Source organism: Campylobacter concisus, assembly GCF_015229955.1.
GTDB classification, from domain to species: Bacteria; Campylobacterota; Campylobacteria; order Campylobacterales; family Campylobacteraceae; genus Campylobacter_A; species Campylobacter_A concisus_AT.
Map to the genome: position 1 here is coordinate 57672 of NZ_JAAKYZ010000003.1, position 57671 is coordinate 115342.

Below are 57671 nucleotides of genomic sequence, written 5' to 3' on the forward strand. Positions count from 1 at the left end.
ACTTAATAAAGCAAAAAGTAAAGTCATAATATAATCGCTCCAAAAAAAGAAAAACTATGAAAAAAGAAAATTCCAAGCTATTTTTGTTACTATTTTTAGGTGCTCTCTCTGCCTTTGGACCATTTGTGACAGATCTTTATTTGCCAGCACTTCCGGCTATTACTGAGTGGTTTAAAACAAGCGTTACAGCTACACAATTAACGATCACGACATCGATGGCAGGCTTAGCCATAGGTCAGCTCATAGTTGGCCCAATAAGTGATAAATTTGGCCGAAAATTGCCCCTTACCATCTCGCTCATCGTCTATACGATAAGCACTATTTTTATATTTTTCTCGCAAAATATCCAGTTTTTTATCTTTATGCGCATCATCCAAGGACTAGCAAGTGCCGGCAGTTTGGTTATTTCAAGGGCTGTTGTTAGTGATCTTTATAAGGGCCATGAAATGACTAAATTTTTTAGCCTTATGATGGTCGTAAATGGTCTAGCCCCGATACTTTCACCAATTGGCGGTAGTTTGCTGCTTAAATTTACCGACTGGCGTGGCATCTTTATGGCACTTACTATCATTGGTATCTTACTTTTTATTGCAAATTTTTATTTCAAAGAGAGCTTGAGTCAGTCAAATCGCTTAAAAATGCCTTTGTTGGTGACTTATAGTGTTTTTGGCAAAATTTTAAGAAAGAAAAAATTTATACTTTTCGTAAGCATTCAGACATTTGCGATGGGTGCAATGTTTGCCTATATAGCGTCATCTTCGTTTATATTTCAAGAATTTTATTCTCTAAGTCCAGTAAGTTATAGCTTTTGCTTTGCTTTAAATGGTTTAGGGCTTGTTATAGGAGCAAGGCTTGCTAGTCTTTTAAATGAGAGAAAAGCACTCAAAGCTGGACTTTCTGGCACCTTGTTTGCTAGCATTTTTATTGCTTTTATGCTTTGCTTTAAATTTGAAGTGATCGGCGTCATTATCGCATTTTTCTTATTGCTTCTTTTTACAGGATTTGTCTTGCCAACTGCTTCATCGCTAGCTATGAACGAAGGCAGAGAATATGCTGGCTCAGCCTCAGCGATACTTGGATTTTGCCCATTTTTCTTAGGCGGCGTAGTCTCTCCGTTAGTTGGGCTTGGTAATATATTTTACTCGACTTCTATTGTTATTTTAGTCTGCACATTACTTGCTTTGATATCTTTTTTAAGGTTAAAAAGAGTTGCGTAAAATTTATCTTATTTCAAATACAAAAACGACTGATGAGAGCGTTGTAAATTTAAGCGTTAGCAAGATCGAGTTTTTAAAATTTGAGCTAAATTTAAGTGAATATGATGTGCTGGTAGCTACTTCTAAAAATGCTTTTAATGCATTAAAATTTAACAATATAAAAGCTATAAATTTGCCAGTCTTTGCCATCGCAAATAGTTGTGCGGCAGCCGCAAGAGAGTTTGGATTTAGTGAAATTTATACCGGAAAGAACGCTCACGGAGATGACTTCGCAAGGGAAATTTTGCCACTTTTAAAAGGTAAAAATGTTCTTTATCTAAAAGGTAGAGATAGCGCTTCAAATTTCTTAGAAATTTTGCAAAATGGCGGAGTAAATATAAAAGTAATTATCGCCTATGAAAATGTCTTAAATCCTTGCAAAATGGAGTTAAGACCACCAAAAAATAGCATTTTGATCTTCGCTTCTCCGCTAAATGTCAAAAATTTTCTTAGTAATTTTGGCTGGGATGAGAGCTATCAAGCGATAAGCATTGGAAAGGTCACTGCAAAAGAGCTAAAATTTACCGAGCCAATAGTGAGCCAAAGTCAAGATATAAACGCCTGTATCGCGCTTGCCAAAACATTACTTTAAGCAAAGAATTTATATAATTTTATTGCCTGAGTGAAGCGAGTCAGCATTTTACGGGGTCCAACACTTTTTTGTTAGCGAAAAGGTATGGGTGCCTTGTGATGTGGCTTCGTTTGAGTCTGAAAAGGCGAGAAGTTGCAACCGTTTGGTATCCATCTATTTGCAAGATTGGCTTTGTTTATGGGCCACTCTTCTATGCGACGCCCACTCGGGTTTTTTAAATTTACGGAGATGAAATGAATATTCTCATAATAGGAAGTGGCGGCCGCGAATACGCCATTGCTCTAAAGCTAAAAAACGAAAAAAATATAAATTTATACTTTGTGCCAGGAAATGGTGCGACCTCACGCCTTGGCGAGAATTTAAAGATAAAAGATTTTTATGAGCTTGCAAAATTTGCTAAGCAAAATGATATTGCCTTAACTATCGTGGGCCCTGAATCACCGCTTAGTGAAGGTGTAGTGGATATCTTTAAAAAAGAGGGCTTGCTTATATTTGGACCAAGCAAAGCAGCTGCTAGACTTGAAGCTAGCAAGGCTTATATGAAGGACTTTTTAGCTAGAAATAACATAAAAACCGCAAGATATTTAAATACAGATGATAAAGAAAAGGCATTTAAATTTATTGATACCTTAAGCGCGCCGATGGTCGTAAAGGCCGATGGACTTTGCGCTGGCAAGGGCGTAATAATCGCAAATTCTAAAGAGGATGCCAAAGAGGCAGTTAGCGACATGCTAAGCGGAGCCAGCTTTGGTGATGCTGGTAAATTTGTTGTCGTTGAAGAGTTTTTAGACGGCTTTGAGCTGAGCTTTTTTGCTATTTGTGACGGCGAAAATTTTGTAAGTTTGCCAGTGGCACAAGATCATAAACGTCTGCTTGATAATGACGAAGGTCCAAATACTGGCGGCATGGGTGCTTATGCTCCAAGTCCGCTTGCTTCAAAAGAGCTGATAAAAAGGGTTGAAGAAGAGGTTGTAAAGCCAACTTTAAAAGGGATGAAAAACGAGGGCAGTCCGTTTTGTGGAGTACTTTTTGTAGGGCTAATGATCGTGAAAAATGAGCCTTATGTACTTGAGTTTAACGTAAGATTTGGCGATCCTGAGTGCGAGGTATTGATGCCATTAATTGACGGAAATTTAAGCGAAATTTTACTAAATGCTGCAAAGGGCGAGCTAAAGCCTATTAGCTTAAAAGATGAATTTGCAGTTGGCGTTGTGATGGCTAGTAAGGACTACCCGTATAAAAGTAGCCCAAAGGTTAAAATTTCAGTTTTAAATGATGTAAAAGATGCTCACATCGCTTATGCTGGTGTTAGTGAGCAAGATGGAGAAATTTATGCAGATGGTGGCAGGGTATTAGTCTGTGTGGCCACTGCGAAGAGTATAAAAGAGGCACGTGATAGAGCTTATGAGCTTTGCGAAAATGTAAAATTTGATGGAGCACATTATAGAAAAGATATTGCCTGGCAGGCATTAAAATGAGTATGCAGATAGTTGAAAAACTTGAAAAAGAAGAAATTTCGCTAGCGCCATTTTCAAAAAGAGTGCTAGCTTACTCAATTGATGAATGTATCGTTTCTTTTTTGTTTTTGATCATTTACTGGGATGCCTTTTTGTCGGTTATGAGCTATGATGAAGCCAGAAATTTGACTTTAAATTTCTTTTGGCAAATAGTCGCACTAAAGATTATTTATCATGCATTTTTTGTTTGGTATTATGGCGCGAGTCTTGGACAAATGCTAATAAAGACGATGTGCATTAATGTAGAAATTTTAGATAGACCAAATTTTATTTCAAGCTTGGTAAGAGCGATTTTTAGGTTGGTTAGTGAAGCTTGTTTTTATCTTGGTTTTGCATGGGCATTTGCGAATCCAGCTAGGCAGACTTGGCAAGACAAAATAGCAAAAACAGTGGTGATAAATGCGTAAAATTTTATTTTTAGTTTCGGTTTGTATTTTAAATCTAAGTGCAGCTGTGCAAGATGTGCAGCTTTTGGCTGATGATGTAAAGCAAGATAAAGGCATCGTCACGGCCAATAAAAATGTTGTTGTATATTCACAAGATTATCTTGTAACAGCTGATTGTGCTGTGTATGATCAAAATAATTCGATTATCGAGCTTTTTGGTAACGTCAACATGATGAAGGGCAAGAGTGAAGTCTCTCGCTCAAACTATGCAAAGCTAAATTTAAAAAATAATGATACTGCTTTTGAATCGCTTTTTATGATGAATAAAGATATGGAAGTGTGGATGAGAAGCGATGAGAGCAGCTCTGACAGTGAGTACTATAGAGTAAAAAAGGCGATGGTTTCAAGCTGTAATGTCCAAGATCCTGACTGGAGCATCACCTCAAGCTCAGCTATGCTAAATAAACAAAGCAAATTTTTACACCTTTTTAACCCAGTCTTTCGTATAGCTAATGTGCCAGTTTTTTATTTGCCATATTTTGGTTTTTCAACAGATACCACAAGAAGAACAGGTCTTTTGCCGCCTGAGCTTGGATACGGAAAATCTGAAGGTTTTTATTACAAACAGCCGATTTATTTTGCACCTTATAATGAGTGGGACTTCGAGCTTGATCCGCAGATAAGAACAAACAGAGGTGCTGGAATTTATGGTGCGTTTAGATTTACTGAGTCGCCTGATTCAAGGGGTGAAATCAGCTTTGGTATGTTTGACGATAAAAAAAGCTATCAAGATAGACAAAGAAGTAAGATTTCAAATAAGGCTGAACTAAAAAATAAAACACATAAAGGCATTGGACTAAAATACGAAAGAGATAAGCTTATAAGATACCTTAGCGAAGCGGATTTGCAAGAGGGAATTTGGATAGATGCAACGAAGCTAAATGATATAGATTATTTAAACTTAAAGGGCAGAGATGATGATTATGATTCGCTTGTAACTTCTAAATTTAACTATTTCATCGCAAATGACGATCATTATTTTGGTGCTTATGCAAAATACTACATAGACACTGAAAAAATTGGCTCAAAAAATGAGAACAAAGACACGCTTCAAGAGCTTCCGTCGCTTCAGTATCATAAATTTACAGATGATATTGTCTTGCCAAATATCTTATATTCACTTGATCTTCAGTCACATAGATATGATAGAAAAATAGGCGTTAGAGCGACTCAGTATGAATTTACACTTCCAGCTTCAGTGCATGTGCCACTGCTTGATGATAGTTTAACGTTTTCATTTTACGAGTATCTATACGCCTCAAGAATAAATTACGAAAATAAGATAAATTCATTTGATGATAAAAGAGAAGATAAGCATACAAATTTTGTAAATAATTACCACAAATTTACCATTCAAACTGACCTTGCAAAAGCGTATGAAAGCTTTTATCACACTCTAAATTTTGGAGCAGAATACCTACTGCCAGGCTATAGAAAAGGAAATTTAGATGATGAGTTTATCTATGATAAAAATCTAAATGAGTATGAAAATTTCTTGACTCAAGAGCAGAGTAAGGAAGAAATTTCTGGTTACCTGACTCAGTATTTCTTTAACTCTAATGGTAGAAAGATTATAAAACATAGTATTTCTCAAGGATATTACACAAAAGAAGATGAATATTCGAATTTAAAAAATGCTATTTATCTATATCCATTTGAAAATTTAAGCCTTTATAATAAGCTTGAATATTCGCATAAGAGTAAAGAGCTTAAAAAGATACAAAGTGGATTTTCATACACAAATGATCTATTCTGGCTAAATATGCTTCACACCATGAAGAAAAATGATAGCAAAATAAAAAATAGTGCGACAAAAGATAGCTATTTTACAAGCGGTCTTGGAGTAAAATTGCCTCATCAATATAGTCTTATTGGTGGCTGGCAATATGATATTGAGCGAAGCTACACAAAAAGCTGGAGAGTTGGTGTACTTCATCAAAGAAAATGCTGGAATTACGGGATAATTTATCAACAAGATGTTGAGCCAACAACAACAATAAACGGCTCAGCATCAACTAGAAAAAATGGTATTTATTTCACGATAAATTTCTATCCAATGGGCGGTTTGCACTATGACTTTTCGCAAAGCAGCACAAAATCGAGTGCCAACTAAATGATAACGGCTAAATTTAAGGATCAATTAGAAGCAGCTAGCAAGCTAATTGAAATTTTGCCAAAAAAAGAGCTTGTAGATAAAAAGACAATAGTTGTTTGTATGTCGCTTGAGTCAGTTATACTCACAGATGCGGTTTGTAGAAGTTTAAATTTAAGCTACGAGATGCTTTTTAGCGAGCCAATACCTGCACCAAATAATAGCGAATGCGACGTTGCAATAGTTAGTGAAACAGAAGATATAGTATTAAATGATAAACTTATAAAAGCTTTTAATATAAGCTATGACTATATTTACGGCGAAGCACATAGAAAATATGAAGAGAAAATTTTAAAAAACGTTTATAAATACCGAAAAGGAAATTTGATAGGAGAGCTAAAAGATAAAAATATTTTACTAATCGATGAGGGGTGCGAGACTGGTATGACGGCACTCATTTGCATAAAGACATTGCTTGATGTGAAGGTAAAATCCATCTCATACGCAACGCCAGTGATTGCTACTGATGTCTTTACAAATTTAAATGATATGGTTGATGAAATTTACACGATAAACAAGATCGTTGATTTTATCGATGTGGATTCGTATTACGAAAAAAAGATCGAAGCTACGAGTGAGCGTATCATGTCAATATTAGAAGAGAGCCCTTATTATTTGCCGTTACAAAAACAACAAGGAGATAAAAATAATGCAATATAGTATAGAAGTCAATAATCAGGTTGAAATTTTTGACCTTAATAAAGTAGCAAAACAAGCTAGCGGAGCGGTACTCTTAAGGGTGAAAAATACTGTAGTTTTAGCAACTGTTGCAAGAGAGGACACACAAGTTGAGGAGGATTTTTTACCTCTAACGGTGCAGTACATCGAAAAAGCTTACGCCGCTGGAAAAATTCCTGGCGGTTATGTTAAGCGCGAGACAAAGCCAGGCGACTTTGAAACGCTAACAGCTCGCATCATCGATAGATCTCTTAGACCGCTCTTTCCAAAAGGTTACGCATATCCAACTCAAATCGTTGTAATGGTGCTTTCAGCTGATCCTGAGGTTGATTTGCAAGTTGTAAGCCTAAATGCAGCCTCAGTTGCACTATATCTTAGCGACATCCCTGTAAATCGCCCAGTTTGTGGCGTGAGAGTTGGTTATATAGATGAAAAATTTGTGATCAACCCAAGCAACTCTGAACTAAAACAAAGCGCGATCGATCTATACGTGGCTGGCACAAAAGATGAGCTTTTGATGATCGAGATGAGAAGCTTGCCTCAGCAAACTACGCAGCTTATCCCGATGGTTGCGATCGAGCCGATGATAGATCCGAGCTTAAGTGATAGTATGGCTCAAAAACAGCTAATGAATGAATTTAGCGAAGATATGATGGTTGAAGCGATTGATTTTGCTGGTAAGGCGATATTAAGAGCTAGTAGCGCTTACGAAGAAGCTTTCAAAGAGCATAAAAAAGAGGATGCTGCGCTTGAGCTAAAACCTGAGATAGAAAATGAAAATATCGCTATTTATATTGATAAATTTTATAAAGCTGAAGTCAAAAATGCTATTAATCAAATGGCAAAAAGCGAGCGTGCGAGCGAACTTAGCAAGATCGCGAAACAAATTTCAAGTGATGAGGTCGCTCAAAAAGAGGGCTGGGATGAGGCTGTCATCACAAATGTCCTTGGCAAATATAAAAAGAAAATCGTTAGAGAGCAGATAATAAATGAAGGCGTAAGAGCTGATGGACGTGGTCTTGAAGAGGTTAGGCCTATTAGTATCGAAACAAATGTCCTTCCAAATGCACATGGCTCATGCCTCTTTACAAGAGGACAGACGCAAGCCCTAGTTGTCACTACTCTTGGCACTGATAGTGATGCTCAAATGTATGACATCCTCACTGAAAAAGTACCTTTTGTAGAGAAATTTATGTTTAACTACAACTTCCCAGGCTTTAGCGTAGGTGAGGCAAGCCCACTAAAAGCTCCTGGTAGACGCGAGCTTGGACACGGAAATTTAGCCAAACGTGCCCTTGCGCCAAGTATCGATCTAGCTTCTCCATACACAATAAGAGTTGTTTCAGAAATTTTAGAGAGCAACGGCTCAAGCTCGATGGCTAGCGTTTGCGGTGGCTCGCTCGCACTTAGAGCAGCTGGCGTAAATACTTTAAAACTTGTCGCAGGTGTTGCTATGGGTCTTATATTTGAAGGCGATAAACACGCAGTGCTAACAGATATCATGGGGCTTGAAGATCACGATGGCGATATGGACTTTAAAGTAGCAGGTACAAGCGATGGCATCACAGCGCTTCAGATGGATATCAAACTTGGTGGCATTAGCTTAGAAGTGCTAAAAGAGGCACTTTATCAAGCAAAACGTGGTAGAGAGCATATCTTATCTTTGATGGCAGAAGCGGATAAAAATATAGAAATAAATGAAGATGTGCTTCCAAAACTTGAACTATTTAGTGTTGATCCAAGCAAGATCGTAGACATCATCGGGCAAGCTGGCAAGACTATAAAAGAGATTATTGAGAAATTTGAAGTCTCAATCGATCTTGATAGAGAAAAAGGCGAGGTAAAAATCGCAGGTGGAGCAAAGAAAAATGTCGATGCCGCAAAAGACTACATCATCTCTATCACTTCAAAAGACAATGGACGTTCATTTGGCAAAAAGCCGTTTAAACACGACAAAGAGCGTTCAAAACCAAATTTTAATATCGGTGATGAGTTTTTAGGAACCGTAAAGAGTGTAGTTGATTTTGGTGTATTTATCGAGCTAAAAGATGGCATTGATGGCTTGCTTCATATCTCAAAGATAAAAACTCCATTAAATGTAGGTGATCAGGTCAAAGTATGTGTGAGCGAGCAAAAAGGAAATAAAATTTCGCTCTCTTTGGTTGAATAAATTTTAAAGGACAGATGATGAAATACAAAAAGTTGCTTTTTCCAATAGGAGCTGGAGACGATATCGAGCCAAGAATTTATGGTGCCCTAAAGGTTGCTCAGTGGTTTAACACACATATGGAAATTATGACTTGTCAGCTTGACCCAAGCGTAGTTTATAATATGAAAATGACGCTTCGTGGAGGAGTGCTTTTTGAAGAATTTCTAAAATCAGCTAAATCTGAACTAGCTGTCGAGCATGAAGAAAATGAGAAAATTTTCAATAAAATTTGTGCTGACCTTGGCATAAAAGTAACTAGTGAAATCATTGAAGATGTCTGCACTGCAAATTTTACGATCCATAGTGGCAAAAGAAGCGCGATAGTGGAGCAAGAGAGTAAATTTTGCGACCTAGTTGTGGCTGCTGTGCCACTTGATGGAAAGATCACTGGAACATTTGAGTCAGCTGTTTTAAAAAGTGGTAAAAATGCGATTGTAATCCCTAGAAAAATGCGTGAGTTTAAAGCCGATAATATCCTTGTAAGCTGGACTGGTACGACGCAAAGCTCAAGGGCATTAACAGGCTCGATAGATCTTTTAAAAAAGGCGAAAAAGGTTCAGTGCATTACCTCAAAAGCAAGTCTTGGCGACAATGCCGAGCTAAATCTTAAAAAGCTTGAAGAGTACTTCAAAATTCATGGCATATCAGCCACTTTTGAAGTGATTGCTACCACGATGATACCTGGTGAAGCGCTTTTAAAAGCAGCTATTGATAGAAATGCTGATCTAATCGTTGCTAGCAGATATGGTGAAAATGGTCTTATGGAAATGGTGCTTGGCGGCACTTCGAGATTTTTCTTAGAACACACAAATATCCCAGTTTATCTATAATGGATTGCGGCTTAGTCCGCGATCTAATTCTTTTTCACTTTATAGATTTTAAAATTCCATTCACTCGTAAGAGTTGACTACTAAATTTTGGCTTCACTGACCGCTTAACTCAAATTTTAGAGCTGAAATTACTCGTTCATGAAATTTTAAAATTTACAAGACCTTAATAGCATAGTACGTCAGATGGCAGCGCGCTTCGTTCTTAGCCACAAACTACAAATTATATAAATTTTAAAGCTCCCATTAAGATTTTATCAAGCACCTTATTAGCCAAAATTTTGTAAAATCCACTCATTAAAAAAGGATAAAAAATGAGTGAAAATTCTAGCTTTACACACCTGCATTTACACACCGAATACTCCCTTCTTGATGGAGCGAACAAGATAAAAGAGCTAGCTCATGTGCTTCATGATAGAGGCGACACAGCAGCGGCGATTACTGATCACGGTAATATGTTTGGAGCGATAGATTTTTACAAGGCGATGAAAAAAGAGGGGATAAAACCACTAATTGGCATCGAAGCTTATGTGCATAACGGCGAGCAGCTTGATGACAAGAGTACTAAACAGCGCTTTCACCTTATACTAATCGCCAAAAACGAGACTGGCTATAAAAATTTAATGTATCTTAGCTCCATGAGCTACATCGAGGGCTTTTACTACTATCCTCGTATAAATAAAAAAATTTTAAAAGAGCACAGCGAGGGCTTGGTTTGTAGCTCTGCTTGCTTGCAGGGCGAGGTGAGTTGGCATCTAAATTTAAGCGATCGTAACGTCAAATTTGGCGCAAAGGGCTACGAGAGAGCAAAAGAGGTCGCGCTTGAGTATAAAGAAATTTTTGGAGATGACTTTTACCTTGAGATCATGCGTCACGGCATCGGCGATCAAAAACGCATTGATGATGATATTTTGCGCATCGCCAAAGAGACTGGCATAAAGGTCATCGCCACAAATGATACCCACTACACTTTTAAAGAGCGAGCCGACGCTCATGAGGTTTTTATGTGTATCGCGATGAACAAAACTTTAGATGATCCAAACCGACTTCGCCACAGCGTCCATGAGTTTTTTGTAAAAAGCAAAGAGCAGATGAGTGAGCTATTTTTAGATATCCCTGAAGTGATAGAAAATACCCAAGAGATCGTGGATAAGTGCAACCTTGAGATCAAGCTTGGCAACCCAACCCCGCCAAATTTTAAATTTACTCTTGAATATGCCAAAGAGAGAAATTTAACACTTCCAGAGCCTGAAAATAGATATAGCTTTAAAAATGATGCTGTTTTTTTTGAGTATGAATGTAGAAAAGGTCTTGAAGAGAGGCTAAAATTTGTCCCTGAAAATTTACATGACGAATACAAAAAGCGCCTTGAGATAGAGATTGGTATAATTAATAAAATGAATTTCCCAGGCTATATGATGATCGTTTGGGACTTCATAAATGAGGCTAAAAGTAGAGGTGTGCCAGTTGGTCCAGGACGTGGTTCTGCGGCTGGTAGCTTGGTCGCTTACTCGCTAAAGATTACTGACCTTGATCCAATCCCATACAACCTACTTTTTGAGAGATTTCTAAACCCAGAGCGTGTTAGCATGCCAGATATCGACGTGGATTTTTGTCAAAGTAGGCGTGGCGAGATAATTGACTATGTTACTCAAAAATACGGAAAATTTAACGTTGCTGGAGTTATTACATTTGGTAAATTGCTTGCAAAAGGTGTCATTAGAGATGTTGCTAGGGTTTGTGATATGCCTTACGCTGAAGCTGATGCGATGGCGAAGTTAATACCAGATGAACTAGGCATTACGCTAAAAGATGCTTATGAAAAAGAGCCAAAGATAGCTGAGCTCATCAGTCAAAATCCAAAGGCAGCTAGAATTTGGAAATTTGCCCTTGATCTTGAGGGGCTAAACAGAAATGCCGGCCAGCACGCAGCAGGTGTTGTTATTTCAAATGAGGAGCTTTGGAATAAAACTCCGCTATTTCGTCAGCCAAATAGCCCAGAAGATCGATACGTTACGCAGTATAGCCTTAAGTATCTTGAGGATGTGGATTTAATTAAATTTGACTTTCTTGGACTAAAAACACTAACGGTTATCGATAATGCCATAAAGCTAGTAAAACAACGAACTGGCAAGAATATCATTTGGGAGCAGATCGATAAAAACGATTCTAATGTTTATAAAATGATACAAAGCGGCCAAGCGATAGGAATTTTCCAAATCGAGGGTGAGGGCATGAGAAAGCTAGGAACTAGCTTGCGTCCAGACTGCTTCGAGGATATCGTCGCGATGCTAGCGCTCTACCGCCCAGGACCGATGGAGAGTGGCATGCTCGATGACTTCGTCAAAAGAAAACATGGCGAGGCCGAGATAACATACTCATTTAAAGAGCTTGAGCCGATCCTTGCGCCAACATACGGCGTCATCGTCTATCAAGAGCAAGTTATGCAAATCGTTCAAGCCATAGGCGGCTTTAGCCTTGGCGGGGCGGACCTTGTACGCCGTGCGATGGGTAAAAAGATCAAAGAAGAGATGGATAGGCTAAAGGGTGAGTTTGTAAAAGGTGCTGAGGCAAAAGGGCTAAATGGACAAAAAGCAGACGATCTTTTCGAGCTAATTGTAAAATTTGCAGGATATGGCTTTAATAAATCTCACTCCGCAGCTTACGCCTACGTCACATTTCAGACGGCTTATCTTAAGGCCTATTATCCGGCTGAATTTATGGCGGCACTTCTTACAAGCGAGGAGAGTAATGTCGATAAGATCGTTCGCTATATCGATGAGATAAAGCGTATAAATATAGATACTTTGCCGCCATCTATAAATAAATCAACTAAAGAATTTAGCGTTGTTAAAAATGGTGATCATGACGGTATTATCTTTGGGCTTGGTGCGATTAAAGGTGTTGGCGGTGCGGCTATTGAAAACATTATCACTGAGCGTGAAGCAAATGGCGAATTTAAGAGTATGGATGACTTTGTCTCAAGGATCGATCCATTTAAAGTAAATAAAAAGGTCTTTGAAAGCCTCATAAAAGCTGGTTGCTTTGATGAGTTTGGCTTTAGTCGCAAGATGCTTATGCAAAATGTAGAAAATATCATAGAAGCTTGCAAAAGTGCTGCGCAGATCCGTAAAAATGCAGTTGAGAGCTTGTTTGGCGAAGATGAGAGCATGAACGATGTGAAGATAAATTTTGTCACGATAAATGATGAATTTGACATCAAACAAATTTTAAAATTTGAGCAAGAGAGTGTTGGTATCTACCTCTCAGGCCACCCACTTGATGATTATAAAGACGAGATCAATAAGATAAAATACACTCTAAGCTCAGAATTTGAGAGCTTGCCACAAAGTGCAGAAATTTTAGTCGTTGGTAAGATCGAGGACTTTAGCACAAGGATAACCAAAAGTGGCAAGAAAATGGGCACTATAAACGTGCTTGATTTTCACGGAAATATCGAGATCGCAGTCTTTGAAAGAGAGCTTGGAAATATCGAAGATATAGTAAAAGATGAAGCAAAACGCGACCTGCCTTATGCTTTTAGGATAAATATCACAAAAGATGATCAATTTGTAAGGACAAATTTAAACGAGGTTTATAGCCTAGAAGATGCACAAAATTTAGACTTTAAGACAAGAAAACTAAAACAAAACTCTAAATTTTCTAAAAATGAAGAGACGAGCGCCCCTCAAAGAGCAAGAGAATATGCCGAGCTAGAGGTGCTTTTATGCCTTAGTGAGCTTAGCAAAGATAAGATCACTAACCTTTATAATCTTGGCTATAACGAACATATAAAAAGTGGCACAAACAATGATAAGCGCCTTGTTATTAAGATAAAAAATGAAAATACGGCTCAAATTTTTGTCTATAAGACAAAATTTGTTGTAAATGACAGCTTTAAAGAAAAAGTACTTCAAGCAATAGCTTGCTAATGCCTGGAGAAGCGATGTTTTTAGATAAGCTTGGTGTAGATAAAAGTAACTGGAGCGAGCTTTTTAGCGCATGTGTTGGCAAAGCGACATTACTTCAAAAACGTGCATTTAAGCTACTTGTTGAAGGTGGCAACTGGCAGGCTAATTTTGATAGCGGCAAAATTTATTTTGATGAGCACGAGTTTGACATACAGTTTATTGGCTCTGAAAGCTTCTCGTCAAATACGTGGCTTTGGGGTTATGAAAATATAAATGGCTTTGATGAGCGTTTGCTTGAGCTTGCAAATAAAGCACGTGAGTTTGGCGAGAAATTTGGACTTAGCGCATTTAGTACGCCACGATTTGAGCTAGATGAAAATTTTAATGGCCACACGATTAGTATGGTTCTTTGCGCCGCTTTTGATGAACAAAATTATTACAGGATAGAGTACGAGGGCGGAGCGGCGTATGTGGCTTTTAGAGCGGATGTGGTCTTTGAAAAGCCAGTGCTAGCAAATGAGCTTTTGAGCGTAGTAAATGAGTGTTTAAGCAGTTACGAGCTAGATCACAAAATCTTTATAAAAGGACTTTTGCTAAGCTGTGATATGAAATTTAGCGAAAGCCCTAATGAAATCGCATCGGATAAATACGAGCTTAGCTTTAAATTTGACGAGCTAAATAGGCTCATAAATATTTCAAGCAAGCTTTAAAATTTAATACTCTTTACCACATCAGCGCCAAGTGCTAGCTTCATATGAAGAGAAAACATCTCGTGGTAAAAGTCGCCATTGTGTCCTGGTATGTCATATGTTTGCGTAAGATCAAACGGCACGATAACTCTTGATTTTTTATTGTATTCATTAGCTCGTAGTTTAAGATAACTAACGCACTGATAAACGCACATATCAGTGCAATCTCCAGTAATAACAAAAGTGTCAATTTGTGGGTTTTGCTCTAAAAATTTCTCAAATTCTTTATTAAACGCAATGCTTAAAGAGTTTTTATAAAATGTCTTGAACTCTTTAAAAAAGCTTAGATTTTCTATCTCTTTTACGGTTTTTATCTCATTTGTATCAAGTATGGCATGTGGTAAAAAATTCTCAAATTCTTTTGAATCACTGGTGTGCCTATCTTCTATAAGGATAAAATTTCTAAAACCAAAATCTCTCCACGCTCTATCAAAAAGTGTTGCAATCCCTTTTGATAAAGCAGCTACTCTTTGACTAGCGAGCGCACCACTACCAGCAAATGCTTCTATCATATCGATACAGATAAATGCAACGTTTTTTGCTCCATCGTTTGAAATTTCTCTCAAATCAAGCGTTTGAAGAGATTTTTTAAAAGCCTCAAGTTCGTTTTGTATGTTCATTCTTTCTCCTTTATTGGTAAATTTATGCAAAATGTTTTTGGATTTAGTGTGATCTCGATACTGCCTTTGTGAGCCTCTATGATCTGCAAGCAAAGGTGTAGTCCAAGGCCGTTTCCTTTTAGCTTGCTGCTTTTAAACGGCTCAAAGACTATGGCTTTATCTTTGATAGGCTCGCCACTATCGTAAACGATAAATTTATGCTCACTTGGTGTTTTTTCATAGCTTAAAATGATCTCTCCCTCATCATCATCGCTCTCTTCGATGGCATCAATGGCGTTAAATAAAATATTTTGGAAAACAATGGCAAGTAGATCAAGGTCGCCCGTATATTTGCCATCTGGAAATTCTAGGCTAAATTTAATATCCTTTGAATAGTCGTAAAAATTTATAGCCTCTTCGCACTCTTTTTTAAGCTGTGAAAAGTCAAAAATTTGTGCATTTATATTAAGACCTTTGGTAAAAAGTAGAGTGGCTTTGATTATGCGTTCGACTCGCCATGTAGCTTTTTGTATTTGATTTACGATAGGCTTTGTGCGCTCATCAGCTCTTTTAAGTAGAGTTGAAGCTAAAAGTGAGATAGAGCCTACTGGATTTCTGATCTCGTGGGCTAGGTGAGCTGCTACTTGGCCCATAGAGGCAAGGCGTTCGGTGCGTTTTTCTACTGTTATGTTTGTTGCAGAGATTATTAGTTTATTGTCTTTAGAGCTTGTTTTAAAAAGATAAATTTGCCCATCTACATTTATCTCGCCCTCTTTTTTTGGTATCTCTTTAAAAATTTTACCAAGCCTTACTGCTTCTGAGTTTTGTAAAAAGATCTCATCATTCTCATCTAACACCCAGATAGCATTTGGCAGAATTTCCACAATATCTTTAATGAAATTTTGCAAGTTTGCGTAAGATGATGTTAAATTTTTATATTCGTTTTCTATTAGATAAGTCTGCTCTATCAGGCTTTTTAAGCCAGCTTGGATATCGTGTTCGTTCATTTTAAAAGTTCCTCAAAATCGCTAATTTCATAAAGCCTTAGCCTTTCATCCTTTAAATTTCTTAGCTCGCTACTAAATCCACTCTTTGAAAAAAGAGCGATAATATCTGGACTGATATTTAGTTTTTCGCATTTTTTTAATAGTAAATTTAGCACGTTTTTGCAAACCTTTCTCTCTTTGTATTTTGCCTCTCCGACTATGATCTTGCCGCCTATATTTAATAGCATATCAAGCTCTATATTCCTGCTCCAAAAGCTACTTAAAAATATGCCATTAATTAGAAATTTTTTTGCCATGAGTTCACCGCATAAAATTTCAAATCCAAGGCTTGCATATTCGTCAAATTCTTTTTTTATAATAGCTAAAATTTCATCATTTTTGCCAGCTTTTAGCAAGCTCAAATTTGGCTCTATAAATCTAAACCAAAACCTTGAAAAATGGCTATTAAAATGTATTTTATCCTCAACTTTATAGCCCCTTTCCTCTTTTTTTAGCATTTGGTTTTTTGATCTTTTTGGAAGTACTTCTCTGCTTTTTTCTAGCAATAAAAAATTCTTTTCAAAAAGCTTTGCATAGACTTTGCTAGCTAGGCTTTGAGGTAAAATTTTATGTACGCTAAATTTTTTTCTATCGCTTCGTGCGAGTTTTATGAGGGCAGATTTTATAGCATCGTTTGTATCGGATTCGAAGTAAAATTTTGGCATCAAGGCTAAGAAATTGTTTAAAATTTCAGCCTCGATCGCTTCAAAAACATCATAATATGAGTGCTTTAAATCAAACTCATCAAAGACAAGATGAAATTTAATAAGTTCATTTATATCAAGGTGTTTCATTCGCTCAAATGTTGATTTTAAAGCTTTTATATCGGCTCCTTTATTTGGGCATTGTAGTATATTTTAGCTAAAGTAATCTATAATGCTATGCAAAAAACAAGGGTTGTGATTTGGTAAATTTAGAGCATATTAGAGAAAATATAATTTTAAAAAATGGCATTTATTATTTTGATTTTACAGCTTCAGGACTAGCTTATAAACCTATCGAAGATGAGATAGCAAAAATACTCCAAACATACGCAAACACGCACTCTATCAGCTCATCAAATGCCTATAAAACCGCTCAAATTTATGAAGATTCAAGACGTGAATTAAAAAGCCTATTAGGACTTGATGATAGTTTTTATCTTTTTACTTGTGGCAATGGAGCTACCGGCGCGATAAAGAAATTTCAAGAAATTTTAGGAATTTATGCGCCGCCAGCATTAAAAAAAAGATATTCATTAAAAGCAGATGAAAATTCTCCGCTCGTGGTGCTTGGCCCTTATGAGCATCATTCAAATGAGATAAGCTTTAGGCAAGCACTTTGTGAGGTTGAGCGTATCAGGCTTGATAAAAATGGAGGGATCGACTTTAATCATTTGGAGCAAATTTTAAGGATAAATGTCGGTCGTGAGATCATTGCAACTTTTAGTGTGGCTTCAAATGTGACTGGAATTTTGAGCGACTACCGCAAAATTTACACTCTTATAAAATCTTATGGTGGCGTTGTAGCATTTGATGCTGCAAGTTTTAGCGCATATGGAAATATTGATTGTGACTATTTTGATGCTCTTTTTTTATCGCCACATAAATTGCTTGGTGGAGTTGGAAGTTGTGGGCTTCTTGCTATAAAAAAGATACTTGCAAACTCAGATGAGCCGACATTTGCTGGCGGTGGAACGGTAAGTTATGTCAGCAAAAACTACGCTATATTTGTAAAAGATAGTGAGCAGCTAGAAGAGGCTGGTACTCCGCCTATTTTAGGGCTTATAAGGGCAAATTTGGCTTATAGGCTAAGAAATGAGATAGGATTTGAGGCAATATATGAAAATGAGAGCGAGCTTGGAGAGTATTTTGAGAAAAGACTAGCAGAAATTCCTGAGCTTACGTGCTATCATCCAAATAACATAAAGCGTTTGCCGATATTTTCTTTTAATGTGACTGGTGTTTCGCCTTATGAATTAGCTAAAGTTTTAAGCAAAGAATATGGCATTCAAACGCGTGCAGGATGTTCTTGCGCTGGGCCATATGGACACGATTTGCTTCATTTAAAAGAAGATGCACTATTTACTCATAAGCCAGGCTGGGTAAGGGCTGGGCTTCACTATACGCATACGCTACAAGACGTGGATTATCTAGTAGATGCATTAAAAAGTAGCATTAAAAAGTATTCAAGTAGTTGGAAGGTTGATGATCCTTTTAGTGTTGATAAAATTTCAGGTTGTATGGGAGATAGATGAAAAATATATTAATCATTGCAGGAAGTGATAGTGTTGGTGGTGCTGGCGTGCAAGCTGATATTAAGACATGTGAGGCATTTTCTTGCTACGCAGCGACAGCTATTACGGCTCTTACGGCACAAAATACAAATGGCGTTACCAATATCTTTGCTACAAATGTTACAAATCTAAATGAGCAGATCAAAATGGTAGACGAAGAGCTAAACATAGATGCCATAAAGGTTGGTATGCTTTTTAATAAAGAGCTTATATCTTGCGTTGGCTCTTGGCTTGAAAAATTTCATAAGCAAGGCATTAAAATAATAATAGACCCAGTTTGCGTAGCAAAATCAGGCTCAAAGCTTCTTGAAGATGACGCGATAGCAAGCTTAAAAAAACTTTTTAAATTCGCAGACATTATCACGCCAAATATCGATGAAGCCAAAGTTTTGAAACTTGATAGCAAAAATTTACCTTGCGATATGATCTTAAAGCGAAGCATGGTTGCAGAAATTTGTGAAGATACTCTTTTTAAAAAAAATGGTGACGTAATTAAATTTAAAGAGCCACTAATAAAACCAGAGATCATGCATGGGGCTGGATGTAGCTTTGCAAGTGCGCTGGCCTGCTTGCTGGCAAATGGATACGCCAAAGAAGAGGCCATAAAACTAGCCAAAAAATACATTTTAAATGCTATTAAAAATGCAATTACGACAAAATTTGGCAAACGTCTACTAAATCATAAAGTTGGCATAAGTGATTGAAATTTACGCGATTAGCGACGATGTATTGATGCCTGAAAATTTAGCTTTGCAATATACTAAAGAAATTTTAGAGTGTGGGGTGAAATTTTTTCAATTTCGCTCTAAAAAAATACCCAAAGATGAGAGGCTAGCTAGTGAAATTTTCAACTTATGCGAAAAATTTGGAGCCAGATTTATCGTAAATGATGATATTTTATTTGCTGCTCATATAGGTGCAAAGTCCGTGCATTTGGGAAAAGATGATGCAAGCATAAAAGAAGCGTTTGAAATTTTAGGAGATGATGCTTACGTGGGAGTTAGCTGCTATGACAGCTTGGAGCTTGCCCTTAGGGCAAAACAAAATGGTGCTAGCTATGTGGCTTTTGGAGCTATGTTTAAAAGCCCAACAAAACCAAATGCACCACTTTGCAAGGCTCAAACTATATCACAAGCAAAAGAAATGGGAATAAATGTGTGTGTCATAGGAGGCATAAATGCTAGTAACATTGCAAGTATCACTAAAATAAAGCCAGACATGATCGCCTTAATATCTGCTATCTATAAAGATGGCACAATAAAGAAAAATATGGAAAATTTACAAAGAAATTTATTACTTTAAAAGATGTTTGTTTTGCAAGCTTTTTTATGAAAATTTAATTATAATCCCTGCTTTAAATAAAAGGAAAACATTGCTAAATATCGATGAAGTAAGAAAAAATATCATTTTAAAAGAGGGTCTTTACTATTTTGACTACACGGCTTCAGGTCTTGCTTATAAGCCCATTGAAGATGAAATTTTAAAATTTTTAAAAACCTACGCAAACACTCACTCAGATAGTAGTTCAAGCGCAGCGTTAACGCAAAAATACTATGAAATTGCAAGAGCTGAGCTAAAAAGCTTATTAGGTCTTGATGATAGTTTTTATCTTATCGCGACTGGTCAAGGAGCGACGGCTGCGATAAAGAAATTTCAAGAGCTAATGGGAATTTATCTCTCACCAGCTACAAGAGCTTTGATCGGCGAAGCAAATTTAAGAAATTTAAACTTGCCATTAGCGATCATTGGCCCTTATGAGCATCACTCTGTTGAAGTTAGCTTAAGAGAAGGGCTTTGTGATATAAAACGTATAGAGCTTGATGAAAACAATGAGATAGACTACGTGATGCTTGAGAATACATTAAAGCAAAATGCAAAAAGAAAGATAATAGCTAGCTTTAGCGCTGCTTCAAACGTCACTGGCATTAAAACTGATTATAAAAAAATTTATTCACTAATCAAAAAATACAATGGCATTTTAGCACTTGATGTGGCCACTCTTAGTGCTTATGAAAATGTTGATTGCAAATATTTTGATGCTTTATTTCTATCGCCTCACAAGCTACTTGGCGGAGTTGGGAGTTGCGGGCTTTTGGCTATCAAAAAAGAGCTTTGTAAAAATTTGCCTACATTTGCAGCAGGAGGCACAGTCAAGTACGTAAGCAGGACATCGCATATTTTTACTAGTGAAGTTGAAAATTTAGAAGAGGGCGGTACACCGCCGATAATGCAGCTAATGCGTGCAAATTTAGCCTATAAACTAAGAAACAAAATCGGACTTAATAATATAAAAGTAGCTGAATGTGAGCTAGGTGAGATGTTTTGTAAAGAGCTAGAAAAGATAGATGAGGTGATAAATTATTGCCCTGAAAATTTAGACAGATTACCTATTTTTGCATTTAACGTAAAAGGCATTTCGCCTTATGATTTTGCTGCCAGCTTAAGTAGCGAATTTGGTATCCAAACACGCGCAGGCTGTGATTGTGCTGGGCCGTATGGACATGATTTGCTTAATTTAAAAGATAATGCCATTTTTGAAGCAAAACCTGGCTGGGTACGTGTTAGCATTCACTACACACATACAAAAGAGGATATAAAATATCTTATAAATGCCATAAAATCTTGCATCAAAAAGCACAAAGAAGGATAGAGTAAAAACTATATGCTTGATATTTGTGGAGAAAATTTTAGAAGTGAATTTTTATAAAGCTATAAGTTCTATCAAATCTAAAAGTTAGCAAATTTTGCAAAATTCCAAAAAGCACCATAAATGTAACAAAGCTACTTCCGCCGTAACTAAAAAATGGCAGTGGTACGCCCACAACTGGTGCAAAACCGATCGTCATCGAGACATTTACACCCACATAAACGAAGATTAGTGCAGCAATCCCCGTGGTGGTAACTTGTGTAAAATAGTCGTTTTTTAGACCGTAATTTAAACTTAAAAGATGTGTTATAAGTGCCCCATAAAGTCCAAGCAAAAATAATCCACCATAAAAGCCAAAACGCTCGATATTGTAGGCAAAGATGAAGTCACTAGTGGCGATTGGTAAAAATTTAAAGTGCGTCTGCGTTGCCTCATCTTTTGGCTTGCCTTTAAGTCCGCCGCTACCTATGGCGATGATGCTTTGTTTGACGTGATAGCTTGGCTCTTCAGCGATGAAATCGTGAATCCTCTTTTTTTGATAGTCATGTAAATTTTCATACAAAACCGGCGCCAAAAAGCCTATCGCAAGGATGATAGTTATCCAAATTTTCTTATTTACGCCGATGACAAAAAGAATAGTGTAGCCAACTATCAAAAGTATGAGCGCAGTGCCAAGATCAGGCTCTTTCATGATGAGCACAAATGGTAAAAGTATATAAAAACTAAGTCTTAAAAAATCTTTTACTCCGTATCCATTAGCCTCTGGAGGACGCTGTTTAATGAGATAGGCTAACATCAGCAAAAATGCTGGCTTCATAAGCTCTGATGGCTGAAGCGTGAAGTGAATGAAGGGAATTTCTAACCAGCGCCTAGCTCCTAGTTTGCTAACACCAAAGAGATCAACGCTTAAAAGTAGCACGATGCAGACCCAGTAAAACATCGGAATGATCCAGTCGATACGCCTAATGGGCAGTAAAAATGCTACGCAAAATGATGCAAAACCTATGCCAAAATAGATAAGCTGTTTGTTTGCTAAAATGTCGTTTGCTTCGGAAACTAGGATATATGAAATTATGATGATTGGGATTATTAAAAACGGCTGAATAAAATCAAAATGTGTTAAAATACGCCGATCTAGTTTTATCAAGAAGCAAACCTTAATTTTTGGGCTAGATTATATCACAAACAAGGCTTTGATTTTGGTTAAATTTAATGTTTTAGATAGCTCAAGACTAGACGTAGCAGTAGCACACGAGCTTCAAATTTCACGCAATCAAGCTTTAAATTTGATAAAAGACTCCCTTGTAAGCGTAAATTTAAAACCAGTCTCAAAACCAAGCTTTTTGTTAAGTGAAAACGATGAAATTTGCGTAAATTTCGCTCCAAAAAAAGAGGTGCAAAACGAGTATGAAGTAAATTTTGATATTCCAATTATCTACGAAGACGACGATCTCATAGTGCTAAATAAACCACCTCAAATCGTCGTTCACCAAGCCCCAAGCGTCAAAGAGGCGACACTTGTTGAGTGGCTAAACAAAAAGGACTTTATGCTCTCAAATTTAAACGGCGACGTAAGAGCTGGCATCGTCCACCGCCTGGATAAGGGCACGAGTGGTGCTATTGTCGTAGCTAAAAACAACTTCGCTCATGCAAAACTTAGCGAGCAGCTAAGCGATAAGAGCATGGGGCGAATTTATCTAGCGCTCACCGATCTTCCCCTAAAAGAGGACATCATCATAGAAAAGCCAATCGGAAGAAACCCAAACAATCGCCTAAAAAAAGCGATCGTTACGGACGCTAAATTTGCAAAAAGCGCCTTTGTAAATTTACTAAGCGAGGGCGGAGTAAATTTGATAGCAGCAAAGCTTTTTACGGGTAGGACTCATCAGATAAGAGTACACCTATCTAGCATAAACCGCCATATTTTAGGCGATGATTTATACGGATTTAAGAGCCAAGGCGATAAAATAAGCAGGGTTATGCTTCACGCTTATATGCTTTATTTTATCCATCCCAGAACTGGCAAAAGGGTAGAATTTACCGCAAAAACGTATGATGACTTTAACCAAATAATTTACAAAAAAATTCCCAAGGAGATTTTTGATGAAAAAATTTGCCCTACGCATATTGACACCATTTTTAGTAGCTTTCTTAGCGGGATGCGGCTCTAGCGTACCGACTCAGCAAAGTATGTCACTGCCTACGATTACAAGTTTAAAAACTATTTCAGATATGACAGAAGTTGGCTTCGAGTGGAATCCAGTGACCGATGAGAGCGTCGTTGGCTACTATCTTTACCGCTCAAATCCAAATGACGCAAACTCAAAAATGCAGCTAGTTGCAGACATCAAAGACCGCTTTGCAACGCACTATGTTGACCGCAATCTAGCTCCAGAGACAACTTACTCATACCAAATGAGAACCTACTCAAGTAATGCCATCTCTCAACCGGGAACAATCGCAACAGCAACTACAAAGCCACTGCTTGACTCAGTACCATTTTCGCAAGCTATTACAGGGCTTCCAGGACGTGTGAAAGTGATCTGGAGACCACATCCTGATAGCACAGTGGCAAGCTATATCATTCAAAGAAGCGATGCAGGAGCTAATAAATTTAGCCAAATTGCAGAGGTAAATGGCAGACTAAATGCTGAATATATCGACACTGAGGTAAAACCTGGTAAGTCTTATGAGTATAGAATTTTAGTTAAAACTTCTTCAGGTGTTGTCTCAAAACCAAGCCAAAACATAAGTGCAACGACAAAGGAGTTACCCTAAATCGGTAACAAATCTTCAAGCAACCAAAAATGCACCAAAAAAGATAATTTTAACTTGGGATTACGCGCCAGCTGAGGATTTTGCTTATTTTAAGGTTTATAGGACAGTGAGTAAAATTTTACCTTACACATATCTAGCAAAAACGACTAGCAACACCTATGAGGATCTTATAAACACAAATGCAGCGACTAGGTATTACAGAGTCACAGCAGTCGATAAAGACGACCTTGAGAGCTTAAAACAAGAAGAGCCAATTGTGGGGATAACACTTGGTGCGCCAAAGACTCCAAATATTAGCGCTAGCTACGATGGTAGCGGCGTAAATGTAAACTGGAGTGCAGTTGATAGAGCTAGTTCGTACACTGTTTATAGAAGTGGCGCAAGTGAGAAAATTTTTAGTGGCATAGATGGTACTGGACTTAGAGATGATAGCGTGCAAAAAGGAGCTAGCTATTCTTACAGCGTCGTAGCTATCGATGAGTATGGCATCGCCTCTGATAAGTCACCAAAAGCAGAAGTTAGCATAAAATAATGCCAAATTTCATCGCTTCGTCTTTAAAAGAGCTCTCGTTTCCATTTGGTAATGACAAAGTCAAATTTCTTTGGCAGGCAAATGGGCGAAACGAGAGGCTCATCTGCACAAAAAATGAAGAAGAGAGCTTTTTCCTAGTTGTAAAGTCCGGTAAAAATGGCATCGTCGTAAAGGGAGAAAAGCTTACAAAGCCAGCTAAAGTTGGTCTTTTGCAAGAGGCACTGGAGCTTTTTAAAGATCAAAATTGCAATGATGTAATCAGTCAAGCATTTGCTGTAAAAAAGACAAATTTGACCAAAAAAGTGAGTGAGATTTTAAGCCTTGAAGAATTTGTGTCAGCATTTTGCGAGCTAAAAGATAAATTTAAAGAGATTTTCATCGAGATCGGCTTTGGTTCTGGCAGACACTTGCTTTATCAAGCCAAAAACAATCCAAATGCCCTAGTTATCGGCATAGAAGTCTATAAGCCAAGCATCGAGCAAGTAGCAAAGCTAGCTAGGGCAAATGCCATAGAAAACGTACGGCTGATAAATACCGACGCAAGGCTTTTGCTCTCACTTATTGGCTCAAATTTAGTTGATAGAGTATTTTTGCATTTTCCAGTGCCGTGGGATAAAGCAGAGCATAGACGCGTGGTCTCATCGGCGTTTGCGCTTGAGTGCGAGAGGATATTAAAAGTAGGCGGCAAATTTGAGCTAAGGACTGATAGCAAGGAGTATTGCGATTTTAGCTTGAGTAAATTTTTAGAGCCTACAAACTCAAAGCTAGAAGCTTTTAAAAATAGAAATTTAGAGGTAACTAGTAAGTATGAAGACCGCTGGAGACGTCAAGATAAGGATATTTACGATGTTGTTTATACTTGTGAGATTGAAAGCGATGAGAGTGTTTTAGCTGGAGATTTTAGCTTTAAAGAAAAGACAAGCGTAAAAAATATCATTAAAAATTTCAAAAATTTCATCATCAAAAAAGAAGATTATTTCTTACATTTTGAAGAAATTTACACCATAAACGAGGGTGAAATTTTGCTAAAAGTTGCTTTTGGAGCGTTTAATAAACCTGAGCAATGTTTTATCAAAATAAGCGATGAAAAAAGCGAATATTTTATAAAAAAACCGATCTTAATTCGTGAGAATTTAGCTGCACACGAGCTTTTGAAGGAGTATTTGGCTGATGCAAGAGATAATTAGTGCAAGGAATTTGAGCCTAGCTTATGAACGCGATGAAATCGTAATTAATAGCGTCAATTTAGATATTTATGCAAATGATTTTGTCTTTATCACAGGCAAGAGCGGAAGTGGAAAAAGCACACTTTTAAAATCATTTTATGGAGAAATTTCACCTCTTGCTGGAGAGCTAAATGTCTGCATGACGCAAATGGACGACGTCGATGATAAAAGACTTTGTGAGCTTAGGCAGCGAGTTGGCATTATATTTCAAAATTATCGCTTGATAAATGAATGGAATGTGGAAAGAAATGTCATGTTGCCCCTCATCATCAAAGGCATCAATCAAAATGTGAGCAAAAAGCAAGTGGCTAAACTTTTAAAACATGTAAATATGCTTCATAAAGCTGATAAATATCCAATGGAGCTAAGCGGTGGTGAGCAGCAAAGAGTGGCAATGGCAAGAGCTCTAGCACACAATCCAAATTTGCTCTTATGTGACGAGCCAACTGGAAATTTAGACGAATACTCAAGCGACGTCATCTGGTCACTTTTAAAATCAGCTAGGGAATTTTTAGGCACGAGCGTGGTTGTGGTGACGCATCATATCCCATCAACGCTTCGTATCCCATACCGCCACTTTGTTATAGAAAATGGAGGCGTGCATGAGATCGCTTAAAAATCATCTTGGATTCATCCTGCCGCTAATCGCGCTTTTGTTCTCCGTGCAGTTTAGCTTAACTGCCGATAAGATTGTGAGAGATTATGAAAGGCTCATGGGAAACGACTACAACATCGTCATAGTTTCAAGTAAAGAGCTTAGTGATGCTATTTTAAAGCCGGTGGTTAGCAATCTATCTAGCCTCGAGCCACTAAGTCCGCAAAAAATAATCGACCGCCTCTCAAATGACATCTCTGCTAAAAATTTATCCATACTGCAAAATGCACTGCCAAAATTTTACTCACTAAAACTTAGCGAATTTCCGACACCGCAGTACATGGATGATCTAAAGCAAAAACTTTTAAAATTTGATGGTATCACAAAGGTCGAGACATTTTCAAAGACTCATGACAAGGTCTTTAAAATGCTAAATTTAGCAAAAAGCATATCGTATGCTTTTATGGCGATACTTTGCGTAATAGGGCTTATGCTTATGCTAAAGCAGGCTAAAATTTGGCTGTTTGAGCATAGGGAGCGCATCGAGATCATGACGCTTTTTGGAGCACCTTTTTGGCTAAAATCAGCCATGCTCTATAAATCGGCCATGGTTGATAGTCTAGTTGCTACCGTTGTAGTTGGTGCATTTTTCTTTTTCTTGCCTAGCATTGAAATTTTTAGAGAAAATGCCGCAAGCATCGATGTAGTTTTGCCTAGTCTTGATCCTTCAAGGGATATTTTTATTTTATTTGGCGTGGCTATGTTTTTAAGCATTTTTGCTGTTAGTTTGGTGATGAGCAAGGCTAGAAAAAGCACGATATGAGAAAAGGAATTTTTACATTTTTGCTAGCTTTTAGTCTAGCTTTTGCGTCAAATACCAAAGAGAAGATCAAAGACTCCAAAAACTCATTGAGGTCGAGTCAGGCGATGAGCGAGCAGCTTAGTAAAAAGTTAGATGATTTGGCTGGTGATATCGTAAATGGCGAGAAAAAACTTCGCGGTATAAGTGGCGATATCACAAATTTAAAGGGTCAAATTTCAGTCCTTGAAACAAATGCTTCAAAGGCACTTCTTGAGCTTGATGATCTAACTAAGCAAAACAAAGAGCTAGAGCGCACTCAAAAGGAGCTTGAGCAAAACATGATAAGGATCATCGCAGAAGATTTGTCGTTTGATCTTTTGATGTCTGCAACTGAGGACAAGCAAAGCGAGGAGAGCATCATCTCATCTCAAATTTTAACCAAGCTAAATGCTATTGCAAAAGAGGATTTTAAAAGACTTAGCCAGAACTATGAAGATACGATCGAAAAGATAAAAAATAAATCAAACAAAATAAACGAGATAAACTCAAGCATCAAAAACTATAGACGCAAGCAAAGTGACTTGCAAAATTTAGAGAGTACGCAGAAAAATACTATAAACGGACTAAAACGTGATAAGGAAATTTACAGCAAAAAGCTAGCCAAGCTTCAAGCCCAACAAGATGAGTTAAGAAAGACGCTAGAGCAGCTCGCTATCATGCAGAAACAAGAGGATGAAGCCGCACGTGCTGCTAGAGAAAAACAAGAAAAAGCAGCTGCAAGCAAAGGCGGTAAAAAAGGTGAGAAGAGTCAGCCAATGGGTGGAGGCTATCAAACAAGCTCAGTCAAAAAATATTCAGGTGCAAAGACAATCGCTCCTCTTGATAGCTACACTGTAAAGCAAAAATTTGGAAACTACGTAGATCCAATATATAACATCAAAATTTTTAATGAGTCAGTCACGCTTCGCTCAACCACGCCAGATGCCAAAGTTAAAAGCGTATTAAATGGTAAAGTGGTCTTTGCAAAAGTAACTCCAATGCTTGAAAATGTAGTCATTATAGAAAACGAAAATGGCATCCACACGATCTACGCTCACCTAAGTCAGATCGCACCGACGGTTAAGGTAGGCTCAGTCGTGCAAAAAGGCTACGTTATAGGTCGAGTTAGAAACGATCTAACCTTTGAAGTGACACAAAGAAACTACCACATCGATCCACTTGAGATGATCTCAAAATAGCCGCTTTGCAAGTGCTATTAACTAAATTTAAAGCCTTTTTGGCTAGAATGCGTGAATTTTAAGGAGCAAGACAATGAGTAAAAGAAAACGCGTATTGGTTAAATTTTCAGGCGAAGCTTTGGCGGGAGAAAATGGTTTTGGCATAGATACAGCGGTGCTTAAATTTATAGCAAATGAGATAAAAGAGCTTGTCGAAAATGGTATCGAGGTTGGCATCGTGATAGGTGGTGGCAATATTATACGTGGTGTGAGTGCTGCAAAAGATGGTATCATCAAGCGAACGAGTGGCGATCACATGGGCATGCTAGCAACTGTTATCAACTCAATCGCGATGCGTGAAGCTTTAGAGCGAAGTGGGCTAGAGGTGAGAGTGCAAAGTGCAATCAAAATGGAAGCGATCTGTGAGACTTTCATCGTTGGACGTGCACAGCGCCATTTGGAAAAAGGCAGAGTTGTTATATTTGCTGCAGGTACCGGCAATCCTTTCTTTACAACCGATACAGCTGCAACTCTAAGAGCTATTGAAATTGGCTCAGATATGATCATAAAAGCTACAAAGGTTGATGGCGTTTATGATAAAGACCCTAAAAAATTCAAAGATGCAAAACTTTTAAAATCACTAAACTACGAAAAGGCAATGAGCGATGATATCAAGGTTATGGACGATACTGCTATAGCTTTAGCAAAGGATAACTCACTGCCTATTTTGGTTTGTAATATGTTTAAGGCTGGAAATTTATTAAAAATAATAAATGAAGAAGAAGCAGCCCTATATTCAGTAGTAAAATAATTTTTAAAAAGGATAAATATGAGAACAGAACAAATAACAGCAAGAGCATTAAAGCAAGTTGGTGATGATAGATATAAACTTTCACTTATCGTAGCAAAGCGTGCAGAAGCACTAGCAAATGGAGCAGTAGTGCTTGTAGAAGCCGATACTTCAAAGATGAAATTTGCTGACATTGCGCTACTTGAAGTAGCTGAGGGCAAAATAGGCTTAGAGGCAATAGTTGAAGGAAAATAGTCTTTTTTTAGAGCAGTTAATAGAACAAATTTTACCTTGTAAAAATGTTTCAGAAGCTATAACGCTGCTCTTTTCTCTTTGCGAACGAAGCGAGAAATTAGACAAAGCTATAGATAGCTGTGTCACATCTCATGCTGGTCAATATCGCAAAAGTGGCGAGCCATACGCAATCCATCCTATCTTAGTAGCATCAATAGTGGCAAATATGGGCGGAGATGAGAGTATGGTTATAGCTGCACTACTTCACGATGTAGTTGAAGATACTGAAGTTACGCTTAGCGAAGTCCAGGCTGAATTTGGCGATGAAGTGGCAAAGCTGGTTGAGGGGCTTACAAAGATAGTTGCTATAAGAGAAAACAAGCTTGCAAGCTCAAGTAGTAACGAAAAACTAGCAAGCTCGGCACTAACCTTTAGAAAAATGCTTTTAATCTCCATTGAGGATGTTAGAGTTCTTGTGGTTAAGCTTTGTGACAGACTTCATAATATGCTAACCCTTGATGCATTAAAAGTAGAAAAACAAAAACGAATTGCTGAAGAGACGCTTATGGTCTATGCTCCGATTGCTCATAGGCTTGGAATTTCATCGATTAAAAATATACTTGAAGATCTAAGTTTTAAATATGCGATGCCAGAAGAATACGCCAAGATCGATAGCTTTTTAAATAAAAATAAGCAGCAGCTTAGCCTTAAACTAAATGCTTTTTACGAGAAAGTAAATCAAATTTTGCTTGAAAATGGCTTTATTGAGGGCACTTTTGAAATACAAAAACGTATAAAGCATTACTACTCAATCTATTTAAAAATGCAAAGAAAAGGTATTTCGATTGAAGAGGTGCTTGATTTGCTAGCTATTAGAATTCTTGTGCAAAAGCCGCTTGATTGCTACCTTGCGCTTGGAAATTTGCATATAAATTTTAATCCTCTTATTTCGAGATTTAAGGATTATATTGCACTTCCAAAGCAAAATGGCTATCAAACGATACATACAACTATTTTTGATAATAAGAGTATTTTTGAGGCACAAGTTCGTACTTACGATATGCACAAAACCGCCGAATACGGTGTCGCAGCTCATTGGAAATACAAAAATGGCGAGGGCAGTTTACTAAATCCAAAACTTGACTGGCTAAACGACATTGGTATGCAAAACAATGAAGCTGAAAGTAACGTCGAAGAGCTTTATGAATATGCAAAAGATAGTCTTTATATAGAAGATATTGCGGTCTATTCGCCAAAAGGTGAGGTTTTTACGCTTCCACGCGGGGCTACTGCACTTGATTATGCTTATGAGATTCACACAGAGATCGGACTTTACGCAAAAGAAGCTTATATAAATCGCGTCAGAATGCCGCTTTTAACAGAGCTAAAAAATGGCGATATTGTAAGGATCGTAACTGGCGAAGAGGCAAAATTTCGCTGTTCATGGATAAATAGCGTTCGAACTGGTAAAGCAAGGGCTACGATAAGAACATACTGCAAGCAAAAGATAAAAGATATAAATTATAAAATCGCAGTTGATATTTTAAAGTCGGTTTTTGGCGTTTCAAAAGATAGAATTTTAGACTGGATAGAGCATGAAAATTTAGGCAAAAAAGTTTTTCGTGCTGCAACTGAAAGTGAATTTTTGCAAGAGGTCGTAAATATGCTTAAAAAGTATATAAAAAAAGAGCGTCCTTTTATGATCTCTTTGGGCGACAAATATCAGATCAAAAAGCAAAAATTTGAAAATATCGTAATCTATTCAAATCATAAAATTTCAAATGTCGAGTTCGACTATTGTTGTAACCCAAAAAGAGGCGATAGTATAGTTGGCTTTAAAAATGGGCACAATGTGACAGTGCATCACAAACTTTGTGAGCGTGCCGGGAAACTTATGGATAAGGGCAATGAGATCATCTTTGTCAAATGGACTAGAAATGCCCCACATAGATATAAAATTTTATTAAATCTTGAGAACCGAAAAGGCGCATTGGCTGAATTTTTAACATATCTTGCTAGACTAGATGTAAATTTGGCTACAATCTCGCTAAATGAAGCAAATGACCTTAGCGGCGATACATTTGAAATAAGTGTTGAGATAGCCGAAAATATCGATGCAAACGAGCTAAGGGAGAAGATCAAAGATAGATATAAGATTATAGATTTCGTTTCGCAAAGCGATCCATACCATAACTAGGAGAAAGATAATGCAAGATATAGCTGAAATTTTACAAGAGATAAAACGCGGTGTTGCCGAGATTATTGATTTTGAAAGAGTTGAAAGCTTAATAAAAAACTATTATGAAAAAGGTGAAAATTTCTATGTAAAGGCTGGCTTTGATCCAACTGCTCCAGACCTTCACTTAGGACACACAGTCGTTTTAAGCAAGATGGCACTTCTTCAAAAACATGGTGCGATCGTGCAGTTTTTAATAGGTGACTTCACTGCTCAAATAGGCGATCCAACTGGCAAATCAGCCACCAGAAAAAAGCTAGATCAAGAGACAGTTTTAAAAAACGCTAAAACCTATGAAGAGCAAGTTTTTAAAATTTTAGATCCAAAAAAGACCGTGATAATGTTTAACTCAAAATGGTCAAATGAGCTTGGAGCTGCTGGAATGATAGAGCTAACTAGCACATTTTCAGTCGCTAGAATGCTAGAGCGCGATGATTTTGAAAAAAGGATAAAATCTGGTAGTCCAATTTCAATTTGTGAATTTATGTATCCGCTTCTTCAAGGTTATGATAGCGTTGCGATGAAGTGCGACATCGAGATGGGCGGTACGGATCAGAAATTTAATCTTCTAATGGGTAGAACCTTACAGCGAACATATAATGTTGGCAAAGAGCAAGCTGTCATCATGATGCCACTTCTTGAGGGGCTTGATGGTGTAAATAAGATGAGTAAAAGTCTTGGAAACTATATCGGTGTAACTGAAAATGCAAATGATATGTTCGCAAAAACACTTAGTATAAGCGATGAGCTAATGTGGCGTTGGTACGAGCTTTTAAGTACAAAAAGACTTGGCGAGATAGAAAATTTAATGAACGACGTAAAAAACGGCAAGTATCATCCAAAAAAGGCAAAAGAGGACCTTGCGTACGAGATAACAGCAAGGTATCACGGCGAGGAGGCTGCAAAGGCTGCGATGGCTGAGTTTAATAGCGTGCACTCTCAAAATCAGCTTCCAACTGATATAAAAGAATTTAGCTTAAAAGCACCAGTTTGGATCGTGGAAGCTTTGTCGCAGTGTGAGCTAAGTGAGTCAAATTCTCAAGCAAGACGCGACATAAAGGCAAATGCGGTTAGCATTAATCAAGAAAAGATTAGTGATGAGCAGTTAAAATTAGAAGCAGGTGAATATATCTTGCAAGTCGGTAAGCGTAAATTTGCAAAAGTAAAGGTTGAATAGATGGAGTTAAAGCCATTAAAAATAGGAAAATATGAGATAAAGTATCCGATATTTCAAGGCGGTATGGGGCTTGGTATCAGCTGGGACAAACTAGCTGGCAATGTCAGCCTAGAAGGCGGTCTTGGAATAATCAGCTCAGTTGGTACAGGATATTATGAAAATCGTAAATTTATAAATAAAGAGCTAAATGCAAAGCCATTTGGAAGTGAAAATTTCTACTCAACAAGAGGTCTTAGAGCAATTATTGAGAATGCACGAAAAATTTGTGGAGATTTGCCACTTGGTGTAAATATAATGTATGCTGCAAATGACTACGCAAGAGTGGTAAAAGATGCTTGTGAAGCCGGTATAAATATCATCGTATCAGGTGCTGGACTACCTACGAATTTGCCAGAATTTACACAAAATTTTAAAGAGGTTGCGCTAGTTCCTATTATCTCAAGTGCAAAAGCACTAAAGATCATCTGCAAGCGCTGGCTACAAAGATATGATCGCTTGCCAGATGCTGTTGTGCTTGAAGGACCACTAAGCGGTGGACACCAGGGCTTTACTTACGAGCAGTGCCTTGATCCTGAGTTTTCGCTATTTAATCTAATCCCACAAGTAAAGGCCGAGATAAAAGAGTGGGGCGACTTTCCGCTCATCGCAGCTGGTGGAATTTGGGATAAAAATGATATAGAAAAAGCAATATCGCTAGGAGCAGACGGCGTTCAAATGGGTACACGCTTCATCGGAACTCATGAGTGCGACGCGGATATTGGCTTTAAAGAAGTGATACTAGCAGCCGAGGAAAAGGACATAGAGCTTATAAAAAGTCCAGTTGGCTATCCGGCTCGTGGGATTAGAACAAATTTGATAAATTTGGTAGAAAAAAGGATGGGACCAAAGATCCAGTGTATAAGCAACTGCGTGAGCCCTTGTCAAAGGGGCAAAGGGGCTAAAGAGGTTGGATATTGCATCGCTGATAGGCTGTTTGACTCATTTAGTGGCAAAAAAGAGACCGGGTTATTTTTCACGGGAGCAAACGGATATAAACTAAAAGAGCTAATAAGCGTAAAAGAGCTAATGCACAAGCTGGTACATGGTGAATGAAACGAGCGATAATTCTCTTTTGTATTGTTTGTAATTTTCTTTTTGCTGCGACAAATTCGGAGATATTTGCAAAATTTGATAAAAATTTTGCCAGCTCAAGCAGAAGTGCAAAGATTAAATTTCACAACGATATAAAAGATATCTATGTCGACGCGATCATAAAAAATGACAAAAATATAAAAAAACAAGCACTCACAAGACTCATAACCAGCTCAAAATCGCTTGGTTTTGATTCAAGTGGGTATATAAAAGATCTAAATGCACTAAATGGCGTAAAGAGCGCCAGTACGCCTAGTACTGCTACTTTGACGTTGCTTAGTGCAACCAAGGTAAATGACACTTTAGTGCTTAAGTTTAATACAAAAATCGATACTGCAAAACTAAAAACATCCTTTTTGAAGCAGCAAAATACATATAAAAACATTATGGACATTGATGGTAGATTAAATGGCAATCCGCTAACTTATAAAAATTTCATATCTGATTACATTCACATCTCGCAGTATGATAAAAACACTGTTAGAGTTATTTTTTCTGATAAAATCCAAAAGACTATAAAAGCAAATGTAACAGGTGATCTGCTTGTAATCAGCGCTCAAAATTTTATCTCAAACGAAAATGTAAAAGCACCACTTCATAAAACTAAAAACAAAAATGAAGAAGTGCCACACAAAGAGCCTGAGCCAAATTTAAAGCCTCAGCCTGCACAAAGTGAGCCAGTGGCAGCGCCTTTGCCACCAGTTGCGACTCGTAAATTTTCACGCAATAAAACGGTCGTCATCGATCCGGGTCATGGCGGCACAGACCCTGGCGCGGTAAATGGCAAACTGCAAGAAAAAACAGCCGTTTTAGGCGTAGCCAAAAAGCTTGGCGACATACTAAAAGCGCGTGGCTACAAGGTCTATTTTACTAGATCAACCGATGTCTTTATAAATTTAAGAACAAGAACAAAATTTGCAAACGATAAGATGGCTGATCTTTTTGTTTCTATTCACGCAAATGCCGCTCCAAATGCCACAAAGGCAAAGAGCATGCACGGCATCGAGACATTTTTCTTATCGCCTGCAAGAAGCGAACGTAGCAAAAACGCAGCCGCGCTTGAGAATAAATCAGATATCGAAGAGATGAATTACTTTTCGCAGCAGACATTTCTAAATGTGCTAAACCGCGAGAAGATTATCGCGTCAAATAAGCTTGGTATCGATATCCAAAAAGAAATTTTAGCAAGTGCTAGAAAGGTCTATGCTGCAAGTGACGGCAGTGTGAGAGAGGCGCCGTTTTGGGTACTCGTAGGCGCTCTTATGCCAGCAGTTCTTGTTGAGATCGGCTATATCACGCATCCAGTCGAGGGCGAAAAGCTCTTTAATGATGCATATCAAAATGCCCTTGCAAACGGCATTGCAAACGGCATAGATGGATATTTTGCAAAAAATAGATGAAAAATGCAAATTTAAGCTTTAAAGGGCAAATTCCATTTAACGAGGAGTTTGGCGATATCTATTTTAATACCGACAAACCTTGGCTTGAGAGCGAATTTGTCTTTGCAAGCACACTTGATGAAATTTGGCAGAGGAAAGATAGCTTCGTCATCGCTGAAACTGGCTTTGGTGCTGGGCTAAATTTCTTTACACTTTGTAAGAAATTTAAAGGTAGTAATAAAAAACTTCACTTTGTTAGTATCGAAAAAAGCCCTATTAAAAAAGAAGATCTTTTAAAAATTTATGAAAATTTAGGCATTTTTAAAGCTTATGCCAAAAAGCTGATTTTGCTCTATCCACCTCTTATTGAGGGCATACACCGTATAAATTTTGCCCCAAATATCACACTTGATCTTTGCTACGGCGAGGCTAAAGAAATTTTACCTGAGCTTGATTTTAGCGCTGACATCTGGTTTCTAGATGGCTTTGCTCCAAGTAAAAATGACTCGATCTGGAGCGAAGAAATTTTTAGGCAGATCGCAAGACTAAGCAAGGTTGGCACGATTGCTAGAACATACTCGTGTGCAAAAATAGTAAAAGATGGGCTAAAGGGCGCTGGCTTTTTGCTAAGCCTAAAAGAGGGCTATGCTAGAAAACGCCAGATGAGTAGTGCCGTGCTAGAGAAAAAGGATGAAAATTTAAAGGATGCTTGGTTTGTGAGATGCGAACCAGTTGCTAGTGTAAATGGTAAAACAGCGCTTATCATAGGAGCTGGCGTGGCTGGACTTGCAACAGCTGGCGAGCTAGCCAAAAATGGCTTTAAAGTGGTGATCGCCGAGGCAAAGGTCGAAGTGGCTACAAATGGCTCTGGTAATCACTGTGGCGCTTTGATGCCGTTAGTTACCAAGCCCGGGGTAAATTTAGGCCGCATGCATTTAAACACATTTTTGCAAGCAGTGAGATTTTACAAGGCAACTTTGCCAAAAAGCCTTATTAAATTTAGTGGCTGCATCGACTACGCATTTGATGATGAGCTCATCAAAAGATATGGCTCGTGGCAAACTCAAAGCGTAGAGGATATTTTTAAATTTGATGAGAACTTAAAGCCATATCCTGGGATATTTATAAAAGACGGTGCATACGCTAGGCCAAGAGAAATTTGTAAATTTCTCTCAAGCAACTTTGAAATTTTGTTTAATCACGAGTATGAGAGTAGGGCGCATCTACAAAACGGCAAGATTAGCGTTAAATTTAAAAACGGCAAAAGCTTGGAGGCTGACATCTTGGTCTTTTGCACTGGCAGTAAGAGCAGTGAAATTTTTAATGGCTACGACATGCAAATAAGTAGTGTCCGTGGCCAAGTAACCCACTTAAAACCAGTGCTAAAAAATGCCATGCCGCTAAGCGCAAAAGGCTACATCTGCCCAGTCATTAAAGGAGTGCAAGTTATCGGCGCTACTTATGCCAGAAATGAAATTTGTGATACGCCTAAAGTTGAGGATAATACTAAAAATTTAAGCGATGTAAGCGAGTTTTTCGACATCAAAAAAGCCACCATTATCGGTTCACGTGTGGGATATAGGAGCTATAGTGGAGACAGATTTCCGATAATTGGCGCCTTGCATGACGAAGAATTTTACAAGCAAAACTACAAAGGGCTATTTTGGAGCAAAAATAGAGATAACAATCCAAAAGCAAGCTACGAAAAAAATGTCTTTGTAAATTTTGCTCACGGCTCGCGAGGTCTTTGCACAGCGATACTTGGAGCAAATTTGATAGCTGATCTTGCGCTTGATCGCCCACTTTGTATAGAAAGATCGCTATTTCATGAGCTTCATCCAGCTAGATTTTTGATAAGAAAACTAAAAAAGGGATTAAAATTTTAAGAGAGAATTAGTAGAAATTCCTAGCACAAGATACTAGGAATTTCTTATAAGATAAGGCTTAAAGCCTTGTTTTCATCTTTTCAAATTCATCTTTTATGACTTGCTCGTGAGGTTCGCTCGTCATTTTATTTATTGCATCTCCCCAGATACTTACGCTAATGATCGCTATACAAGACGCTATGATGCCAGGTAAAATTTCATAAACATAAACGTTTAGTCCTGAAGTGATCCAAAATATTACTGTCGCACCTCCAGCTATCATACCAGCGAGTGCTCCAAGTGCACTCATGCGCTTCCAGTAAAGGCTAAAAAGTAGCACTGGTCCAAAGCTCGCACCAAATCCAGCCCAAGCGTTGCCAACGACGTTTAGGACATTGTCTGTTGAGATAAAGGCAAGTATTGTAGCAACTATGGCCACTACTACGACAGCATAGCGACTGATCGCTGTTTGTGTATTTTGACTAATCTCTTTTTTATAGAATGCAAAGATAAAGTCTTTTGTTACCGAGCTAGATGTAACTAAAAGCTGACTTGAGATAGTACTCATGATCGCTGAAAGCACAGCTGAGATGATAATGCCTATAAAAAATGGTGGGAAAAGTAGCTCACCAAGCTTTAAAAATACAGTCTCAGGATCACTAAGCCCGCCTCTTTGACTAAAGTAGACAAAGCCAATAAGTCCGCTCATAATCGCACCAAGCAACCCAATGCTCATCCAACCAATGCCGATCCTTCTTGCTTTAGCAAGCTCTTTTGAATCGCGTATCGCCATAAATCTAACAATAATATGTGGCTGGCCAAAATAGCCAAATCCCCAAGCCATAAGTCCTAAAATTCCCCAAAAAGTTTGATCTCTAAATGGATTTAGGTGATTTGCATCAAGCTTGCTTATCTCCTTTATCAAATTTGTATCGCTTGGCAAGTCTAAATTTAGATATGCCACGACTGGGATCGATACTAGGACACAAAACATCAAAAGCCCCTGAAATGCGTCAGTTATACTAACAGCTTTAAATCCACCAAAAAATGTGTAAAAGACCACGATAACAAGTGTAAAGACCGCTCCGTAGGCAAATTTTAAACCAAAAAAGCTCTCAAATGTCTTTCCGCCAGCGATAATGCCGCTACTTACATAAAGTGTGAAAAAGATCAAAATGATAAGACCAGAGATAATTCTTAAAATTTTAGTCCTATCTTTAAAGCGATTTTCTAAAAAGTCTGGTATCGTGATGCTATCACTCGCAACTTCAGTATAAATTCTAAGCCTCTTTGCTAAAAATAAATAGTTGCAGTAAGCTCCAATGATAAGACCGATTATCATCCACACATTTGCTATGCCAGTTGCGTATAATGCTCCGGGCACGCCAAGTAGCATCCAACCACTCATATCAGAAGCACCAGCACTAAGTGCAGTAACTACTGGACCCATTCGACGGTTATCTAGCAGATACTCGTTCATACTTGCATTTTTATCGTAGAAGTATCGTCCGATAAAGAGCAAAAAGCCAAAATAGATGGCGATGGCTAAATAAGACCCAAAGCTCATAAATTTCCTTTCAAATTAAGATAAATGGCTTATGTTAATATAAATTTTTTTAAATTACAACATTCAGCGCCGATCCTTAAACGCTTTTAAGCAAAATGATATAAATTTTTTCGTATTATTTAAAGCCATATTTTAAAGAGAAGGACGAAGTTGAAGGCTCAAAATTTAGCTAAATTTCTATTTTTTATAATAATCGTCTCACTTGGAGCATATTTTTTCTATCCAAGAGATCTTAGTGAGGCTCAAGAGATCGCTTATATCAAAAGTTACGGAGTGACTTTAGGACTCACGATAGGCGGTATTGCCATAGGTATAACGCTTGGATTTACCTTGGCGTTTATTAAATTTTTAAATATTAAAGTCTTAAATTTTATAATCGATGAATATATTGATATCTTACGTGGAACGCCTGTAATACTTCAACTTTTAATATTTTCAGTTGTCATTTTTGCAACATGGAGTGATAATTTTTATGTAGCTCTCATCGCACTTGGACTAAATAGCTCTGCTTATGTGGCCGAGATTGTGCGAAGTGGCATAAATAGCGTGGATAAAGGACAAATGGAAGCGGCCCGTGCGATGGGCCTAAACTACTATGTTTCGATGCGCGAGATAGTTTTTCCACAAGCTACGAAAAATATCTTGCCAGCTCTTGCAAATGAGTTTATATCACTATTTAAAGAGACATCAGTCGTGGGTTATATAAGCGTCGTTGATATCACGATGCAAAGTAAGAGCTTGCAAGCGGTCTTTTATAGCCCAGAGCCAGTCATTTTTACAGGTATTGTCTATTATGTGAGTGTTAAATTTTTTACACTTTTGACAAAACTACTCGAGAGGAGATTAAACCGCCATGATTGAGATTAAAAATTTAAACAAAAGTTATGGCGATTTGCGAGTTTTAAATGATATTAGCGTAGATATAAAAAAGGGTGAAGTTATAGCGATAATTGGTCCAAGTGGTGGTGGAAAAAGTACATTTTTACGCTGCATAAACCGCCTTGAAGAGCCAGATAGCGGGCACATCAAGATAAATGGCGAAGATATTTTAGATAAAAAATCAGACATAAATAAAATTCGCCAAAAAGTGAGCATGGTTTTTCAGCACTTTAATCTTTTTGCAAATAAAAACGTCTTGCAAAATTTAACTCTAGCTCCGATAAAAGCGGGAATTTTAGATAAAGCAAGCGCAGAAAAAAGAGCCGATGAGTTGCTAAAAAGTGTTGGGCTAAGTGATAAGAAATTTGCCTATCCGCACAAGCTTTCAGGCGGACAAAAGCAACGTATTGCGATCGCTAGAAGCCTAGCGATGGAGCCAGAGGTGATACTATTTGACGAGCCGACAAGTGCGCTTGATCCTGAGATGATCGGAGAGGTGCTTGATATCATGAAAGATGTTGCCGCAAGGGGCATAACGATGCTTGTGGTGACCCATGAGATGGGCTTTGCAAGAAATGTGGCAAATAGAATTTTCTTTATGGATAAAGGCAAAATCGCAGTTGATGACACACCAAAAAACGTCTTTACAAATCCGCAACATGAGCGTTTAAAAGAGTTTTTAGGTAAAATTTTAAATCATTAAAGGAGCAGAAAATGAGTAAAATTTTAAAATTTTTGATGGCAAGCTTGGTTTTATTTTTACTAGGTTGCGGCGATGACGCTAACAAAAAAAATGCAGTAAATAATGCCGAAGAAGCTAGTAAAAATGTAGTTTATAAAGTTGGCTCGAGCGCTGATTATCCACCTTTTGAATATCTTGATGAAAACAATAAAATTGTTGGCTTTGAGATAGATTTATTAAATGAGATCACCAAAAAAACTGGAATAAAATTTGATGTTGCAAATATGAGCTTTGATGGACTAATATCAGCATTAAAAACCGGTAAAATCGATATTGCCATAAGCGGAATGAGTGCAACTGATGAGAGAAGAAAATCGGTTGATTTCACCAAGCCATATTATTTTTCAGAAAATTTATTTATCCGCAAAAAAGGCTCAGATGTAAATAAAGACAACCTTAAGGATAAAAAAATTTCAGCTCAAGTCGGAACATTACAAGAAGAAGCAGCCAAAAGCATAACTACTAAATCGGTACCAGCTGAAAATGTAGCAGCTGCCATCATGTCACTAAACGCTGGTAAAATCGACGTTGTACTAACTGATCGTCCGATAGGGGTTGAGTATTTAAAACAAAATCCAGATTTGGAAGAATTTTTAAGAGTTCCTGATGGTACGGAAGGATTTGCGATGGCGTTTGATAAAGGCAAACACACTGAGCTTATCAAAAAGATAGACGCAGCGATCGATGAGCTACAAAAATCTGGCGATTTTGACAAAATGCTAGATAAATATGGATTAAAGAAATAAATCTAAATACAAAATTTGCAGAGAAGCAGGAATTCTCTGCAAAAACTCACTTTTTTCTAATTTTTAAAATTTAACATCTTTTAAAAGTAAAATTAATAAAATGACTTAATTATTTTCAAGGAGAAAAAATGAAGCTTCTCAGGATGAGAACGGCATTTATTTTAAATGTGCTATTTTCTATTTGTACATATCACAATTTTGTTAAAAAATTCCTACTATTTAATAAAGCTAAATATAAATTAAAATTTTACATAAATGCGTTAATTGATATTTTTTATAAAAATAACCAAAAGTATTTTTTGGTTGATAAATTTTAAGTATTAAAGTCGTATGGCTTTATTTTTTGAAGCAGATATTAAGAAAAACTAAAAGGAGAGAAAATGAATAATCTAGGTATTAAATCTAAGATTATGGCGATAGTTATCGTCAGTCTTATTGGCCTTGGTATCATGAGTGCATATATGCTAAATGGTATCTTAAAGACTCGCTCAAAAGCAGAGTTTAGTGAGAAAATCGTGGATACAATAATAAATCAAAATAATTTTATCCATGAAATGCAAAAAGAACGCGGATTTAGCTCAGGTGTGTTAGCAGGAGGGGATAATAAAAATTTATTAGAGCAGCGTAAAAAAGTAGACGCTATGCTTGATAAGCTTGAAGAGAAAAATGAAATAGCTTCAGAGATAAATAGTATCCGCTCAAATGTAGATCAAAAAAGTGGCAATGATCTAATTAGCCGTATAACAAAAATTTTAAGAAAAGAGGTTATTGCTATAAATGGATATAGCGATAAGCTCGAGCCTAGCTTGGTAGATGATCTAAAGCGTATCATTATTGTTGGTGAGATAAAAGAGTCTCTTGGTATTTTGCGTGCTACTTTAAATGGGGTTTTTACTAAAAAGAGCATAAGCAAAGAGGACTACAATAAAGTAGTTGCACTAAATAGCGTTATAAATAAATTTATGCAGGATTTTTACGATTACAATCCAAAAGAATTTAGTGACGAATTTGATGCTATCGCTAGAAAAAAGGCTGATTTTATAGATGCGATGAATATTATTAAAAATGTAGTTGCCACTGAAGATGTATCTTATGATGCAGCAAGTTGGTTTTCAAAGATAAGCATTTCAATAGATGCGATGAGAGAGCTTGAACTTAAACTACTTGATAATATGCAAAAAGATGCAATACGTATTAAGGGTGATGCAAATACCGAACTTATTATAAGTTCTATTGTGATTGCGATTTGTATTTTGCTTATGTTGCTAGTATCTACATTAATAGGTAAAAACCTGATCTCTGGTATAGATCAGACTAAAAATGGCTTAGTTAGATTTTTTGACTTCTTAAATTATAAATCTAATAAGGCTGAATTTTTAGATCGTAGTGGTAGCGACGAGATCGGACAGATGAGTGCACTGATAAATGAGAATATCAAACAAATCGAGGCAAATTTATCTGAGCAAAATAATTTCATTAAAGAAGCAAATACTTTTGTAAATCAAATTGGCAAAGGTAACTACGTAGCTCAGCTTAACGCAGATACTTCAAATCCTGCACTTAGCCAGCTAAAACAAACTTTCAAAGACTTACAAATCGCACTAAAACATGCTATTGCGGAAAATGGTGATGACGTGTTAAATCTACTAGAAAGCTTTAAAAAACAAGACTTTACTAAAAGGCTTGAAGATGATGGCAAGATGGCGGTTGGCATAAATGCTCTTGGTGAAGAGATAGCCAAAATGTTAAGGGCAAATTTAGATCAAGCTCATGTGCTAGAAGAAAAGGCTGAGTCTTTAAGTCAGTCAATGAAAGAACTAACTCAAGGTGCAAATGTACAAGCAAGCTCACTTCAGGAGTCTGCTGCCGCAGTAGAGCAAATGTCAAGCTCAATGAATGCAATATCTCAAAAAACATCTGATGTTATTAGACAAAGTGATGAGATCAAAAACATCATAACTATTATTAGAGATATAGCTGATCAAACAAATTTACTAGCTCTTAATGCCGCGATCGAGGCGGCACGTGCAGGAGAGCACGGCAGAGGCTTTGCGGTCGTTGCAGATGAGGTTAGAAAACTAGCAGAGAGAACTCAAAAATCTCTAACAGAGATCGAAGCAAATACAAACGTACTAGCTCAATCAATCAATGAAATGAGCGAATCTATAAAAGAGCAAAGTGAAGGAATCAATATGATAAACCAATCAGTTGCTCAAATAGACACACTTACAAAAGAAAATGTAGTAATTGTCAATAAAGCAAATGAAGTAACATCTGATGTTGACGACATGGCTAAGGCGATAGTAAACGAAGTTAGAAAAAGTAAATTTTAATCTTTGACTTACTCTTAGAGCTCCTATTATTCTATCCCTTAAGATAATTAAGGGATAGAACTTATCTATAAAAATTTATATGCTACTTTGCTATACGATTATTTATAGCATTTTTCTTTTATTACGGATTTAAACAATTTTTAATAGAGAAATACTGATAATTAAGCCACTAAATCACCTTAAAGGACACTATTATGACAAAAAAGATCTTTGCTCTTTTACTCACAGCTTTTGTTGCTCTTTGTGCAAATGAGCTAAAATTTGGCACAGCGGCGAACTATCCGCCATTTGAATATATCGATGAAAATAACAAAATAACAGGCTTTGACATTGAGCTGATCGATGAAATTTCAAAGCGTGCGGACTTTTCATATAAGATCATAAATATGAGTTTTGATGGCCTTATCCCAGCGCTTAAAGCCGGCAAAATAAATGGCATCATAAGTGCGATGAGTGCGACTTCAGATAGATTAAAATCGATTGATTTCACAAAGCCGTACTATCTAACTGAAAATCTTTATCTAAAGAAAAAAGGCAATGACGCACTAAAAGCTAAAGAAGAGCTAGCTGGCAAAAGAGTTGGCGTGCAACAAGGTACCGTCCAAGAGCTAGCAGCAAATGCTATAAATGGCGTAAAAGTAGTGCCTTCTGAAGATACTGTGCCACTCATAATGGGATTAAAAGTCGGTAAATTTGACGCAGTCATCCTTGATAGCTCTATTGGATATGGCTTTATCAAGAAAAATCCAGAACTTGAAGCGTTTTTCAAAGAAGTTGATGGTAGCGAAGGCTTTTCAATAGCATTTGATAAAGGAAAAGAGAGTGCGTTAATAGAGAAAATAAATCAAATTTTAGATGATATGAAAAAAGACGGAAGCTACGAAGCTTTACTTAAAAAATACGATCTAAAATAACCTTCTAGCCTGCAAATTTGCAGGCTTATGCTAAATTCTGCTTTGTCTATCGATTAAAATTAAAAAGGAAAATAATGAGAAAAATTTTGTTGCTTTTTTGTCTAGTAATGGGTCTTTTTGCACTTCAAAACGATAAAGATATGTTAAATGGAGAGCTAAAAAACGGGCTAAAATACTATATCAAAGAGAATAAATTTCCACAAAAAACAGCTATTTTTTATCTTGTTATAAATTCTGGTTCAACTGATGAAAAAGATGGCGAGCAAGGTCTTGCTCACTTTTTGGAGCACATGGCATTTAATGGCAGCCGTGACTTTAGTAAAAATGAGCTCATTAAACAGCTTGAGAGCCTTGGTGTGAAATTTGGAGCCGATCTAAACGCGCAGACGAGCTACGATCAGACGAGCTATGTCTTAACGATTAATGTAAATGAGAAAAATTTACAAGATACATTCAAGGTCTTTTCGAATTGGATAGATGGCGTTAAAATCGATCCTAAGGAGCTTGATAAAGAGCGTGGAGTCATAATGGAAGAAGAGCGTCAGAGAAATACGCCAGGATATAGGCTTTATTTGGCTCAAACAAAGGATATTTTTGAGGGCAGTATCTATCTAAAAAGAGTGCCAATAGGTGACATGAACGTCATCAAAAGCGTAGATGCTAAGCACATGCAAGAATTTTACGAGAGGCTTTATCAGCCAAGATTTATGAGCTTTGTTGCTGTTGGCGACTTTGATAAAAATGAGATAAAAAGCTTAATCGAAAAAAGCTTTAGTCAAGCAAAAAATACAAATTCTTACATTCATCCAGAAAAAAATATCAGCTTTAAAAATGGTTTAAATATTTTTAACTATGACTCGAATGAAACTGGAATGGAACTAGTTAGACTAAGCTATTTTGATAAATTTAGCCCAGTTTTAAATGAGGCTGACGCAAAGAGAAATTTAGAAGACGCACTTATCGCAAGCCTGATAAATATACTTTATGAGCAAAAAAATGCAAATAATTCATCAAATTTAAGCACTGATTTTATAGCTCAAACACTTCAAGCAAAGCAGAAAATTTATAGTTTTGAAACAAATGTACTTGGAGGCGATTTTAACGCAAGTCTTAAAGATATGCTTGGCGTTATAAAAGGCATTAGAGAGTTTGGCTTTAATAAAGATGAATTTGAAGATGTGAAAAAGGCGTTTGCGGCAAATGTGGATGCAAAATTTAAACGCTCAAAGACTAAAAAGTCAAGCGCTTACGCAGGACAAATTTTAAACATGATAGAAAATGGTGGCTTTGTGTTAAGCGATGAAGACGACAAAGAGCTTAGTTTAAAGCTATTAAACGAGATTACATTAGCTGACGTGAATGATAGGTTTAGGCAAATTTTGGCTATTTCTGATGAGCGTGTAAGAATTTTTAGCAAAGATGGTTTTAAGCTTAGCAAAGATGAGTTTTTAAAGCTTTTTGCCAAGGCGCCTGCTTATAACACAAACCTATCTGCTAATAACAACGATAAGAGCCTAGGCAATGAAAATTTAGAGCCAAAAGAGATAAGCTCAAGAAGCTTTGATGAAAAAAATGGAATTTATACCTACAAAATGCAAAATGGCTCGCAAGTTATCTTTAGGCCAATAGCTACTAAAAAAGATAGCGTTTTGTTTGCAGCCGTCAGCAAAGGAGGCACATCAAATTTGACTGATCCAAAGCTTGGTAGCTTTGCAGTGGCACTTACAAACGAGAGTGGCGTTGGTAAATTTAATAACTATGAGCTTTCAAAGGCACTAAATGGCAAGATCGTAAGCTACGAAAAGGGTATAGAAGCACTTACGCAAGGCATTTATGGCTCATCAAGCACCAGCGATCTTAGCTCGCTGCTAGCTGTTATAAATTTAGAATTTAACGCTCCAAGAGCCGATGTAAACGTGCTTGAGAGGATAAAGCAAAGAGCAAAAGATGAGCTAAGCAAAGAGCAAAATTTGCCTGAATATAAATTTAGCACCGAATTTAGTAAGTTTTTTTATGAAAACAATAAACGTGCCACGCCGCTTGAGATGGCTGATATCGATGCGTTAAAGCTAAATGAGCTAAAAGAGATCATCAAAGATAAATTTACAAACGCAGCCTCATATACTTTTGTAATCATCGGCGACACCGACGAAGAGAGGTTTTTGCCACTTATCAAAAAGTATATCGCCACTTTACCAAAGCTTGGCGAGGCTGAAGAATTTAAAGACGATGGCGTGCGAAGTATCAAGGGGCAGCACACCTTTAAAAGAGAGTATCAAAGCACAAAAAGAAGCGATGTTGGCATAAATATCATAAATTCTGATGCGAAATATAGCTTTGAAAAAGCGATTAGACTAAGAGCATTAAGTGAAATTTTAAAAACGGCGCTTCGAGAAAAGATCAGAGAAGATAAGGGACAAACATACGGCTTTAGTCTAAATGCCAAGCTCGCACGCTATCCTTTTGAGCATTCAGATATGCTAATTAGTTTTACTTGTGATCCTGCAAATACGGACAAGATCATCACCGAGATAAAGCAGATAATAGCTAGCATCAAGAGTAGTGGCGCGATCTTGCCAAAGCATTTGGAGGATTTTAAGGCACAGAGTGAAATTTCTATAAAAAAAGATTATGAAAAGCCTGAGTTTTGGCAAAAGCTCATCATCTCAAATAAAATTTTTAACACACCACTTTATACGGCTGATAAGTACACAAGTGTGGTAAAAGCCATCACAAATGACGATATCAAAGAGGCTGCTAAACTATATCTTGATGAGAAAAATATGGTGATAAGTATAAATAATCCAAAGTAGAAATTTAGTGAGTCAAGCTGGCTGGCTCTTAAAAATTTAAACGCGAGTAAAATTTATTAAGATAAGCTAGCTTTTTAAATTAGTTGGCTAATTGGCTCTTTAAATTCAAATCTAAGTAGAAATTTAAAGAGCCAAGCCAGCCCCAAAATTTAAACCTAAAGCTAAGCTAGTATGTCCTTTGGTTTTAGTTTGTTTAGCTTTTGCACTAGTTCATCAAAGCTTGCGCCATTTTCGACCTCGCGCCTGATAAATTCCTCAAAAAACTCACGTTTTATATCTTTATCCGTGTAAGTCACGCTCTTTTTGGTAACTTGCATAGGCTTAAATTTCTCTTCTTCTATCTCTTCATCGCCATCTTCTCTAACTGGTGTAAGGGCGATATTTTGCAGCACATCAGCGATGCTCTCGCCCTTTTCATAGCTTGTTTTTAGAAATTTTAAAAACTCATCTTTGCTGTTTTTATCAGCATAGCTTACACGGTGCAACATAGGCTGACCTAAGAATTCTATACGTTTTTTATCCGAGCTTTGTTCGTAATGTAAAGCCCCATCTTTAAAAGAAATTTTTACATTTGCATGCTCGCCAAGTATCCTTTCGGCGGTAAATTCCAGCCATTTATCTTTAAACTCATCGATACTTAGATCAGAGTCTAGTAAATTTGTAGCCTCACGGCTTAGATAAAGAGCACCAAAAGCATTGTTGGTTATTTTGTTATTTACATTCATTTTGTGATTTTTGATGAACTCATCTACGCTAAAGCCGTTTTTCTCGCTGGTTAGAATGGAGCTTGCTCGCCAAAGCTTCGTGCTATCAACGAAATTTTTAAGACTAGCAACCTCGTCTTTACTCATAGAACTATCTATGCCATTTATCTTGCCCCAGATAGAAATTTTATCATTTGATGAGTAGCCAGAGAGCGGTAGATGCTTGATGTCCGCAGTTTCAGCGGGAATTTCTACTTTGTTTAAATTCGTGTTTGTGGCTTGGCGCTTACTAAAAGCGTCTTGGTAGTTAAAGCTTTGATTAAATCCATTTAGTGCGTTTATCATGTCAATCCTTTAACACAATATCGGCAAGCAGATTTAAATTTTAAGTGGATTATTTTTTATTGCGGTATTTTTCAAAAATGGCGATCATTTGGTATGAGTTTTGGGCGATTTTAAATTTATTTGGATTTTTGCCAAGTAGCTCTTCTCTTAAAGAGTCAATAAATTCTCTATCTTTTTTGCAAGCCTCAAAGCTTACTCGCCCCCTAAGTACGGCCATAAATATAATATCAGCAGTCGCATTTATCATCTCAAGCATTTTTTCTTCGCTCATTTTTTGTGGATTTTGCCCTTTTTAAAGCAAATATTATTCCTTTACGCTCACAAAATTTACTATTTTTACCTCTTGGCTCTCTTTGCAACCCTCCAGTGCAGCTGCGTTTTTCACCATATGAGCGCTTTTCATATGCTCTTTTTGGCTTGCAAGATCTTCCCAAATTTCCATAAAACAGTATTCGTTTTTACCACCCGCAACTATGCCGCACTCGTAGCTTATGCAGCCTTTATCTTTCTTTGAAGCTGGCACGATCTCTTTTAAAATTTCTTCAAATTTCGCCTCACATCCAGCTTTTAACTTTACATTTACATAAAATCCAATCATCTGCCCATCCTTTAAAAATTTTTGGCTAAAATAGCGCAATTTAGACGCAAGTTTGCGTATTACATTACAAGGCCTTTAAATGATGAAATGATACAAAACCCTAAATTTATAATTTCTAAAACCAACCAAAAACAATAAATTTAACCAAAATAGGAGAGAAAATGAAAAGACGAGACTTTTTAAGATTAAGCGCATTAGGCGCGGCTAGCCTTCAAGCAAAAGAGCTTGGAAGCGCAGAGCAAGCGTTATTTGACAAACAAAGCGGACTAAGCGCAAATAAATTTGGCGCATTTTATGTAAGAACTATCGCTGGACGCGTGGTTGAGACCGTGCCATTTGAGGGCGATGCTTATCCAAACGAGCTAAATAACGCAGTAATTGACTACATCCAAAATGAGAGCAGGGTAAAATATCCATTTGTTAGAAAGAGCTTTTTAGCCAATCCAAACAACCCAAAACCAGAGCTTCGTGGTAAAGAGGAATTTGTGCGTGTGAGCTGGGACGAGGCTATAAAGCTAAGTGCAAAAATTTTAAAAGAAAATTTTGATAAATACGGTGCTGAAGCGATCTACGGACAGGTTTATCAGTGGGGTAGCCTTGGCAAAGTTGGCCACAGCCAAAAGACCGCAAAAAGGCTACTTAACGTGCTTGGCGGCTACGTAAATGAGCTAGGGGGCTACTCATACGGTGCAGCGACTGTCATTATGCCTCACGTCACTGGCTTCGTCGATCCTGCGCTAGCACCAACAAAGTGGGAGGCTATCTTAAAAAATGCCAAAACGATCGTATTTTGGGGCACAAACCCAGTCGTTTCAAACAAGATCGCCATTGGCGTGCCGCTTCACAACTCATATAAATACTACGATGAGATCAGAAAAAAAGGCGAAAGCGACGAGATGAAAATTTATAGCGTTGACGTTTATCACAACGATAGCGCAAAATACTTTGACTCAAAATACCTTGAAGTCGTGCCTTGCACCGATACGGCGATGATGATAGGTACGTGTAACTACCTTTATGAAAAAGGGCTTTATAGCAAAGAATTTATAGAAAAATACACAGTTGGCTTTGATAAATTTAAAGAGTACATGCTTGGCACAAAAGACGGGGTCAATAAAAACCTAGCTTGGGCAAGCAAAATTTGTGGTGTGAGCGAGCAAGATCTTGCTAAATTTAGTGAGGATCTAGCTAAAAATGACTCAGTGATAATTAGTGGCTACGCCATTCAAAGACAAGATCACGGTGAGATGGCGTACTGGGCGCTTGTGACGCTAAATGCGATGCTTGGTCACATCGGCAAAGAGGGTTGTGGCTTTGTCACAAATGACGGCATGCACAAAAATGCTGATGAGAGCTTCATAGCGCCTAAACTAGCGGCATTTGAGACGAAGGTACCTCAAAAATTTATTGATAGCGGGCTGGTACCAAAGACAAAGGACTACGAAATGCCAAACTCAAGGCTCATAGACGCGCTTCTAAGCCCAGGCAAGGAGATAACAAGAAATGGCAAGAGCTATAAACTGCCAAAGATTAGAGTGATGTTTAATGCAAATGGCTCGACTTTCACAAGGCATCCTGACGCAAACAGGGCGATAAAAGCTATGCGAAACGTTAATGCTATCATCACTTGCGAGCCGTTTTGGACAAGTACAGCTAAATTTAGTGACATCGTCTTACCAGCTGCGCTTGAGTACGAGCGAACAGACATCGAAATGGCAAACTCTACAAGTGAGTATTTATTTGCTATGAAGCCACTAGTTAAGCCATTTGGCGAGAGTAAGAGTGACTTCGAGATCGCAAGGCTGATCGCCAAAGAGTGGGGCAGGGAAGAGGCATTTAGCGAGGGCAAAAGTGAGCTAGAGTGGGTCAAGACAATATATGAAGATGCCGTTAAAAAGGCTACTGAGCTTGGGTATGAGAGCATGCCTAGCTTTGAGGAATTTTGGGAGAAGGGATACTTTAGATTTGACAAGATCGATGAGAAAAAACGCTACTTCACAAACTACAAGAAATTCCGCGACGATCCAGTGGCAAATCCGCTAAAAACGCCATCTGGTAAGATAGAAATTTACTCTGAGACTGTCGCTGGCTTTGGCTATGATGACTGCCCACCGCATGCAGCTTGGCTTGAGCCGTTTGAGTGGCTTGGCGCAAAAAATAAAAAATATCCTATCGCAATTAGCGGCGCACACTCTAAATTTAGGCTTCACTCGCAGCTAAATAACTCCGTGCTTCGCAACTTTAACGAGATCGCAGAGCGTGAGCCAGTGCTTATAAATCCAAAGACAGCCGAGACTAGAGGGATAAAGATGGGCGACGTGGTACGTGTGTTTAATGATAGAGGCGAAATTTTGTGCGGTGCCTTTGTGACCGAGGATGTGCCACAAAATGTCGTAATAGTAAGCGAAGGTGCTTGGTACGACCCTGAAAAACCGGGCGAAAAGAGCCTTTGCTTGCACGGAAATTTAAATGTGCTCACAAAAGACGTGCCATCAAGCAAGATGAGCCAGAGCAACACCGCTCACACAAGCCTTGTGAATGTCGAGAAATTTAAAGGCGTGCCAAAGCGTGTAACTGCATTTGACGCACCAAAGATCGGCGTAATGCACGCATAAAATAAAAGCTATCCTTAAATGGATAGCTTCTAAGCTTTAAAATTTTTATTTATCTTAATAGCAATGAATTTTCACAAAGGTCTTCGATCTTTGAAATTTGCTCTTTAACTCTTGCTTTTAAGCCATCAAGCATTGCTATTTTTAAACTATAAATTTCATTAAAATCGCTCTTTATATCAAGCAAAATTTTATTTAAAAACGAGCTATTTGAGCACATTAAAGCTTCAAACTCATAAAGGCTAAACGCATCGAGCATACGCTCATAGACATCTTTTGCACTTGGAATATAAAGTGGCGTATTCATTTGCAGATGCGATTCCAGCGTCTTTTCTATCTTTTGTTTTATAAAATAAACCGCGAGTTTGAGCGCGTTTTCATAGTTTGAGGCTAGCTTTATATCAAGCTTTTCAAAAAACAAAGAGACCTTTTGTATGGCCTTAAATTTAGCCGTTTCATACTCTCTTAAAAAATTTTCATATGTCCGTCCGGCATAGGTATTTATGGATTTTGTTTCGTAAGCCAAGACTTGATCATCAAAGCTAGCGTAATTTTCATAGCGAGATTTATATATTAAAAATTTATCCTCTAAATTTTTATAAAGCTCATTAAACGCTGAAGTTATTGCATTTTCTAGCTCTTTTAAATCTTTTTTGTAGCGTTTAAAAAATTTATTAAAAACCACATCTTCGTAGATAAGTTTTGAAAAGACTTCGTCGCTATCAAGGCTTATTACCTCAAAATTTTCACGCTTGTAAATTTCTTTATTTAAAAGCGTCTTTGAAGCGTTAAATTTTGTCTTTGAAAATGGCTTAAGTAGCTTAAATACCTCATCAGCAGCAAGTTTTATAACTTCACTCATTTGACTATATCTTAAAGCGATCTTTGGCTTAAACTCCTCTTTTATCGTCTCCAGCCTCCCATCTAATGAGCCACTAAATTCATCTAAAATAAACCGCGCATTATCATAAATTTCTAGATGTTTTTCTTGCTCGTTGGTTAGGAGTTTTACGATCTTTTTTGCCCTTGCTTTTATGAAATTTTCTTTAAAGCTCTTGTCTAAAAAGCACTCTTTAATGGCCTTTAGAGCTTCGTTAAAATTTGAAGCTTCAAGTAGGCTATTATCATTATTTGTAATACCAAGAAGAGCTTGCTTTGATGAGATAGCGATGATATCCTCAAAAAGCTCGCCATAAGTTTGTCTAGCGTGCTTTAGCAAATTTTCAAGCTCGTCCTCACTTAGCTTGTCTTTTTGGTTGATTAGGCAGATCGCTTTTAGATCATTGGCTTTTAAAATTTCTTTGATACTTTCAAGCTCGCTTGCCTTTGCGGCGTTATTTGCAAGGCTTAGCCATATTGCGCCGCTAACCTTTTTTAGCGTATTTTTTGTCTCTTTTGTGTCAGCATCTCTTAGCGAGTTTAGGCCAGGAGTGTCGATGAAATTTATCTCTTTTAAAATTTCACTTGGTGCATAAAGCGTCATACCAGAAACTTGCTCGCCTAACTTATTTAGCTCGGCTAGATCGCTACTTGCTAGCAGGCTTTCGCTACCGTTTATAAATTTCACGCTTAGAAGTGGCATCTTTGCAAATTTTAGCCTCACAGCCTTTGCGGTGACTGGAGTTAGTCCTGATGGCAAGATATCTTGACCAAGAAGTGCGTTTAAAAATGTTGATTTTCCACTTGAAAATTGACCGATAACAGCTATTAGTGGTGGTTCATTTAGAGTGTCTATTAGTAAATTTAAGCTCTCTTTTATCTGCTCGCTTATATGCAAACTAGGATCGTTTAGGTCATTTATGAGCCTAGCTAGCTCACCCTTAAAATCATTTGTAAAGACCTTAAAATATCTCGCTTTGTAGGCATTTATAAACTCATTAAACATTTTTAATATCCTCTAAAAGTGAGTAAATTTCATCTTGCAAGGAGGTCTTTTGTTTAAGCTTTGAAATTGAGCTTTGATTTTGTAAATTTAGCTCATTAAGTTTTTCATTGAGCACTAAAAGTCTTTGGTTTAGAGTCTCTTTTTGGCTCATCTCATAAGCCTTTACTCGCTCTTTTAGCAGCTTTTTTTCATGTTCTGCTAGCGTCTCACAAAACTGCGATATGCTTTTATTGTTAAGTAAATTTTGTCTTAAACCCAAAAGCGCCTCATCTGGCTCATTTTTGCTTAAAATTTTAGCTTCAAGCTCATCTAAAAGCTCGCTAAAATCAAGCTCTACGCCCATTTGCTTTAAAAAGTCATTTATACTAAAAATTTTATTTTCACTCACCTTAAAGCCATCAAAACTTAAAGCAATATTTTGCTCGCATGACTTTGTCTGCACTAAAGTTTCATTTCTAGCCTCTCTCATAAGTGCCGCAACTCCGTCACAAAGTGTAGTTTTCGCTATTTGTGTAAGACGTTTTAGATTTAAATTTTCTCTTTTGCTTTTACAGTAAGCGATTTCACTCTTAATCTTTTCATTTAGATTTTGTAGTAGTGCTTCAAGCCCCATTTTATAGATATCTTTTGCATTTTTATCATCGAGTTTTTTTAGCTCGGTTTCTAAAAGCCTTTCAAGTTTTATGAAATTTTCATTAAGAGAATTTTTGATATTTGCTTGCTCGTTTTGCAAAGCTTCTAGCTCTAAACCAAATGCCTTAAGCTCTAAAATTTCAGCCTTTGTGGCTTCGAGTTTTGTTTTTAAAATATTTTGTAATTCTTTTTGATATGAGCTTAAAATTAGAGCTGATTTTTTAGAGTCTTTACCAAAAAGCACATCGTAAAGATACTCTTTAAACTCCGGCACACCACTATTTAAAGCGCCATCAAGATAAGCTTTTGCACTAAGGGCAAAATAATCTATCTTTATATCATTTATCTGCTCGCCAATCGCCTTTTTTACGTAGTTAAGCGTTTCATTAATATCCTTTGCGTTTAACTCATCAGCGTGAGTTAGCACGATAGCAACTCTTACGATGTGCGAGTTTTCAAGGCATTTTTTCAAAAATAGTGCGTCTTTTTGCGTTGCGCTTTGCGAAGCATTCATGAGATGAGCCAAAAGGTCGCACTCTTTCATAAAATTTGTAGTAATTTGCTCTCTTAAAACAATCGCATCATCTATGCCCGGAGTGTCTATGATGCAGACATTATCTCTTAAAAGCTCCAAGTCATCATAAAGCTCAACGCTTTTTACGAGATTTGCCGTTTTTGAGCTTGAAGATGTATAGTTTTTTATCTCATCTAGGCTGATCTCTACGCTATTAGCTAGTAAATTTTTGCTTGAAAGTCCAAGCTTTTCTAGCTCGTATGGGCTATAAAAATTTACCTTTGCATGGCTATTTGATGCGTGCTTTAAGATGGTTAAATTTATGGTTTCAGGCACATTTGAAGTGCCTAGGACGGATTTGTTTAAAAGCGCATTTAAAAGCGTTGATTTGCCAGAGTTTATGATGCCGCTTACTGCGATGTTAAAAAGCGTTTCATTTGATCTTTTCTTGGCATTTTTCAAAGCTAGTAAAAATTCTTTATCTTCATCAAGCATGCTTGCTTTTTCATTTATCTCGTTTAGAAAATCCAAGCTCTTGTGAAAATGATCTTTTGGCTTTGCATTAGAAATTTCAGCCTTATTTTGATTTGAGTTTTTGCTTATAAATTTTATTAAAAAATCAAATTTTTCATGGCTAATTATCTTTTCGTCACGTAGCCTTTGTAAGTAGATTATGAGTTCATCGCTTGAAATTTTTGCCTCATTTAGTGCTTTTAGCGTGGCTAGCTGGGCACTTTGTATGCTAAAGATATCAAGTCCAACGCCTAGTTTTTTTAAGATAGTTCTAAACTCAGCAAGAGCCATAAACTCATCTAAATTTTTCTCATCACAAGATAAAAGAAGCGCCAGTAGATCTGGGTAAAAAGGTACGCTCGCATCAGTGTTGGCGTAAATTTTATTTAAATGCCAAGCGTGATTTAAAAACTCGTCCATTAAAGATTCTTTTTTTGAAATTTTTTAGATTTTATTACGTTTTTACTTACGAAGCTATCAAGATTTAGGCGCAAAATTTTATGTTTTTTAAAAAGTTTAATTTAACTCAAGCTTTTTAAAGCTAACTCTTGGGTTTATATTTAGCTCGCTATGGTTTACAAACTCGCCTTTTAGGTATTTTTCACGTCCTGCTCTTGCTATCATTAAGGCATTGTCAGAGCAAAACTCAAGTGGAGCTAGCAAAAGCTCGCACTCATTTTTTTGGCAAAGCGTTTCAAGTCTTTTTCGTAAATTTAGATTTGCACTTGCACCGCCAACTACGCCAAAACGCTTAAAATTTCTTAAACAAAAGACCTTTTCAAGCTTGTTTAAAATGTGCCCACAGGCAGTATTTTCAAATGCGTAGCAGATGTCAGAAATATCTTTTGGAGTGATACTTTTTAGCTTTGAAATTTCGACTCTGACTTGGTTTTTAAGCCCTGAAAAACTATATTCAAGGCGTTTATCATGAAGAAGTGGAATGGTAAAATGAAACCTCTCTTTGTCTTTGCAAAGTAGGGCATTTTGCTGAACTACGGCACCGCCTGGATAGCCAAGATCAAGCATTTTAGCAACCTTGTCAAAGCTCTCACCAAAGCTATCATCGCTAGTGCTTGCTAGCTCAGTGATTTCACCATTTTCGTCAATCTCTAGGATCATCGTATGCCCACCACTTACTAGCAGGACGCCAAGTGGAAAGGTGGCTTCGCGATCTAAAAATAGTGAGTAGATGTGGCCAACTAAATGATTTACGGCAATTAGCGGGATATTTAGAGCCACGCTTAGCGCTTTTGCCATACTGACGCCGCCTATTAGGCTCACACTTAACCCTGGCTCATTTGTCACAGCGACCGCTTTTATATCTTTAAAATTTGGCAAGATATCCTCTAAAAGTGCTGGCAGTGCCTTTGTGTGAAGTCTAGCTGCAAGCTCAGGAACAACGCCACCAAAGATAGCGTGCTCCTCCTCTTGAGAAATTTTTTTATAATAAATTTTCTCTAAAGTGCGTTCATCTATTAGTGCGACCGAGCTATCATCGCAGCTACTTTCGATGCCAAGTATCATTTAAACTCCGCTAAGATCATGCCAGCAAATTTCTCTTTGCCATCTTCGTTTTTATAAAACTCGACTCGGTAAATTTTGCTGTCTTTATCGATGCTGTAGCTTTTATTTAGGCTATTTTTAGTCACTTCTTGCTCGCTCTCATCTATACTTTTTGTGCCATATCCTATGACATTTACGCGCACGTTTTTGAGCGCTTTAATTTTAAAGCTCTTTTTCACGCTAAATTTATCGCCACTTTTTAATGTAAGCTCGCTGCCGTCGCTTATTAGTGAAATTTCCTCAAGCGGCTTTGCAAACTCAAAATATTGTGGCTTTAGCCTAGTAACAAAGCGGTTGCCGTACTGCACTTTGAAGCTACCATTTTCTTTTATAACGGCTATTAGCGGATTTGGTGAGCTGTAATTTAACTCGCCTTTTTTAAGTGGGACAAAATTTATTAAAGGCTTTAGATTTTTAAGGCTTATCGCGTATGAATTTTCAAGTTCAAGTCTGATCTCTTTTTCGATTGCTTTTTTTACGCTTTTAACATCAAGATTAAACGGCCTAGTAAAGCTAATGCCAGCCTTTTTCATATATTCTTCAATGGCGATTAGATGGTAATAAGTCCTTTGCTCGGCGTTCAAATTTTTACTAGCTTCGTTTGCAAAGGCTGATTTATTTTGCGTGATAGCATAGTAAGTTAGGCTTTTTAGCATCTCTTTATCACCCATTGCGGTGTGCGTATTTTTGATGTGATACTGGTGCTTTGGATCTATTAGGTGCTTATTTAACACGTCTTTTACGCTTGAAGCAATGTTTTCAAGCTCTGGATATTTTGAACCAGGAAGTGTGCTTTGGTCTATTATGCAAGTATTGCCCCATTTATCTGGATTTTCGTCTTTGTTTATAAATTTATCTCTGTAATAGCCGCTTCCATCGTGCAAATTTAAGATGAGCGTAACGTTTTTGTCGGTTATGACGTCTTTTATCTTCATCACTGAGTTGTAATCAGGATCGTTTTTATCGACATGGGCAAATTTTCTATTCATATCGCCTTTTGTACCACGACTTCGCTCGATTATGCTTGGGAAATTTAAATTTGGCACGACCCAAAGCGAACCTTTTGTGATGTTATAGTCAGTTGCCACGATAGAGGCTGCCAAAAATCCACCTGGCTCATCGCCTTGAATACCGCCGATTAACAACATCGTATTTTCGCTTGGCTCACCTTTTTTGATAAGCGCATAGTCTAAAGTATTGGCTAAACTAGCAGTGGTAAAGGTTAGTAAAAAAAGTAAAAATTTACGCATTAATATCCTTCATAATGCTTTGTCTTTGGTAAAAGCAAATTTAAAACTATACCAGTAACCGCGCCAAGCCCTATGCCTGAAAATTTAACCGCTCCAAGGTCAAGTACCATGCCGCCGATAGCAAAGATAAAGATGAGGGCTACGATTATCATATTTCTAGGGTCTGCAAGATCGACTTTGTTTTTTATAAGCGT

The 57671-nt window shown here is 37.4% G+C and carries 48 protein-coding genes (1 of these 48 only partly in view); 35 read left to right on the top strand and 13 right to left on the bottom strand.

Annotated elements, in window-relative coordinates:
• The first annotated feature begins 56 nt into the window (after nt 1–56).
• From G6W45_RS05910 to G6W45_RS05955, 10 genes are all read left to right on the top strand, one after another.
• A complete protein-coding gene (locus G6W45_RS05910; RefSeq protein WP_194167840.1) occupies nt 57–1217 on the top strand; it encodes a multidrug effflux MFS transporter in 1161 nt (386 codons plus the stop codon).
• Nucleotides 1210–1848: a uroporphyrinogen-III synthase gene (locus G6W45_RS05915; RefSeq protein WP_194167841.1), complete on the top strand. Its 639-nt coding sequence runs from the start codon at nt 1210–1212 to the stop codon at nt 1846–1848. The genes G6W45_RS05910 and G6W45_RS05915 overlap by 8 nt, the downstream gene beginning before the upstream one ends.
• 233 nt (nt 1849–2081) lie before the next feature.
• Nucleotides 2082–3326 carry a phosphoribosylamine--glycine ligase gene (gene purD, locus G6W45_RS05920; RefSeq protein WP_194167842.1) on the top strand — a complete coding sequence of 415 codons (1245 nt, stop codon included), beginning with the start codon at nt 2082–2084 and terminating at the stop codon, nt 3324–3326.
• The gene (locus tag G6W45_RS05925; RefSeq protein ID WP_194167843.1) at nt 3323–3772 is read left to right on the top strand and encodes an RDD family protein; all 450 of its coding nucleotides are present in this window, start codon (nt 3323–3325) and stop codon (nt 3770–3772) included. Before purD ends, G6W45_RS05925 begins: the two co-directional genes overlap by 4 nt.
• Nucleotides 3765–5924, top strand: a complete 2160-nt coding sequence (locus tag G6W45_RS05930; protein WP_194167844.1) for an LPS-assembly protein LptD — start codon at nt 3765–3767, stop codon at nt 5922–5924. The genes G6W45_RS05925 and G6W45_RS05930 overlap by 8 nt, the downstream gene beginning before the upstream one ends.
• Nucleotides 5925–6623, top strand: coding sequence for a hypothetical protein (locus G6W45_RS05935; protein WP_021091548.1), 699 nt, complete (start codon nt 5925–5927; stop codon nt 6621–6623).
• Nucleotides 6613–8811 (top strand): polyribonucleotide nucleotidyltransferase, encoded by a 2199-nt coding sequence (locus tag G6W45_RS05940; protein WP_107785255.1) that lies wholly within the window; start codon nt 6613–6615, stop codon nt 8809–8811. The genes G6W45_RS05935 and G6W45_RS05940 overlap by 11 nt, the downstream gene beginning before the upstream one ends.
• A gap of 17 nt (nt 8812–8828) precedes the next feature.
• Nucleotides 8829–9680, top strand: coding sequence for a universal stress protein (locus G6W45_RS05945; protein ID WP_194167845.1), 852 nt, complete (start codon nt 8829–8831; stop codon nt 9678–9680).
• A 311-nt stretch (nt 9681–9991) separates the two neighbouring features.
• Complete coding sequence (gene dnaE, locus G6W45_RS05950; RefSeq protein ID WP_194167846.1) at nt 9992–13609, top strand: DNA polymerase III subunit alpha; 3618 nt, start codon at nt 9992–9994, stop codon at nt 13607–13609.
• Between the two features lie 14 nt (nt 13610–13623).
• A complete protein-coding gene (locus tag G6W45_RS05955; RefSeq protein WP_194167847.1) occupies nt 13624–14298 on the top strand; it encodes a DUF6882 domain-containing protein in 675 nt (224 codons plus the stop codon).
• Here the strand turns inward: G6W45_RS05955 and G6W45_RS05960 are convergent.
• Genes G6W45_RS05960 through G6W45_RS05970 form a run of 3 tightly spaced genes read right to left on the bottom strand, consistent with a single transcriptional unit; the run spans nt 14295 to nt 16776 of the window.
• Nucleotides 14295–14957: a cysteine hydrolase family protein gene (locus G6W45_RS05960; RefSeq protein ID WP_194167848.1), complete on the bottom strand. Its 663-nt coding sequence runs from the start codon at nt 14955–14957 to the stop codon at nt 14295–14297. The genes G6W45_RS05955 and G6W45_RS05960 overlap by 4 nt on opposite strands.
• Nucleotides 14954–15943, bottom strand: coding sequence for a sensor histidine kinase (locus G6W45_RS05965; protein WP_149710388.1), 990 nt, complete (start codon nt 15941–15943; stop codon nt 14954–14956). Before G6W45_RS05965 ends, G6W45_RS05960 begins: the two co-directional genes overlap by 4 nt.
• Nucleotides 15940–16776, bottom strand: coding sequence for a DUF234 domain-containing protein (locus tag G6W45_RS05970; protein ID WP_194167849.1), 837 nt, complete (start codon nt 16774–16776; stop codon nt 15940–15942). The genes G6W45_RS05965 and G6W45_RS05970 overlap by 4 nt, the downstream gene beginning before the upstream one ends.
• 110 nt (nt 16777–16886) lie before the next feature.
• Between G6W45_RS05970 and G6W45_RS05975 the strand changes: the two genes are divergently transcribed.
• The 4 genes from G6W45_RS05975 to G6W45_RS05990 all read left to right on the top strand — a co-directional run bounded on the left by G6W45_RS05975 (nt 16887) and on the right by G6W45_RS05990 (nt 20907).
• Nucleotides 16887–18218, top strand: a complete 1332-nt coding sequence (locus tag G6W45_RS05975; protein ID WP_194167850.1) for an aminotransferase class V-fold PLP-dependent enzyme — start codon at nt 16887–16889, stop codon at nt 18216–18218.
• Complete coding sequence (locus tag G6W45_RS05980) at nt 18215–18961, top strand: hydroxymethylpyrimidine/phosphomethylpyrimidine kinase (protein ID WP_194167851.1); 747 nt, start codon at nt 18215–18217, stop codon at nt 18959–18961. Before G6W45_RS05975 ends, G6W45_RS05980 begins: the two co-directional genes overlap by 4 nt.
• The gene (gene thiE, locus G6W45_RS05985) at nt 18954–19559 is read left to right on the top strand and encodes a thiamine phosphate synthase (RefSeq protein ID WP_194167852.1); all 606 of its coding nucleotides are present in this window, start codon (nt 18954–18956) and stop codon (nt 19557–19559) included. The genes G6W45_RS05980 and thiE overlap by 8 nt, the downstream gene beginning before the upstream one ends.
• 70 nt (nt 19560–19629) lie before the next feature.
• Entirely contained in the window at nt 19630–20907 is a 1278-nt protein-coding gene (locus tag G6W45_RS05990; protein ID WP_194167853.1) for an aminotransferase class V-fold PLP-dependent enzyme, read from the top strand.
• A gap of 37 nt (nt 20908–20944) precedes the next feature.
• Here G6W45_RS05990 and G6W45_RS05995 read toward each other — a convergent pair whose 3' ends face one another.
• Nucleotides 20945–22051: an FtsW/RodA/SpoVE family cell cycle protein gene (locus G6W45_RS05995; RefSeq protein WP_194167854.1), complete on the bottom strand. Its 1107-nt coding sequence runs from the start codon at nt 22049–22051 to the stop codon at nt 20945–20947.
• Nucleotides 22052–22103: 52 nt separating this feature from the next.
• Here G6W45_RS05995 and G6W45_RS06000 point away from each other — a divergent pair, with 52 nt between their 5' ends.
• The 14 genes from G6W45_RS06000 (at nt 22104) to mnmC (ending at nt 36887) form a co-directional block, all read left to right on the top strand.
• Nucleotides 22104–23075 (top strand): RluA family pseudouridine synthase, encoded by a 972-nt coding sequence (locus G6W45_RS06000; RefSeq protein WP_194167855.1) that lies wholly within the window; start codon nt 22104–22106, stop codon nt 23073–23075.
• Nucleotides 23008–23682, top strand: a complete 675-nt coding sequence (locus G6W45_RS10010; RefSeq protein ID WP_180382139.1) for a fibronectin type III domain-containing protein — start codon at nt 23008–23010, stop codon at nt 23680–23682. Before G6W45_RS06000 ends, G6W45_RS10010 begins: the two co-directional genes overlap by 68 nt.
• 106 nt (nt 23683–23788) lie before the next feature.
• On the top strand, nt 23789–24214 hold the full coding sequence (locus G6W45_RS10015) for a fibronectin type III domain-containing protein (RefSeq protein ID WP_346265366.1): 426 nt from the start codon (nt 23789–23791) through the stop codon (nt 24212–24214).
• A complete protein-coding gene (gene trmB, locus G6W45_RS06015) occupies nt 24214–25401 on the top strand; it encodes a tRNA (guanosine(46)-N7)-methyltransferase TrmB (protein WP_194167856.1) in 1188 nt (395 codons plus the stop codon). Before G6W45_RS10015 ends, trmB begins: the two co-directional genes overlap by 1 nt.
• Nucleotides 25385–26056 (top strand): cell division ATP-binding protein FtsE, encoded by a 672-nt coding sequence (locus G6W45_RS06020; protein WP_194167857.1) that lies wholly within the window; start codon nt 25385–25387, stop codon nt 26054–26056. The genes trmB and G6W45_RS06020 overlap by 17 nt, the downstream gene beginning before the upstream one ends.
• Nucleotides 26043–26858, top strand: coding sequence for an FtsX-like permease family protein (locus G6W45_RS06025; RefSeq protein WP_194167858.1), 816 nt, complete (start codon nt 26043–26045; stop codon nt 26856–26858). Before G6W45_RS06020 ends, G6W45_RS06025 begins: the two co-directional genes overlap by 14 nt.
• Nucleotides 26855–28075 (top strand): murein hydrolase activator EnvC family protein, encoded by a 1221-nt coding sequence (locus G6W45_RS06030; RefSeq protein WP_194167859.1) that lies wholly within the window; start codon nt 26855–26857, stop codon nt 28073–28075. Before G6W45_RS06025 ends, G6W45_RS06030 begins: the two co-directional genes overlap by 4 nt.
• Nucleotides 28076–28148: 73 nt before the next feature.
• Nucleotides 28149–28865, top strand: a complete 717-nt coding sequence (gene pyrH, locus G6W45_RS06035; RefSeq protein ID WP_054196984.1) for a UMP kinase — start codon at nt 28149–28151, stop codon at nt 28863–28865.
• An 18-nt stretch (nt 28866–28883) separates the two neighbouring features.
• Complete coding sequence (locus tag G6W45_RS06040) at nt 28884–29099, top strand: DNA-directed RNA polymerase subunit omega (RefSeq protein WP_021091717.1); 216 nt, start codon at nt 28884–28886, stop codon at nt 29097–29099.
• Entirely contained in the window at nt 29086–31275 is a 2190-nt protein-coding gene (locus G6W45_RS06045) for a RelA/SpoT family protein (RefSeq protein WP_194167860.1), read from the top strand. Before G6W45_RS06040 ends, G6W45_RS06045 begins: the two co-directional genes overlap by 14 nt.
• 10 nt (nt 31276–31285) lie before the next feature.
• On the top strand, nt 31286–32491 hold the full coding sequence (tyrS, locus tag G6W45_RS06050) for a tyrosine--tRNA ligase (protein ID WP_194167861.1): 1206 nt from the start codon (nt 31286–31288) through the stop codon (nt 32489–32491).
• Nucleotides 32492–33583, top strand: coding sequence for a nitronate monooxygenase (locus G6W45_RS06055; RefSeq protein WP_021091713.1), 1092 nt, complete (start codon nt 32492–32494; stop codon nt 33581–33583).
• On the top strand, nt 33580–35022 hold the full coding sequence (locus G6W45_RS06060) for an N-acetylmuramoyl-L-alanine amidase family protein (protein ID WP_194167862.1): 1443 nt from the start codon (nt 33580–33582) through the stop codon (nt 35020–35022). Before G6W45_RS06055 ends, G6W45_RS06060 begins: the two co-directional genes overlap by 4 nt.
• Nucleotides 35019–36887: a bifunctional tRNA (5-methylaminomethyl-2-thiouridine)(34)-methyltransferase MnmC2/FAD-dependent 5-carboxymethylaminomethyl-2-thiouridine(34) oxidoreductase MnmC1 gene (mnmC, locus tag G6W45_RS06065; protein WP_194167863.1), complete on the top strand. Its 1869-nt coding sequence runs from the start codon at nt 35019–35021 to the stop codon at nt 36885–36887. Before G6W45_RS06060 ends, mnmC begins: the two co-directional genes overlap by 4 nt.
• Before the next feature lie 58 nt (nt 36888–36945).
• Here the strand turns inward: mnmC and putP are convergent, their stop codons facing one another.
• On the bottom strand, nt 36946–38433 hold the full coding sequence (gene putP / locus G6W45_RS06070) for a sodium/proline symporter PutP (RefSeq protein WP_107785235.1): 1488 nt from the start codon (nt 38431–38433) through the stop codon (nt 36946–36948).
• Between the two features lie 150 nt (nt 38434–38583).
• Between putP and G6W45_RS06075 the strand changes: the two genes are divergently transcribed.
• The 6 genes from G6W45_RS06075 (at nt 38584) to G6W45_RS06100 (ending at nt 46860) form a co-directional block, all read left to right on the top strand.
• Nucleotides 38584–39294 carry an amino acid ABC transporter permease gene (locus tag G6W45_RS06075; RefSeq protein WP_021091602.1) on the top strand — a complete coding sequence of 237 codons (711 nt, stop codon included), beginning with the start codon at nt 38584–38586 and terminating at the stop codon, nt 39292–39294.
• Nucleotides 39287–40015 carry an amino acid ABC transporter ATP-binding protein gene (locus G6W45_RS06080; protein WP_072595138.1) on the top strand — a complete coding sequence of 243 codons (729 nt, stop codon included), beginning with the start codon at nt 39287–39289 and terminating at the stop codon, nt 40013–40015. Before G6W45_RS06075 ends, G6W45_RS06080 begins: the two co-directional genes overlap by 8 nt.
• A gap of 11 nt (nt 40016–40026) precedes the next feature.
• Nucleotides 40027–40800, top strand: coding sequence for a transporter substrate-binding domain-containing protein (locus G6W45_RS06085; RefSeq protein WP_194167864.1), 774 nt, complete (start codon nt 40027–40029; stop codon nt 40798–40800).
• A gap of 380 nt (nt 40801–41180) precedes the next feature.
• Nucleotides 41181–43133 carry a methyl-accepting chemotaxis protein gene (locus G6W45_RS06090; RefSeq protein WP_194167865.1) on the top strand — a complete coding sequence of 651 codons (1953 nt, stop codon included), beginning with the start codon at nt 41181–41183 and terminating at the stop codon, nt 43131–43133.
• 194 nt (nt 43134–43327) lie between these two features.
• Entirely contained in the window at nt 43328–44047 is a 720-nt protein-coding gene (locus G6W45_RS06095) for a transporter substrate-binding domain-containing protein (protein WP_194167866.1), read from the top strand.
• A gap of 74 nt (nt 44048–44121) precedes the next feature.
• Nucleotides 44122–46860, top strand: coding sequence for a M16 family metallopeptidase (locus G6W45_RS06100; RefSeq protein ID WP_194167867.1), 2739 nt, complete (start codon nt 44122–44124; stop codon nt 46858–46860).
• 161 nt (nt 46861–47021) lie between these two features.
• Here G6W45_RS06100 and G6W45_RS06105 read toward each other — a convergent pair whose 3' ends face one another.
• Genes G6W45_RS06105 through G6W45_RS06115 form a run of 3 tightly spaced genes read right to left on the bottom strand, consistent with a single transcriptional unit; the run spans nt 47022 to nt 48507 of the window.
• A complete protein-coding gene (locus tag G6W45_RS06105; RefSeq protein WP_194167868.1) occupies nt 47022–47909 on the bottom strand; it encodes a Cj0814-related protein in 888 nt (295 codons plus the stop codon).
• A gap of 49 nt (nt 47910–47958) precedes the next feature.
• Nucleotides 47959–48180 carry a hypothetical protein gene (locus G6W45_RS06110; RefSeq protein ID WP_021091847.1) on the bottom strand — a complete coding sequence of 74 codons (222 nt, stop codon included), beginning with the start codon at nt 48178–48180 and terminating at the stop codon, nt 47959–47961.
• A 33-nt stretch (nt 48181–48213) separates the two neighbouring features.
• Nucleotides 48214–48507 (bottom strand): putative quinol monooxygenase, encoded by a 294-nt coding sequence (locus G6W45_RS06115; RefSeq protein ID WP_194167869.1) that lies wholly within the window; start codon nt 48505–48507, stop codon nt 48214–48216.
• A 161-nt stretch (nt 48508–48668) separates the two neighbouring features.
• Here G6W45_RS06115 and G6W45_RS06120 point away from each other — a divergent pair, with 161 nt between their 5' ends.
• On the top strand, nt 48669–51122 hold the full coding sequence (locus G6W45_RS06120; protein WP_194167870.1) for a molybdopterin-dependent oxidoreductase: 2454 nt from the start codon (nt 48669–48671) through the stop codon (nt 51120–51122).
• A 49-nt stretch (nt 51123–51171) separates the two neighbouring features.
• Here G6W45_RS06120 and G6W45_RS06125 read toward each other — a convergent pair whose 3' ends face one another.
• From G6W45_RS06125 to G6W45_RS06145, 5 genes are all read right to left on the bottom strand, one after another.
• On the bottom strand, nt 51172–53004 hold the full coding sequence (locus tag G6W45_RS06125; protein WP_194167871.1) for a dynamin family protein: 1833 nt from the start codon (nt 53002–53004) through the stop codon (nt 51172–51174).
• Nucleotides 52997–55084: a dynamin family protein gene (locus G6W45_RS06130; RefSeq protein ID WP_107793479.1), complete on the bottom strand. Its 2088-nt coding sequence runs from the start codon at nt 55082–55084 to the stop codon at nt 52997–52999. Before G6W45_RS06130 ends, G6W45_RS06125 begins: the two co-directional genes overlap by 8 nt.
• 96 nt (nt 55085–55180) lie before the next feature.
• On the bottom strand, nt 55181–56188 hold the full coding sequence (gene tsaD, locus G6W45_RS06135; RefSeq protein WP_107793480.1) for a tRNA (adenosine(37)-N6)-threonylcarbamoyltransferase complex transferase subunit TsaD: 1008 nt from the start codon (nt 56186–56188) through the stop codon (nt 55181–55183).
• Nucleotides 56185–57477, bottom strand: a complete 1293-nt coding sequence (locus G6W45_RS06140; RefSeq protein ID WP_194167872.1) for a M99 family carboxypeptidase catalytic domain-containing protein — start codon at nt 57475–57477, stop codon at nt 56185–56187. The genes tsaD and G6W45_RS06140 overlap by 4 nt, the downstream gene beginning before the upstream one ends.
• Nucleotides 57477–57671 carry the 3' portion of a uracil-xanthine permease family protein gene (locus G6W45_RS06145; RefSeq protein ID WP_194167873.1) on the bottom strand. 1041 nt of this gene lie beyond the right edge of the window, so only the last 195 of its 1236 coding nucleotides appear in the window; its start codon lies off the right edge, out of view; the stop codon is at nt 57477–57479. Before G6W45_RS06145 ends, G6W45_RS06140 begins: the two co-directional genes overlap by 1 nt.

Coding starts and splice junctions, on each gene's coding strand:
- G6W45_RS05910 (WP_194167840.1), top strand. CDS start 57: ATGAAAAAAGAAAATTCCAAGCTATTTTTGTTACTATTTTTAGGTGCT.
- purD (WP_194167842.1), top strand. CDS start 2,082: ATGAATATTCTCATAATAGGAAGTGGCGGCCGCGAATACGCCATTGCT.
- G6W45_RS05925 (WP_194167843.1), top strand. CDS start 3,323: ATGAGTATGCAGATAGTTGAAAAACTTGAAAAAGAAGAAATTTCGCTA.
- G6W45_RS05930 (WP_194167844.1), top strand. CDS start 3,765: ATGCGTAAAATTTTATTTTTAGTTTCGGTTTGTATTTTAAATCTAAGT.
- G6W45_RS05935 (WP_021091548.1), top strand. CDS start 5,925: ATGATAACGGCTAAATTTAAGGATCAATTAGAAGCAGCTAGCAAGCTA.
- G6W45_RS05940 (WP_107785255.1), top strand. CDS start 6,613: ATGCAATATAGTATAGAAGTCAATAATCAGGTTGAAATTTTTGACCTT.
- G6W45_RS05945 (WP_194167845.1), top strand. CDS start 8,829: ATGAAATACAAAAAGTTGCTTTTTCCAATAGGAGCTGGAGACGATATC.
- dnaE (WP_194167846.1), top strand. CDS start 9,992: ATGAGTGAAAATTCTAGCTTTACACACCTGCATTTACACACCGAATAC.
- G6W45_RS05955 (WP_194167847.1), top strand. CDS start 13,624: ATGTTTTTAGATAAGCTTGGTGTAGATAAAAGTAACTGGAGCGAGCTT.
- G6W45_RS05960 (WP_194167848.1), bottom strand. CDS start 14,957: ATGAACATACAAAACGAACTTGAGGCTTTTAAAAAATCTCTTCAAACG.
- G6W45_RS05965 (WP_149710388.1), bottom strand. CDS start 15,943: ATGAACGAACACGATATCCAAGCTGGCTTAAAAAGCCTGATAGAGCAG.
- G6W45_RS05970 (WP_194167849.1), bottom strand. CDS start 16,776: ATGAAACACCTTGATATAAATGAACTTATTAAATTTCATCTTGTCTTT.
- G6W45_RS05980 (WP_194167851.1), top strand. CDS start 18,215: ATGAAAAATATATTAATCATTGCAGGAAGTGATAGTGTTGGTGGTGCT.
- G6W45_RS10010 (WP_180382139.1), top strand. CDS start 23,008: ATGAAAAAATTTGCCCTACGCATATTGACACCATTTTTAGTAGCTTTC.
- trmB (WP_194167856.1), top strand. CDS start 24,214: ATGCCAAATTTCATCGCTTCGTCTTTAAAAGAGCTCTCGTTTCCATTT.
- G6W45_RS06020 (WP_194167857.1), top strand. CDS start 25,385: ATGCAAGAGATAATTAGTGCAAGGAATTTGAGCCTAGCTTATGAACGC.
- G6W45_RS06025 (WP_194167858.1), top strand. CDS start 26,043: ATGAGATCGCTTAAAAATCATCTTGGATTCATCCTGCCGCTAATCGCG.
- G6W45_RS06030 (WP_194167859.1), top strand. CDS start 26,855: ATGAGAAAAGGAATTTTTACATTTTTGCTAGCTTTTAGTCTAGCTTTT.
- pyrH (WP_054196984.1), top strand. CDS start 28,149: ATGAGTAAAAGAAAACGCGTATTGGTTAAATTTTCAGGCGAAGCTTTG.
- G6W45_RS06040 (WP_021091717.1), top strand. CDS start 28,884: ATGAGAACAGAACAAATAACAGCAAGAGCATTAAAGCAAGTTGGTGAT.
- tyrS (WP_194167861.1), top strand. CDS start 31,286: ATGCAAGATATAGCTGAAATTTTACAAGAGATAAAACGCGGTGTTGCC.
- G6W45_RS06055 (WP_021091713.1), top strand. CDS start 32,492: ATGGAGTTAAAGCCATTAAAAATAGGAAAATATGAGATAAAGTATCCG.
- G6W45_RS06060 (WP_194167862.1), top strand. CDS start 33,580: ATGAAACGAGCGATAATTCTCTTTTGTATTGTTTGTAATTTTCTTTTT.
- mnmC (WP_194167863.1), top strand. CDS start 35,019: ATGAAAAATGCAAATTTAAGCTTTAAAGGGCAAATTCCATTTAACGAG.
- putP (WP_107785235.1), bottom strand. CDS start 38,433: ATGAGCTTTGGGTCTTATTTAGCCATCGCCATCTATTTTGGCTTTTTG.
- G6W45_RS06080 (WP_072595138.1), top strand. CDS start 39,287: ATGATTGAGATTAAAAATTTAAACAAAAGTTATGGCGATTTGCGAGTT.
- G6W45_RS06085 (WP_194167864.1), top strand. CDS start 40,027: ATGAGTAAAATTTTAAAATTTTTGATGGCAAGCTTGGTTTTATTTTTA.
- G6W45_RS06090 (WP_194167865.1), top strand. CDS start 41,181: ATGAATAATCTAGGTATTAAATCTAAGATTATGGCGATAGTTATCGTC.
- G6W45_RS06095 (WP_194167866.1), top strand. CDS start 43,328: ATGACAAAAAAGATCTTTGCTCTTTTACTCACAGCTTTTGTTGCTCTT.
- G6W45_RS06100 (WP_194167867.1), top strand. CDS start 44,122: ATGAGAAAAATTTTGTTGCTTTTTTGTCTAGTAATGGGTCTTTTTGCA.
- G6W45_RS06105 (WP_194167868.1), bottom strand. CDS start 47,909: ATGATAAACGCACTAAATGGATTTAATCAAAGCTTTAACTACCAAGAC.
- G6W45_RS06110 (WP_021091847.1), bottom strand. CDS start 48,180: ATGAGCGAAGAAAAAATGCTTGAGATGATAAATGCGACTGCTGATATT.
- G6W45_RS06115 (WP_194167869.1), bottom strand. CDS start 48,507: ATGATTGGATTTTATGTAAATGTAAAGTTAAAAGCTGGATGTGAGGCG.
- G6W45_RS06120 (WP_194167870.1), top strand. CDS start 48,669: ATGAAAAGACGAGACTTTTTAAGATTAAGCGCATTAGGCGCGGCTAGC.
- G6W45_RS06125 (WP_194167871.1), bottom strand. CDS start 53,004: ATGTTTAATGAGTTTATAAATGCCTACAAAGCGAGATATTTTAAGGTC.
- G6W45_RS06130 (WP_107793479.1), bottom strand. CDS start 55,084: ATGGACGAGTTTTTAAATCACGCTTGGCATTTAAATAAAATTTACGCC.
- tsaD (WP_107793480.1), bottom strand. CDS start 56,188: ATGATACTTGGCATCGAAAGTAGCTGCGATGATAGCTCGGTCGCACTA.
- G6W45_RS06140 (WP_194167872.1), bottom strand. CDS start 57,477: ATGCGTAAATTTTTACTTTTTTTACTAACCTTTACCACTGCTAGTTTA.